Annotated in this window: 52 protein-coding genes (2 of these 52 running past the window's edge); 28 read left to right on the top strand and 24 right to left on the bottom strand. The window is 71.5% G+C overall.

The window, feature by feature from the left end:
- The 6 genes from RFN52_RS09270 to RFN52_RS09245 all read right to left on the bottom strand — a co-directional run.
- A protein-coding gene (locus tag RFN52_RS09270) for a zinc-dependent alcohol dehydrogenase family protein (RefSeq protein WP_184844912.1) crosses the window boundary here: on the bottom strand, nucleotides 1-805 show its 5' portion. 185 nt of this gene lie to the left of the window's left edge; only the first 805 of its 990 coding nucleotides appear in the window; the start codon lies at nucleotides 803-805; its stop codon lies off the left edge, out of view.
- Complete coding sequence (locus RFN52_RS09265; protein WP_184844909.1) at nucleotides 802-1653, bottom strand: carbohydrate ABC transporter permease; 852 nt, start codon at nucleotides 1651-1653, stop codon at nucleotides 802-804. The genes RFN52_RS09270 and RFN52_RS09265 overlap by 4 nt, the downstream gene beginning before the upstream one ends.
- Complete coding sequence (locus tag RFN52_RS09260; protein ID WP_184844906.1) at nucleotides 1650-2591, bottom strand: carbohydrate ABC transporter permease; 942 nt, start codon at nucleotides 2589-2591, stop codon at nucleotides 1650-1652. The genes RFN52_RS09265 and RFN52_RS09260 overlap by 4 nt, the downstream gene beginning before the upstream one ends.
- Nucleotides 2588-3961, bottom strand: coding sequence for an ABC transporter substrate-binding protein (locus RFN52_RS09255; RefSeq protein WP_184844904.1), 1374 nt, complete (start codon nucleotides 3959-3961; stop codon nucleotides 2588-2590). The genes RFN52_RS09260 and RFN52_RS09255 overlap by 4 nt, the downstream gene beginning before the upstream one ends.
- Nucleotides 3962-4044: 83 nt before the next feature.
- On the bottom strand, nucleotides 4045-4812 hold the full coding sequence (locus RFN52_RS09250) for a DeoR/GlpR family DNA-binding transcription regulator (protein ID WP_184844900.1): 768 nt from the start codon (nucleotides 4810-4812) through the stop codon (nucleotides 4045-4047).
- Nucleotides 4813-5135: 323 nt separating this feature from the next.
- Complete coding sequence (locus RFN52_RS09245) at nucleotides 5136-5945, bottom strand: NAD-dependent epimerase/dehydratase family protein (protein WP_184844897.1); 810 nt, start codon at nucleotides 5943-5945, stop codon at nucleotides 5136-5138.
- 253 nt (nucleotides 5946-6198) lie between these two features.
- Between RFN52_RS09245 and RFN52_RS09240 the strand changes: the two genes are divergently transcribed.
- Both RFN52_RS09240 and RFN52_RS09235 read left to right on the top strand, forming a co-directional pair.
- Nucleotides 6199-7140, top strand: coding sequence for a 5-dehydro-4-deoxyglucarate dehydratase (locus RFN52_RS09240; RefSeq protein ID WP_184844894.1), 942 nt, complete (start codon nucleotides 6199-6201; stop codon nucleotides 7138-7140).
- Complete coding sequence (locus tag RFN52_RS09235; protein WP_184844891.1) at nucleotides 7137-8300, top strand: hypothetical protein; 1164 nt, start codon at nucleotides 7137-7139, stop codon at nucleotides 8298-8300. Before RFN52_RS09240 ends, RFN52_RS09235 begins: the two co-directional genes overlap by 4 nt.
- A gap of 77 nt (nucleotides 8301-8377) precedes the next feature.
- Here the strand turns inward: RFN52_RS09235 and RFN52_RS09230 are convergent, their stop codons facing one another.
- Entirely contained in the window at nucleotides 8378-9592 is a 1215-nt protein-coding gene (locus RFN52_RS09230) for an MFS transporter (RefSeq protein WP_184844888.1), read from the bottom strand.
- A gap of 138 nt (nucleotides 9593-9730) precedes the next feature.
- Between RFN52_RS09230 and RFN52_RS09225 the strand changes: the two genes are divergently transcribed.
- The 17 genes from RFN52_RS09225 to RFN52_RS09145 all read left to right on the top strand — a co-directional run bounded on the left by RFN52_RS09225 (nucleotide 9731) and on the right by RFN52_RS09145 (nucleotide 29999).
- Nucleotides 9731-10330, top strand: a complete 600-nt coding sequence (locus RFN52_RS09225) for a TIGR03086 family metal-binding protein (RefSeq protein ID WP_184844885.1) — start codon at nucleotides 9731-9733, stop codon at nucleotides 10328-10330.
- Between the two features lie 149 nt (nucleotides 10331-10479).
- Complete coding sequence (locus RFN52_RS09220; protein ID WP_184844882.1) at nucleotides 10480-11139, top strand: GntR family transcriptional regulator; 660 nt, start codon at nucleotides 10480-10482, stop codon at nucleotides 11137-11139.
- Nucleotides 11136-12047, top strand: a complete 912-nt coding sequence (locus RFN52_RS09215) for a dihydrodipicolinate synthase family protein (protein ID WP_184844879.1) — start codon at nucleotides 11136-11138, stop codon at nucleotides 12045-12047. The genes RFN52_RS09220 and RFN52_RS09215 overlap by 4 nt, the downstream gene beginning before the upstream one ends.
- Entirely contained in the window at nucleotides 12044-13774 is a 1731-nt protein-coding gene (araD, locus tag RFN52_RS09210; protein ID WP_184844876.1) for an L-arabinonate dehydratase, read from the top strand. Before RFN52_RS09215 ends, araD begins: the two co-directional genes overlap by 4 nt.
- A gap of 177 nt (nucleotides 13775-13951) precedes the next feature.
- Nucleotides 13952-14887: a carbohydrate ABC transporter permease gene (locus RFN52_RS09205; protein WP_033310841.1), complete on the top strand. Its 936-nt coding sequence runs from the start codon at nucleotides 13952-13954 to the stop codon at nucleotides 14885-14887.
- A complete protein-coding gene (locus tag RFN52_RS09200; RefSeq protein ID WP_184844872.1) occupies nucleotides 14884-15780 on the top strand; it encodes a carbohydrate ABC transporter permease in 897 nt (298 codons plus the stop codon). Before RFN52_RS09205 ends, RFN52_RS09200 begins: the two co-directional genes overlap by 4 nt.
- Nucleotides 15777-17063: a pectate lyase family protein gene (locus RFN52_RS09195; RefSeq protein ID WP_184844869.1), complete on the top strand. Its 1287-nt coding sequence runs from the start codon at nucleotides 15777-15779 to the stop codon at nucleotides 17061-17063. The genes RFN52_RS09200 and RFN52_RS09195 overlap by 4 nt, the downstream gene beginning before the upstream one ends.
- Entirely contained in the window at nucleotides 17060-18259 is a 1200-nt protein-coding gene (locus RFN52_RS09190) for a Gfo/Idh/MocA family protein (protein WP_184844866.1), read from the top strand. The genes RFN52_RS09195 and RFN52_RS09190 overlap by 4 nt, the downstream gene beginning before the upstream one ends.
- Entirely contained in the window at nucleotides 18256-19101 is an 846-nt protein-coding gene (locus RFN52_RS09185) for a DUF6807 domain-containing protein (protein WP_184844863.1), read from the top strand. The genes RFN52_RS09190 and RFN52_RS09185 overlap by 4 nt, the downstream gene beginning before the upstream one ends.
- The gene (locus RFN52_RS09180) at nucleotides 19098-20606 is read left to right on the top strand and encodes a glycoside hydrolase family 43 protein (RefSeq protein ID WP_184844861.1); all 1509 of its coding nucleotides are present in this window, start codon (nucleotides 19098-19100) and stop codon (nucleotides 20604-20606) included. Before RFN52_RS09185 ends, RFN52_RS09180 begins: the two co-directional genes overlap by 4 nt.
- Before the next feature lie 33 nt (nucleotides 20607-20639).
- Complete coding sequence (locus RFN52_RS09175; RefSeq protein WP_184844858.1) at nucleotides 20640-22652, top strand: pectinesterase family protein; 2013 nt, start codon at nucleotides 20640-20642, stop codon at nucleotides 22650-22652.
- 49 nt (nucleotides 22653-22701) lie between these two features.
- Entirely contained in the window at nucleotides 22702-24063 is a 1362-nt protein-coding gene (locus tag RFN52_RS09170) for an ABC transporter substrate-binding protein (RefSeq protein ID WP_184844855.1), read from the top strand.
- 145 nt (nucleotides 24064-24208) lie between these two features.
- Complete coding sequence (locus RFN52_RS09165) at nucleotides 24209-25006, top strand: rhamnogalacturonan acetylesterase (protein WP_184844851.1); 798 nt, start codon at nucleotides 24209-24211, stop codon at nucleotides 25004-25006.
- A gap of 33 nt (nucleotides 25007-25039) precedes the next feature.
- Nucleotides 25040-26350 (top strand): pectate lyase family protein, encoded by a 1311-nt coding sequence (locus RFN52_RS09160; RefSeq protein ID WP_184844848.1) that lies wholly within the window; start codon nucleotides 25040-25042, stop codon nucleotides 26348-26350.
- A 110-nt stretch (nucleotides 26351-26460) separates the two neighbouring features.
- The gene (locus RFN52_RS09155; RefSeq protein ID WP_184844845.1) at nucleotides 26461-27582 is read left to right on the top strand and encodes a pectinesterase family protein; all 1122 of its coding nucleotides are present in this window, start codon (nucleotides 26461-26463) and stop codon (nucleotides 27580-27582) included.
- On the top strand, nucleotides 27575-28855 hold the full coding sequence (locus RFN52_RS09150) for a pectate lyase family protein (RefSeq protein ID WP_184844842.1): 1281 nt from the start codon (nucleotides 27575-27577) through the stop codon (nucleotides 28853-28855). Before RFN52_RS09155 ends, RFN52_RS09150 begins: the two co-directional genes overlap by 8 nt.
- The gene (locus tag RFN52_RS09145; protein ID WP_184844837.1) at nucleotides 28842-29999 is read left to right on the top strand and encodes a dienelactone hydrolase family protein; all 1158 of its coding nucleotides are present in this window, start codon (nucleotides 28842-28844) and stop codon (nucleotides 29997-29999) included. Before RFN52_RS09150 ends, RFN52_RS09145 begins: the two co-directional genes overlap by 14 nt.
- Nucleotides 30000-30002: 3 nt before the next feature.
- Here the strand turns inward: RFN52_RS09145 and RFN52_RS09140 are convergent, their stop codons facing one another.
- Nucleotides 30003-32219 carry a glycoside hydrolase family 43 protein gene (locus tag RFN52_RS09140; protein ID WP_184844834.1) on the bottom strand — a complete coding sequence of 739 codons (2217 nt, stop codon included), beginning with the start codon at nucleotides 32217-32219 and terminating at the stop codon, nucleotides 30003-30005.
- A 247-nt stretch (nucleotides 32220-32466) separates the two neighbouring features.
- On the opposite strand from RFN52_RS09140, the gene RFN52_RS09135 reads away from it, so the two are divergent.
- Nucleotides 32467-33621: a right-handed parallel beta-helix repeat-containing protein gene (locus RFN52_RS09135; RefSeq protein WP_184844831.1), complete on the top strand. Its 1155-nt coding sequence runs from the start codon at nucleotides 32467-32469 to the stop codon at nucleotides 33619-33621.
- Between the two features lie 214 nt (nucleotides 33622-33835).
- Here the strand turns inward: RFN52_RS09135 and RFN52_RS09130 are convergent, their stop codons facing one another.
- From RFN52_RS09130 to RFN52_RS09120, 3 genes are all read right to left on the bottom strand, one after another.
- Nucleotides 33836-34669, bottom strand: coding sequence for a pectate lyase (locus RFN52_RS09130; protein WP_184844829.1), 834 nt, complete (start codon nucleotides 34667-34669; stop codon nucleotides 33836-33838).
- Nucleotides 34670-34751: 82 nt separating this feature from the next.
- A complete protein-coding gene (locus tag RFN52_RS09125; protein ID WP_184844826.1) occupies nucleotides 34752-35606 on the bottom strand; it encodes a hypothetical protein in 855 nt (284 codons plus the stop codon).
- Complete coding sequence (locus tag RFN52_RS09120; protein WP_184844823.1) at nucleotides 35603-36202, bottom strand: SigE family RNA polymerase sigma factor; 600 nt, start codon at nucleotides 36200-36202, stop codon at nucleotides 35603-35605. Before RFN52_RS09120 ends, RFN52_RS09125 begins: the two co-directional genes overlap by 4 nt.
- A gap of 272 nt (nucleotides 36203-36474) precedes the next feature.
- On the opposite strand from RFN52_RS09120, the gene RFN52_RS09115 reads away from it, so the two are divergent.
- On the top strand, nucleotides 36475-37932 hold the full coding sequence (locus RFN52_RS09115) for an NCS2 family permease (RefSeq protein WP_184844820.1): 1458 nt from the start codon (nucleotides 36475-36477) through the stop codon (nucleotides 37930-37932).
- Between the two features lie 93 nt (nucleotides 37933-38025).
- Here the strand turns inward: RFN52_RS09115 and RFN52_RS09110 are convergent, their stop codons facing one another.
- The 6 genes from RFN52_RS09110 to RFN52_RS09085 form a co-directional block, all read right to left on the bottom strand.
- Nucleotides 38026-39483 carry a peptidoglycan D,D-transpeptidase FtsI family protein gene (locus RFN52_RS09110; protein ID WP_184844817.1) on the bottom strand — a complete coding sequence of 486 codons (1458 nt, stop codon included), beginning with the start codon at nucleotides 39481-39483 and terminating at the stop codon, nucleotides 38026-38028.
- Nucleotides 39484-39559: 76 nt separating this feature from the next.
- The gene (locus RFN52_RS09105) at nucleotides 39560-40222 is read right to left on the bottom strand and encodes a response regulator (RefSeq protein WP_184844814.1); all 663 of its coding nucleotides are present in this window, start codon (nucleotides 40220-40222) and stop codon (nucleotides 39560-39562) included.
- A gap of 12 nt (nucleotides 40223-40234) precedes the next feature.
- Nucleotides 40235-41500, bottom strand: coding sequence for a sensor histidine kinase (locus RFN52_RS09100; protein ID WP_184844811.1), 1266 nt, complete (start codon nucleotides 41498-41500; stop codon nucleotides 40235-40237).
- The gene (locus tag RFN52_RS09095; RefSeq protein ID WP_184844808.1) at nucleotides 41497-42498 is read right to left on the bottom strand and encodes a hypothetical protein; all 1002 of its coding nucleotides are present in this window, start codon (nucleotides 42496-42498) and stop codon (nucleotides 41497-41499) included. The genes RFN52_RS09100 and RFN52_RS09095 overlap by 4 nt, the downstream gene beginning before the upstream one ends.
- Before the next feature lie 89 nt (nucleotides 42499-42587).
- Nucleotides 42588-43061 (bottom strand): GNAT family N-acetyltransferase, encoded by a 474-nt coding sequence (locus RFN52_RS09090; protein WP_184844805.1) that lies wholly within the window; start codon nucleotides 43059-43061, stop codon nucleotides 42588-42590.
- A 3-nt stretch (nucleotides 43062-43064) separates the two neighbouring features.
- Nucleotides 43065-43838 (bottom strand): IclR family transcriptional regulator, encoded by a 774-nt coding sequence (locus tag RFN52_RS09085; RefSeq protein ID WP_031109054.1) that lies wholly within the window; start codon nucleotides 43836-43838, stop codon nucleotides 43065-43067.
- A gap of 132 nt (nucleotides 43839-43970) precedes the next feature.
- Here RFN52_RS09085 and RFN52_RS09080 point away from each other — a divergent pair, with 132 nt between their 5' ends.
- From RFN52_RS09080 to RFN52_RS09060, 5 genes are all read left to right on the top strand, one after another.
- Entirely contained in the window at nucleotides 43971-45500 is a 1530-nt protein-coding gene (locus tag RFN52_RS09080; RefSeq protein WP_184844802.1) for an aldehyde dehydrogenase (NADP(+)), read from the top strand.
- A 99-nt stretch (nucleotides 45501-45599) separates the two neighbouring features.
- Complete coding sequence (locus RFN52_RS09075) at nucleotides 45600-46208, top strand: DUF1349 domain-containing protein (RefSeq protein ID WP_184844799.1); 609 nt, start codon at nucleotides 45600-45602, stop codon at nucleotides 46206-46208.
- 45 nt (nucleotides 46209-46253) lie between these two features.
- The gene (locus tag RFN52_RS09070) at nucleotides 46254-46748 is read left to right on the top strand and encodes a GNAT family N-acetyltransferase (protein ID WP_184844796.1); all 495 of its coding nucleotides are present in this window, start codon (nucleotides 46254-46256) and stop codon (nucleotides 46746-46748) included.
- Nucleotides 46749-46822: 74 nt separating this feature from the next.
- On the top strand, nucleotides 46823-47539 hold the full coding sequence (locus tag RFN52_RS09065) for a DsbA family oxidoreductase (RefSeq protein WP_184844793.1): 717 nt from the start codon (nucleotides 46823-46825) through the stop codon (nucleotides 47537-47539).
- A 96-nt stretch (nucleotides 47540-47635) separates the two neighbouring features.
- A complete protein-coding gene (locus RFN52_RS09060; protein ID WP_184844791.1) occupies nucleotides 47636-48688 on the top strand; it encodes an aminotransferase class V-fold PLP-dependent enzyme in 1053 nt (350 codons plus the stop codon).
- A 63-nt stretch (nucleotides 48689-48751) separates the two neighbouring features.
- Here RFN52_RS09060 and thpD read toward each other — a convergent pair whose 3' ends face one another.
- The 6 genes from thpD to RFN52_RS09030 form a co-directional block, all read right to left on the bottom strand.
- Nucleotides 48752-49660: an ectoine hydroxylase gene (gene thpD, locus RFN52_RS09055; protein ID WP_184844788.1), complete on the bottom strand. Its 909-nt coding sequence runs from the start codon at nucleotides 49658-49660 to the stop codon at nucleotides 48752-48754.
- 7 nt (nucleotides 49661-49667) lie between these two features.
- On the bottom strand, nucleotides 49668-50066 hold the full coding sequence (locus tag RFN52_RS09050; protein WP_003989364.1) for an ectoine synthase: 399 nt from the start codon (nucleotides 50064-50066) through the stop codon (nucleotides 49668-49670).
- Between the two features lie 44 nt (nucleotides 50067-50110).
- Nucleotides 50111-51382 (bottom strand): diaminobutyrate--2-oxoglutarate transaminase, encoded by a 1272-nt coding sequence (gene ectB, locus RFN52_RS09045; protein ID WP_184844785.1) that lies wholly within the window; start codon nucleotides 51380-51382, stop codon nucleotides 50111-50113.
- 58 nt (nucleotides 51383-51440) lie between these two features.
- Nucleotides 51441-51947 (bottom strand): diaminobutyrate acetyltransferase, encoded by a 507-nt coding sequence (gene ectA / locus RFN52_RS09040; protein ID WP_184844782.1) that lies wholly within the window; start codon nucleotides 51945-51947, stop codon nucleotides 51441-51443.
- Between the two features lie 340 nt (nucleotides 51948-52287).
- Nucleotides 52288-52827, bottom strand: coding sequence for a DinB family protein (locus RFN52_RS09035; protein ID WP_184844778.1), 540 nt, complete (start codon nucleotides 52825-52827; stop codon nucleotides 52288-52290).
- Nucleotides 52828-52964: 137 nt separating this feature from the next.
- The gene (locus RFN52_RS09030; RefSeq protein WP_229856201.1) at nucleotides 52965-54065 is read right to left on the bottom strand and encodes a pyridoxal-phosphate-dependent aminotransferase family protein; all 1101 of its coding nucleotides are present in this window, start codon (nucleotides 54063-54065) and stop codon (nucleotides 52965-52967) included.
- A gap of 131 nt (nucleotides 54066-54196) precedes the next feature.
- Between RFN52_RS09030 and RFN52_RS09025 the strand changes: the two genes are divergently transcribed.
- Both RFN52_RS09025 and RFN52_RS09020 read left to right on the top strand, forming a co-directional pair.
- The gene (locus tag RFN52_RS09025; RefSeq protein ID WP_184844773.1) at nucleotides 54197-55288 is read left to right on the top strand and encodes an amidohydrolase family protein; all 1092 of its coding nucleotides are present in this window, start codon (nucleotides 54197-54199) and stop codon (nucleotides 55286-55288) included.
- Nucleotides 55289-55443: 155 nt separating this feature from the next.
- A complete protein-coding gene (locus RFN52_RS09020; protein ID WP_184844770.1) occupies nucleotides 55444-56364 on the top strand; it encodes an SCO1860 family LAETG-anchored protein in 921 nt (306 codons plus the stop codon).
- Nucleotides 56365-56589: 225 nt separating this feature from the next.
- Here RFN52_RS09020 and cobC read toward each other — a convergent pair whose 3' ends face one another.
- On the bottom strand, nucleotides 56590-57134 hold the 3' portion of the coding sequence (cobC, locus tag RFN52_RS09015; RefSeq protein ID WP_184844768.1) for an Rv2231c family histidinol phosphate aminotransferase CobC. The gene runs 511 nt beyond the window's last position; 545 of the gene's 1056 nt are visible here — the last part of the coding sequence; the start codon falls outside the window, past its right edge — the gene reads right to left on this strand; the stop codon is at nucleotides 56590-56592.

Below are 57134 nucleotides of genomic sequence, written 5' to 3'. Positions count from 1 at the left end.
GGTTGTAGATGCGGTACGGGTCGACCGTCACCCGCGTCGCGTAGTCGGCCACGCCGAACTGCAGGAACGTGCCCGCTTTCGCCACCCGGTCCAGGCCGTCCTGGATCGCCGCCGCGTTGCCCGTGGCGTCCACGACCAGGTCCCAGCCCTGCGGACGGTCCAGTTCGTCCGGGCCCGCCGCCGCCGCCGAGACGCCGAGGCGGCGGGCCGTCTCCAGGCGGGCCGGGTTCACGTCGACGACGTCCACGCTCGCCGCGCCCGTGCGCTTGGCCAGCTCCAGCATCATCAGGCCCATGGTGCCGGAGCCGTAGATCAGGACGTGCGCGCCGAGGCGGGACTGGAGGACGTCGTAGCCGCGTACCGCGCAGGAGAGGGGCTCGACGAGCGCCGCGTCCTCGGTGCGGACGTGGTCCGGGAGCTTCACGCAGTTCGCCACCGGGGCGACGGCGTACTGCGCCGCGCCTCCGGCCGTCGTCACGCCGATCGCCGCCCAGCGTTCGCAGAGGTTGTTGTGGCCCGTACGGCAGTAGCGGCACTCGTAGCAGTACAGGGACGGGTCGACGGCGACCCGGTCGCCCACCGCCACCTCCGTGACGCGGGTGCCGACCCCGACCACCTCGCCCGCGAACTCGTGCCCGGGCACGATCGGCAGCTTCGGGGCGAACTCGCCCTGGAGGATGTGGAGATCGGTTCCGCACAGGCCGCAGGCCGCGACCTCGACCACGACCTCGCGCGGGCCGGGCGTCGGGTCGGGGACCTCGGCGACGACGGCCTTGCCCACGGACTCGATGACGGCGGCCTTCATTTCACGGCTCCCAACGACAGGCCCTGGACCAGCTTGTCCTGGGCGGCGAACCCCGCGGCGAGCACCGGCAGGGAGATGACGAGCGACGCGGCGCACACCTTCGCCAGGAACAGGCCCTGGCTGGTGATGAAGCCGGTCAGGAAGACGGGGGCGGTCTCGGCGACCACACCCGTGAGCACCCGGGCGAAGAGCAGCTCGTTCCAGCTGAAGATGAAGCAGATCAGGGCGGTGGCGGCCATACCGGGGAGGGAGATCGGGGCGACCACGCGCGCGAGGATCGTGGGCAGCCTGGCTCCGTCCACCTTCGCGGCCTCGATCACCGCGACCGGGATCTCGGCGAGGAAGGACTGCATCATCCACACCGCGATCGGCAGGTTCATGGAGGTGTAGAGGATGACCAGCAGCCAGATGTTGTCCAGCATCCCGGCGTTCTTGGCGAAGAGGTAGATCGGGAGCAGGCCCGCCACGGCCGGCAGCATCTTCGTGGAGAGGAAGAAGAACAGGACGTCCGTCCACTTGCGGACGCGGTTGATCGACAACGCGTAGGCCGCCGGGAAGGCCAGCAGCAGGACCAGCAGGGTCGAGGCCACGGACGCGACCGTGGAGTTGATCAGGGCCGGCCAGGGGCTCGCGCCGCCGCCCGCGCCGAAGAACTCGCGGTAGCCGTCCAGGGTGAGCGCGGCCGCGAAGGACGGCGGGTTGGTCGCCGCGTCCGTCTCCGAGTGGAAGGACGTCAGCGCCATCCACGCGATGGGCAGGAAGAACGCGATCCCGAGCAGCCAGGCCAGCAGGCCCAGGCCCGCCCCCTTGCCACGGACACGGCGGGCGTGTGGTGCGGTCGTGCTCATGCGCGGGACACCTCCTCGCGGAACAGGGACGACACCACGCGCAGGGCGAAGGTCGCGATGACGATCGAGCCGATGACCACCAGGACGCCCGCGGCCGAGGCGAGGCCGTTCTCGTGGGCCTGGTAGAAGCTCTGGTAGACGGTGTAGGGGAGGTTGGCGGTGCCGAGGCCCCCGGACGTGATCGTGAAGACCGCGTCGAAGTTCTGGACGATGTAGATCGAGCCCAGCAGGGCGCCCAGTTCGAGGTAGCGGCGCAGGTGCGGCAGCGTCAGATGGACGAAGATCTGCCAGTCGCTCGCGCCGTCGACCCGGGCCGCCTCGATCTGCTCGTGGTCGCGGCTCTGCAGTCCGGCCAGCAGGATCAGCATCATGAACGGTGTCCACTGCCAGACGAGGGACGCCTCGACCGCGAGCAGCGGGGTGCTGGAGATCCAGTCGGGCTGTGGCCCGCCCACATAGTGCAACAGCCCATTGAACAGGCCGTATTCAGGGTTGTAGAGCACGTGCTTCCAGAGCAGGGCCGCCGCGACCGGCACCACCAGGAACGGTGCGATCAGCAGCGTCCGTACGATGCCCCGGCCGCGGAACCGCCGGTCCAGCAGCAGCGCGAGGACCAGTCCGAGCACCAGGCTGGCCAGGACCACGGCCACCGTCAGAAGCACGGTCGTCCCCACCGAGTGGCGCAGGTCCGGGTCGGTGAGGACCTCCTGGTAGTTGTCGAGGCCGGTGAAGTGCCGGGCGTCGGGATAGAGGGAGTTCCAGTCGAAGAAGGAGATCACCAGCGTGGCCACGAAGGGCAGCTGGGTGACGACGATCATGAAGATCAGGGCGGGCAGCAGCGGGGCCCGGGTCGCCCAGGCGCGCAGCCGGGCGGAGGGCCGGCGGACGGGGTTGCGTATCTCGGGGGAGGCCGCGGGGGCCGTTGTCGTGGCGGTCATCGTCCCTCGTACTCCTCGGAGATCTTCGCGGCGAGCGCCTGGGCCTTCTTCAGGGCCGACTCGACGGACTGGCGTCCGGCGATGGCCGCGCTGATCTCCTGGGAGACCTTGGTGCCGAGGTCGGTGAACTCGGGGATGCCGACGAACTGGATGCCGGGCGCGGGCCGCGGCTGTACGCCGGGGTCGTTCGGCCGGGCCTTCTCGATGGCCTCCTTGGTCATCTCCTGGAAGGCCCCGGCCTCCTTGCGGTAGTCGGCGTTGGCGTACGTGGAGGCCCGCTTGCCGGCCGGTACGTTCGACCAGCCCACCTGGTCGCCGACCAGCTCCTCGTAGCCCTTGCCCGACGCCCAGGAGACGAACTTCCAGGCGTTGTCCGGGTTGCGGGAGGCCTTCTGGATGCCCCAGGCCCAGGTGTAGAGCCAGCCGGAGGACTCGGTCTTCTCGACGGGCGCGGGGGCGTAGCCCACCTTGCCCTTCACCGGGGAGTTCGCCGCCTCCAGGGATCCGGCCGCGGAGGTGGCGTCGTACCACATGGCGACCTTGCCCTGGGTCATGTTGTTCAGGCACTCGGCGAAGCCGGCCTGGGCGGCGCCGGACTCGCCGTGCTCACGCACGAGGTCGACATAGAACTTCGTCGCCTTTTTGAAGGCGGGGGAGTCGAGGCGGGCCTTCCAGTCCTTGTCGAACCAGGTGCCGCCGAAGGTGTTCACGACCGTCGTCAGCGGGGCCATCACCTCGCCCCAGCCGGGCAGGCCGCGCAGGCAGATGCCCTTCATGCCGGGCTCGGAGCCGTCCGCCTTCGCGGCGAGGTCCGCCACTTGTCGCCAGGTGGGGTGCGCGGGCATGGTGAGGCCCTTTTTCTCGAACACGTCCTTGCGGTACATGAGGAAGGACGACTCGCCGTAGAAGGGTTGGCCGTAGAGCTTGCCGTCGTCCGCGGTGAGGGACTGGCGCATCGGCTTCAGGACGTCCTGCTCGTCGTAGGCGGGGTCCTTGGCGACGTAGCCGTTCATCTGGCGCAGCCAGCCGTTGCGGGCGTAGATCGGTATCTCGTAGTTGGACAGGGTGGCCACGTCGTACTGGCCGGCCTGGTTGGCGAAGTCCTGGCTGATCTTGTCGCGGACGTCGTTCTCGGGCAGGACGGTGAAGTTGACCTTGATGCCCGTCTCCTTGGTGAAGTGGGCGCGGGTCAGCTTCTGCAACTCGACCATCTGCGGGTTGTTGACCATCAGGACGTTGATGGCGTCGCCGCCGGAACCGGCCCCGCCCGCGCCGACCCAGCAGCCGGAGAGCAGCGGGGCGAGCAGCGTCCCTGCGGCGGCCAGGGCGAGCGGGGCTCGCGGTGGCCGTCGTCGGCTCTGGGTTCGCATGGATCGCTCCTGGATGTATGGGGAGATAAGGGGCATCGCAGGGCGTGTGCGGGCGCCCTGGGGGAGGTGGAGGGACGTGCGGGTCAGACGCGGATGACCTGCGGCCCGAGCAGCGAGTAGCGGTGGGCCTCGGCGGCCGGCAGCAGAGTGCTCGTCACGATCGTCTCCAGCGTGCCGACGTCGGCGAACCGGCAGAAGCTGACCGCTCCGAACTTGGTGTGCACGCCGGCGAAGACCACGCGCCGGGCGGCCCGGATCGCCTGGGTCTTGACCTCGCTGACGGCCGGGTCGGGGGTGGTGAGGCCGTGTTCGCGGGAGATGCCGTTGGCGCCGATGAACGCCAGGTCGACGACGAAGCCGGACAGCATCTTCGTCGTCCAGTGGTCGACGGTGGCGAGGGTTCCGCGCCGCACCCGGCCGCCGAGCAGCAGCACGCAGACGTGCTCGGCCTCGGCGAGGGCGCCCGCGACGGGCAGGGACGCGGTGACCACGGTCAGCGGCCGGTCCCGGGGGAGTGCCTCGGCGATGAGCTGCGGGGTGTAGCCCTCGTCGACGAAGACGGTCTCGGCGTCGCCGAGCAGCTCGGCCGCGGCGGCCGCGACCCGGCGCTTCTCGGGGACGTGGCTGGTGGCCCGGAAGGCGAGCGTCGTCTCGAAGCCGGCGCTCTCCACGGGGTAGGCGCCGCCGTGGGTGCGGCGGAGCAGGCCGTGGTCCTCCAGGACGCGCAGGTCCCTTCGTACGGTCTCCTTGGCCACGCCCAGTTCCGCGGCGAGGGCGGTGACGTCGACCGAGCCGTCGCGCCGCGCGGCCAGCACGATGTCGCGCTGTCGTTCTTCCGCGGTCCTGTTCATGGCCGTCACCCGCCTTCCTGCTGTGCTGCCCGTTCGGGCCCTCGGTCGGGCCTTGAGGGAAGTTCTACAGCGGGTGGGGTGTGGTGACCAGGCCTGATCCGCGCCCGATGCTGCCCGCGTGTGCCCGTTCGGGCGGGACGTGCCCCTGTGCTCGGGTGGTGCGGTGATGTGGCGGCCGCGGGTGCGTCGTGGCTGGTCGCGCACTTCCCCGCGCCCCTGGGCGTGGCGCTGCCGCGCCTCCGGCCAGGGCACGGCACGTGCCCGGACATGCCTGCGGGCGGGCCCGTTCTCTGCCCGCCCGCCCTGGTGACGACTGTTTCCGGTCAGTACGGCCAGATCGGCGGGTCCGTCACGAACTGGCCGCCGAGGTAGGCGTGCGCCTCGTTGCCGTCCTGCAGCTCGCCCTGCTCGGCGATGAGCTTCTCGGCGTACGGCTCGGAGTCGTCCTGCGGCTCGTAGCCGAGCGCCCGGGCGCTGGTGAGGTCCCACCACAGCCGGGTGTTGGCGGAGGAGCCGTGCACGACGGTGTGGCCGACGTGCTCGGCGGTCAGGGCCGCGTGGAAGAGACGGGCGCCGTCGGAGGGGCTCATCCACACCGAGAGCATGCGCACGCTGGTCGGCTCGGGGAAGCAGGAGCCGATGCGCACCGAGACCGTCTCCAGGCCGTGCCGGTCCCAGTAGAGCTGCGCGAGGTCCTCGCCGAAGCACTTGGACAGGCCGTAGAAGGTGTCCGGACGGCGCGGGGTGTCGATGGGGATGAGCGGGTCGTCGCCCTGGGGGCGCGGGGTGTAGCCGACGGCGTGGTTGGAGGAGGCGAAGACGATCCGGCCGACGCCCTCCTCGCGGGCGGCCTCGTAGAGGTGGTAGGTGCCCTCGATGTTCGCCTTGAGGATCTTCTCGAAGGGTGCTTCCAGGGAGATGCCTGCGAGGTGGATGATCGCGTCGACGCCCCGGACCGCCTCGCGCACGGCGTCCCGGTCGGCCAGGTCGGCGGCGATCGCGTCGGGCTCGCCCTCGATCGGGCGCAGGTCCAGCAGGCGCAGCTCGTAGCCGTATGCCGGGAGCAGGTCCCGCATCAGGCTGCCGAGGCCGCCGGCGGCGCCGGTGAGCAGGACGGTGCGGGGAGCGGGCATCCTCGGGTCTCCTTGATCGCCAACCGTGCCGATCGCACAGCGCACTGATCGCCAGCGTGCATATGAGCGCACGACATTCATATGCGTGGACACGCTAAGGATCTGGGGCGGAGCCCGTCAAGTATGCCGCGGGGAGGGCGAATCCGCAGGTGCGTCGCGGGTGTGCGCGCTTGACCGGCACCTAGGCGGCGCCTTAGCGTGGAGTTGTTCAGAAATATAGACGTCAATCATGAATATGGAACCGGGAGAGCTTGTGACGCCAGCCCCTCTCGCCACACGACTCGACATCCCCAGCGGGCCGCTGTTCTTCCCGGTCACCGCCTACGGACCCGACGGCTCCGTGGACCTCGACACCTACCGCACGCACGTCCGGCGCGGGGTGGAGGCCGGAGCCGCCGCCGTGTTCGCCTGCTGCGGCACCGGCGAGTTCCACGCGCTGACGCCCGAGGAGTTCGAGGCCTGCGTCCGGGTCGCCGTCGAGGCCGCCGACGGGCGTGTGCCGGTCGTCGCCGGCGCCGGGTACGGCACCGCGCTCGCCGTGCGCTACGCCCGCCTCGCCGAGGCCGCCGGCGCGGACGGGCTGCTCGCCATGCCGCCCTACCTCGTCGTCGCCGGTCAGGAGGGTCTGCTGCGGCACTACCGCGAGGTCGCCGCCGCGACCGCCCTGCCGGTCATCGTCTACCAGCGCGACAACGCCGTGTTCACCCCGCAGACGGTCGTCGCCCTGGCCCGCACGGACGGGATCATCGGCCTGAAGGACGGGCTCGGCGACCTCGACCTCATGCAGCGCGTCGTCAGCGCCGTCCGCACCGAGGCTCCGGGGGACTTCCTCTACTTCAACGGCCTGCCCACCGCCGAGCAGACCCAGCTCGCCTACCGCGCCCTCGGGGTCACGCTCTACTCGTCCGCCGTGTTCTGCTTCGCACCGGAGATCGCCCTCGCCTTCCACCAGGCCCTCCGGACCGGCGACGACGCCACCGTGGCGAAGCTGCTGGACGGTTTCTACCGCCCGTTCGTCGAACTGCGCGACCGGGGCCGCGGCTACGCGGTCGCCCTGGTCAAGGCCGGTGTACGGCTGCGCGGCCTCGACGTCGGGGAGGTGCGGCCCCCGCTGCACGAGCCGAGCGGGGATCATGTGAAGCAGCTCGCCGAACTGATCGAGCGGGGCCACGCGCTGCTGGAGGAGGCCAAGTGAAGGCGTCGACGTTCGTCTACCCCTGGGACGTCAACGGCGACCCGGAGGCACCCGCGCGCATCGCCGCGCTGGGCGTGGCACAGGTGACGCTCGCCGCCGCCTACCACTCCACGCGCGCCCTCACGCCCCGCCACCCGCGCCACCGCATCGTCACCGCCGAGCACGCCGCCGTGCTGTACCCGGCCGACGACCGCTGGGCCGGACGCGAGCTGCGCCCCTACGCGGCCGGCGCCTGGGCCCCCGGAGACGCCTTCGGCGAGGCCGCCGCCGCGCTCGCCGAGGCCGGTCTCGACGTACACACCTGGGTCGTCCTCGCCCACAACTCCCGCCTGGGCGCCGAGCACCCGGACACCTCGGTCGTCAACGCCTACGGCGACCGCTACCCCTGGGCGCCCTGCATCGCACAGCCCGCCACGCGCGCCTACCTGACCGACCTGGCCGCCGAGGCCGCCGTCCGGCCCGGGGCGCGCGGCACCGAGCTGGAATCCCTCGGCTGGTACGGCCTGCAGCATCTGCACGCCCACGACAAGACCGGCGGCATCGGCCTCGGGGACGCCGGGCAGTATCTGATGGCGCTGTGCTTCTGCCCGTCCTGCCGGGAGGGCTATGGCCGGCAGGGCCTCGACGCCGACCGGCTGGCGGCCGCCGTACGGACCGCGCTGGAGCCGGTGTGGCAGGGGGCGCCCTCCGACGGAGCCTGGCCGGGCATCGAGAAACTCCTCGGCGAGACCTTCGCGAACACCACGCGCGCGTACCGCGACGAAACCGCCCGCACGCTCCAGGAACAGGCCGTCGCGGCGGTCCGGGCGGCCGCTCCCGACGGCTTCCGGGTGCTGCTGCACGCGGACCCCGTGTCGTACCACGTCGGCGCCAACCCCGGCGTCGACCCGGCGCACATCCTGTCCGTCGCGGACGGCGTGGTCGTCCCCTGCGCGGGCGGCACCGGCACGCTGACGCCGTTCGCACGGCAGGAGCGCGAGGGCGCCGTCATCGCCGCCAACTTCACCGTCGTCTCGGGGATGGGCGGCAGCCCCGGCACCCTCGCCGCCGACGCCGCCGAGGCACGGCGGCTGGGCGCGACCGAACTGCGGCTGTATCACGCCGGACTGGCGTCCGACGGCGACCTGGACACGGTCCGCTCCGCCCTCGCCGGGCTCTGACACAGCTGAGTGGCCGCACCGGTGGTGACACCGGCGGGCCCTCCGCCCACCACGACGACGTGCCCCGCCCGTGGCCATCACCGGTGCGGGACGGCTTCGGCCCCGGCCGGGGGAGCGCACAGCGCCGCCGCCGTCACCAGCAGGGCCACGCCCAGGGCCACCAGCACCGGCCGGTGGCCCACCGGCTCGACCAGGGCCGCCCCGGCGGCCAGCCCGGCCACGTTCGGCGCGTACACCAGTGTGTGGGCGGTGGCCGTGACCCGGCCCAGCAGCGCCCCGGGCGTCTCGCGCTGCACGGACGTCAGCGTGGCGATCAGCACGGCGGGCAGCCCCGCGCCGATCGCCGCGCTGCACACCAGCGCCACCGGGTCGGACGGCACCGCCCGCAGGGCCACCGCGAGCGCCAGCAGGGCGACGCCGTACGCCCCGAAGCGCCGCGCCCCCAGCCGGCGCAGGGCGGCGCCGGACAGCAGCCCGACCACGACCGACCCGGCGCCCTGCACGGCGTACAGGACACCGGCGTACGCGGGGGAGCGCCCGAGGCCGTCGACGACGGCGTAGACCAGCGCGCCGTTCAGGCCCGCGCACAGCATGGTGGCGCCGCCCGCCAGGACCAGGGGGCGCAGCACGGGGTGCGCCCACAGGTGGCGGACACCCTCGGCGGTCCGCCGTGGACGGCCGTCCCGGGGCCGGGCCGGCTTCTCCTCCCGCCCGCGCAGCGCCGCGTACAGGCCTGCGGCCAGCACGAACGTCGCCGCGTCCAGGAGAGCGACACTCGCGCCGCCGTACGCCGCGTACAGGCCCGCGCCCGCCAGCGGGGCCAGCAGCTTCATGCCCTCGGCCGCCGTCATGCGCAGGCCGTTGAAGTCGCCCAGCAGGGACGGGTCGACGACGGTCGCGACCAGCGCCGACTCGGCCGCGTCGTGGACGACGCCCGCCGCCCCGTACACGAACAGCACCCCGTACAGCAGCCAGAGGTCGCCCGGGGCGACGACGCCCACCAGGGTGAGCAGGAGGGCCCCGAGCAGCACGTTCACGCCGATCAGCAGCGGCTTGCGGCGGCCCCGGTCGGCGAGTGTGCCCAGCAGTGGCCCGGCCAGGGCCGGCAGCCACAGGGCGAGCATGCACAGCGCGGCCAGGCCGTCGGAGCCGGTGAGGTCCTTGACCCACACGCCCGAGGCCAGCCACAGGGCGGAGGTGCCGAAGCCGGAGACCACCACGCCCGCGAGACAGAGTCCGGCGTCGCGGTCGCGCAGGACGCGCACGAGCGGCCAGGTCGTCTTGGTCGTCATGCCTGGTCATCGTGGGGCTAAGGACCGGGGGAGCGGATCGGGCAGGTTCCCTGGAAGTGACCCCTCGGGGCGGGCCGGCGATGAGTTCCGCGGCCGGCGTCGGTCTACCTCCCAGGACCACACTGCTGAGGAGCCCGCATGACCGACACGACCGGAACGACCCTCGACCTCGGACCCCAGGCGGAGGAGCTGGCGCGGCTGGTCGCCGGCGTCACCGACGAGCAGCTGTCCGGCCCCACACCCTGCCCCGAGTACGAGGTGCGCCACCTGCTCGGCCACCTGGCGGGGCTGGCCGTCGCCTTCCGCGACGCCGGCCGCAAGGAGCTGGGCCTCACCACCGACACCAACCCCCAGTCCGGGCTCCCGGACCTCGCGCCCGGCTGGCGCGAGGAGCTGCCCAAGGTCCTCGCCGAACTGGCCGGGGCCTGGCGCGACCCGGCCGCCAGGACGGGCATGACCCGGGCCGGGGGCGTCGACCTGCCCGGCGAGATCGCGGGCCTGGTCGCCACCGACGAACTGGTCGTCCACGGCTGGGACCTCGCCCGTGCCACCGGTCAGCGCTACGAGCCCGACCCGGCCGCGCTCCGGGTCTGCCACGACTTCCTCGCGGCGTCCGTCGACGACCCCGACCGCGGGGCCATCTTCGGGCCCGTCGTCCCCGTCGGGCCGGAGGCGTCCTTGCTGGCCCGGTCGGTGGGGCTCAGCGGGCGGGACCCGGAGTGGGCGCCCCAGCCGTAGAAAGCGATTGCTGTTTCTTTGCCGAAAGCATTGACGAAGCCCACGCGCCCTCCTACCGTCATCGCGTCGTACTTCGTACGTCATATATGAGACGCGATACGCGAGATCCGATACGCGATCCACCGAGACGCGAGATCCGAGAGGCGCGCATGACCTCTGTGCCCACGCCGATCCCCTCCCGCACGCAGTACGTGCTGGAGGGGATCAAACACCGCATCCTCACCGGGCAGTTGACGCCGGGACAGGCGCTGGTCGAGACCGAACTCGCCGCGCAGTTCGGCGTGTCGAAGACCCCGGTGCGCGAGGCGCTCAAGACCCTCGCCGGGACCGGGCTGGTCGTGATGAGCCAGTACAAGGGCGTCACCGTGCGCCTGGTGGACGCGGACATGGCGCGCGAGGTCTACGACGTGCGGCTGCTGCTGGAGCCGGAGGCGCTGCGGCGCGCCGTGCAGCGCGGCGCCTCCCTGGACGTCGCCCGCGAGGCGCTGACCCGGGCCGACGCCGCCACCGACACCGCCGAACGCTCCCTCGCCAACCGGGAGTTCCACCGCGCCCTGTACCTGCCGTGCGGCAACCCGCTGCTCGGCCGGATGCTCGACGAGGTCCGCGACCAGGCCGCCCTGGTCTCTGCCGTCGCCTGGGCCGCCTCCCCCTCCTGGGAGCGGGAGGCCGGCGAGCACCGGGAGATCCTGCGGCTCGCGCTCGACGGTGACGCCGACGGCGCGGCGCGTGCCCTGCACGCCCACATCGCCTCCTTCGTGCAGCGCGCTTTCCCCCAGGCAGGACTGGAACAGGAAGGTCAGGAATGAGCAGCGTGGCGTTCGAGACCCAGCGGGCGGCCCTGGCCGACGTGGTGGCGATCCCGGTGACCCCGTTCGCCGAGGACGGCTCCGTCGCGCAGGACACCCACCGGGCCCTGCTGCGCCGCCTGCTCGACGGCGGCATCACGACCCTCACCCCGAACGGCAACACCGGCGAGTTCTACGCCCTGACCCCCGAAGAGCGCCGGCTCGTCACCGAGCTGACGATCGACGAGGCCGGGGAGCGGGCAGTGATCCTGGTCGGCGTCGGGCACGACATCCCGACCGCAGTAGCCTCCGCCCGGCACGCCCGGGAGCTCGGCGCCCAGATGGTGATGGTCCACCAGCCCGTCCACCCCTACGTCTCGCAGGCCGGCTGGGTCGACTACCACCGTGCCGTCGCCGAGGCCGTGCCCGAGCTGGGCGTCGTGCCGTACATCCGCAACGCGCAGCTCACCGGCGCCCGGCTCGCCGAACTCGCCGACAGCTGCCCGAACGTCATCGGCGTGAAGTACGCCGTCCCCGACGCGGCCAGGTTCGCCGCGTTCGCCCGGGACGCGGGTCTGGAACGGTTCGTGTGGGTCGCGGGACTCGCCGAGCCGTACGCCCCCTCCTACTTCTCCGCCGGTGCCACCGGCTTCACGTCGGGGCTGGTGAACGTCGCCCCGGCCGTCTCGCTGAACATGATCGAGGCGCTGCGCTCCGGGGACTACCGGGCCGCGATGAAGGTCTGGGAGCAGATCCGCCGCTTCGAGGAACTGCGCGCGGCCAACGGCTCCGCCGACAACGTCACCGTCGTCAAGGAGGCCCTCGCCTCCCTCGGGCTGTGCCGCCGCGAGGTGCGCCCGCCGAGCAAGCCGCTGCCCGAGAACGGGCGGGCCGAGGTCGCCGCGATCGCCGCGGGGTGGTCGATATGACCGGCAGGCTGCGTCCCGAGGAGCTCAGGAGCCATCAGTGGTACGGCGTCGAGGGGCAGCTGCGCACCTGGTCGCACAACGCCCGGATGCGCCAGCTCGGTTACGAGGCGGAGGAGTACCGGGGCCGCCCGGTGATCGCCGTCCTGAACACCTGGTCCGACATCAACCCCTGCCACGTCCACCTGCGTGAGCGGGCCGAGGCGGTCAAGCGGGGGGTGTGGCAGGCCGGCGGCTTCCCGCTGGAGTTCCCGGTCGCCACGCTCTCCGAGACGTACCAGAAGCCGACCCCGATGCTCTACCGCAACCTGCTCGCGATGGAGACGGAGGAGCTGCTGCGGTCGTATCCGATCGACGCGGCGGTGCTGCTCGGCGGCTGCGACAAGTCGACGCCCGCGCTGCTCATGGGCGCGGCCTCGGCCGACGTGCCGTCCCTCTTCGTGCCCGCGGGGCCGATGCTGCCGGGCCACTGGCGCGGCGAGACCCTCGGGTCCGGCACCGACATGTGGAAGTACTGGGACGAGCACCGCGCCGGCAACCTGACCGACTGTGAACTGCGGGATTTGCAGGGCGGGCTGGCCCGGTCGCCCGGTCACTGCATGACCATGGGGACCGCATCGACCATGACCGCGGCGGCGGAGGCCCTCGGCATGACGCTGCCGGGCGCCTCCTCGATCCCCGCCGTCGACTCCGGGCACGAGCGGATGGCCGCCGCCTCCGGGCGCCGTGCCGTGGAGCTCGCCTGGACCGCGCTCAAGCCGTCCCGGATCCTCACCCGCGAGGCGTTCGAGGACGCCGTCACCACGGTGCTCGGGCTCGGCGGCTCCACCAACGCCGTCATCCACCTCATCGCGATGGCGGGGCGCTGCCGGGTCGAGCTCACCCTCGACGACTTCGACCGCATCGCCCGCACGGTGCCGGTGCTCGCCAACGTCCGGCCCGGCGGACAGACGTACCTCATGGAGGACTTCCACTTCGCCGGCGGTCTGCCCGCCTTCCTCTCGCGGATCACCGACCTGCTGCACCTGGACCGGCCCACCGTCAACGGAACCCTGGGAGTGCAGATCGGGGACGCCGTCGTCCACGACGACGACGTGATCCGCACCCGCGAGAACCCGGTCGCCGCCGAGGGCGGGGTCGCCGTACTGCGCGGCAACCTCTGCCCCGACGGCGCGGTCATCAAGCACATCGCCGCCGAGCCGCACCTGCTCAAGCACACCGGCCCGGCGGTCGTCTTCGACGACTACAAGACCATGCAGCGCACCATCAACGACCCGGAGTTGGGGATCACCGCGGACAGCGTCCTGGTGCTGCGCAACTCCGGCCCCAAGGGCGGCCCGGGCATGCCCGAGTACGGCATGCTGCCGATCCCCGACCGCCTGCTGAGGCAGGGCGTACGGGACATGGTCCGGATCTCCGACGCCCGGATGAGCGGCACGAGCTACGGCGCGTGCGCCCTGCACATCGCGCCCGAGTCGTACGTCGGCGGACCGCTTGCCCTGGTCCGCAGCGGTGACTCGATCACCCTGGACGTCGAGGCCCGGACCCTCCAACTCAACGTCGACGACGAGGAGCTGGAGCGGCGCAGGGCCGACTGGACGCCGCCGCCCGCCCGGTACGAGCGCGGCTACGGCGCGCTCTACAACGAGCAGATCACGCAGGCCGACACCGGCTGCGACTTCGGGTTCCTCGCCCGTCCGGGCCGGGTCGCCGACCCGTACGCGAGCTGAGCCACCGCACGAGCCAAGCGCCACTGCACGAGCCACTGCACGAGCCAAGCGCCACCGCACGACGGCACCACCGTGCTCCGCAGCACGACCCGGCACGACCCTGCCCGGGGAGAAAGCGCTTCCCGCGCACGCACCGATGCACGACGTACCACGACGTACTGAGAACGGAGAACAGTCATGGCCCAAGCCGCAGCCGTGGCGAAACCGCCCGCGCCACCCCGGCGGCGCCGGGCCTCCGCCACGCCGCGCAGGCTCCCGTACCTGCTGATCGCACCGGCCGCCCTGCTGATGCTGGGCTTCATCGCCTACCCGGTCATCAGCGTCTTCTACTACAGCCTGCAGAACTACAACCCCACCAAGCCATGGCGCAACGGCTACGCGGGCTTCGACAACTTCGTCCACGCCTTCACCAAGGATCCCGTCTTCTGGGACACCCTGGTCTTCAGCGCCAAGTGGGTCGTCGTCGAGGTCGGACTCCAGCTGCTGTTCGGTCTCGCGCTCGCCCTGATCGTCAACCAGACCTTCGTGGGCCGGGGCCTGGGACGCGCCCTGGTCTTCTCCCCGTGGGCCGTCTCCGGCGTGCTGACCTCCGCGATCTGGGTGCTGCTCTACAACTCCCAGACGGGCATCACCCGTTACCTCGCCGACATGGGCATCGGCTCCTACGGCACGAGCTGGCTGTCGGACACCTCCACGGTGTTCCCGGCGGCGGTCGTGGCCGACCTGTGGCGCGGGGTGCCGTTCTTCGCGATCCTCATCCTCGCCGACCTCCAGTCCGTCTCGAAGGACCTGTACGAGGCCGCCGAGGTCGACGGCGCCAGCCGCATCAAGCAGTTCTGGCACATCACGCTGCCGCACCTGAAGGACGCCATCATCCTGTCCACGCTGCTGCGCGCGGTCTGGGAGTTCAACAACGTCGACCTGCTCTACACCCTGACCGGCGGCGGCCCCGCGGGCGAGACGACCACGCTGCCGCTGTACATCGCCAACACATCCGTCGACGCCCACAACTTCGGCTACGCGTCGGCCCTGACCACGGTGGCGTTCGTGATCCTGCTCTTCTGCTCGATGGTCTACCTGCGGCTGAGCAAGTTCGGAGGCGAGAGCAAGTGAGCGTCAAGGAAGCCACCAAGGCCGTGCCCGCCCCCGTGCACGCCACCCCCGAACCGCCCCGCCCCGCCAAGGGCCACCGCGCCTGGGACGAGGCGCCCCGCTGGCAGATCTACCTGCCCCTGGGCATCTACCTCCTCTTCACCCTCGTCCCCTTCTACTGGATCCTGCTCTTCTCGCTGCGCCCGGCCGGCTCGACCTCGCTCGTGCCCTGGCCGATGACCTTCGACCACTTCGAGAAGGTCTGGACGGAGCGCAGCTTCGGCACCTACTTCGGCAACAGCGTGCTCGTCGGCGTCGCCACGCTGCTCATGACGACGCTCGTCGCGCTGGCCGGCGGTTACGCCCTCGCGCGGTTCGACTTCAAGGTCAAGCGGGCGTTCATGCTGGCCCTGCTCTGCTCCCAGTTCGTGCCGGGCGCGCTCCTGCTGGTGCCGCTGTTCGAGATCTTCGCCGAACTGCAGATGATCAACTCGCTCGGCAGCGTCATCCTCGCCGAGACGGTCTTCCAGCTGCCGCTGTCGATGATCCTCATCAGCAACTTCATCAAGAACGTGCCGTACTCCCTGGAGGAGGCGGCCTGGGTGGACGGCTGCAACCGCATGACGGCCTTTCGGATCGTGGTGCTGCCGTTGCTGCGGCCCGGTCTGATCGCCGTCGGCTCGTTCGCCTTCGTCCACTCCTGGAACCACTTCCTGTTCGCCCTGATGTTCCTGAACAACCAGGACAAGCAGACGATCCCCGTCGGCCTCAACTCCCTGATGAGCGCGGACAGCGTCGACCTGGGCGCGCTCGCCGCGGGCGGCATCATCGCGGCCGTGCCGGTGGTGATCGTGTTCGCCTTCATCCAGAAGTGGCTGATCACCGGGTTCAGCGCGGGGGCGGTGAAGGGATGAGGGGCAGGCAACTGGCCGTCGCGGCCGGGCTGTTGGGGGTGCTCTGCGTGCCCGCGCACGCCGAGGCCCGGGACATCGGCCGCGACACCCTCCCCGCGAACGACGGCTGGGCCGCCGAGGGGGCGGGCACCACCGGAGGCGCGGCGGCCGACACCGACCACGTGTACACGGTCACCGACCGGGCCGGACTGGTCCGGGCCCTCGACGGTGGCAGCGACACCCCGAAGATCATCAGAATCGCCGGGACGATCGACGCCAACACCGACGACGACGGCGACCGGCTGGACTGCGCCGACTACGCCACCGGCGGCTACGCCCTGAAGAAATACCTCGCCGCCTACGACCCCCGCACCTGGGGCTCCGCCAAGCCCAGCGGCCCCCAGGAGGAGGCCCGCCAGGCCTCCGCCGCCCGGCAGGCCGAGCGGATCGTGCTGCCCGTCGGCTCGAACACCACCCTCGTCGGCCTCGGCGACTCGGCCGTCCTGAAGGGCGCGAGCCTGACGGTGAGGAACGCGGACAACGTGATCATCCGCAACCTCGACGTGCGCGACGCCTACGACTGCTTCCCCGCCTGGCAGCCCAACGCCGGCGGCCTCGGCGACTGGAAGACGGCCTACGACAACATCTGGCTGACCGGCGCCACCCATGTGTGGGTGGACCACGTGACCCTGAGCGACAAGGGCCATCCCGACGCGAAGGAACCCACCCACTTCGCCCGCAACTACCTGCGCCACGACGGCTTGCTGGACATGACCAACGGCTCCGACCTGGTCACCGTCTCCTGGAGCCGCTTCGCCGGCCACGACAAGGCGATGCTCATCGGCAACGGAGACACCGCCACCGGCGACCGCGGCAAGCTCCGCGTCACCCTGCACCACAACGCCTTCGAGTCCGTCGTCCAGCGCGCCCCACGCGTCCGCTTCGGCCAGGTCCACGTGTACAACAACCGCTACGACGTCACCGGCGACGACTACCGCTACTCCCTCGGCGTCTCCACCGAGTCGAGGATGCACGCCGAGAACAACGCCTTCCACGCGCCCGGCCACGTGGAAGTCGCCGACCTGGTCAAGAGCTGGAACGGCAGCGCCCTGCACCAGAGCGGCACGCTCTTCAACGGCTTCCCGGTCGACCTGCTCGCCATCCACAATGCCTACAACTCGGGCAGCGAGCGCGATCTGACGGCCGACGTCGGCTGGACGCCCACCCTGCACGGGCGGATCGACAGCGCCGAGGAGGCCGACCGAGCGGTGGCCCGCGGCGCGGGTGCGGGGAGGATCCCATGACCGGTCGCATGATCGACCGCATGAGCGAACCCCTGAGCGATCGCCCGAGCACGCCCCTGCCCATCGTCCTCGCCGGGGCCCGTGGGCACGGCCGCTGGCACGTCGAGAACATCCGCCGCCTGCAGAAGAAGGGCATCGTCCGGCTCGTCGGGATCTGCGAGCTGACACCGCTGACCGAGGAGGAACTGGGCGACCTGGGCACTCCTGAGCAGTCCGCCGACTTCGGCGCCCTGCTGGACGCCACCGGCGCCCGGGTCGCGGTGATCTGCACCCCGATCCCGACCCACACCGACCTCGCGCTCACGGCGGCCGAACGGGGGGTGCACCTCCTCCTGGAGAAGCCGCCCGCCCCCTCCTACGCCGAGTTCCGCCGGATGGCCGACGGGGTCGCCGCTGCCGGGGTCGTCTGCCAGATCGGCTTCCAGTCGCTGGGCTCGCACGCCCTGACGGCCGTCCGCGAGCTGATCGAGAAGGGCGCGATCGGCAAGCTCGTCGGGCTCGGCGGCGCCGGTGCCTGGGTGCGCGACGAGGACTACTTCCGGCGGGCGCCCTGGGCGGGCAAACGGCGGCTGAACGGCGTCGAGGTGATCGACGGAGCACTGACCAACCCCCTCGCCCACGCCGTCGCCACCGCCCTCGCCCTGGGCGGCAGCACCCGCGCCGAGGACGTCGCCGGCATCGAGACCGAGCTGCTGCGCGCCAACGCCATCGAGTCCGACGACACCTCCTGCGTCCGGATCACCACCTCGCAGGGCCACCAGGTCACCGTCGCCGCGACGCTGTGCGCCGAACAGGCGGACGAGCCGTACGTGCTGGTGCACGGCAGCAGCGGCCGGATCACCTTCTGGTACAAGCAGGACCGGGTGCTGCTCCAGCGCGCGGGGCACGGCCCGGAGGAGTCCGAGCACGGCCGCACCGACCTGCTGGAGAACCTCGTCGACCACCTCACCACCGGCGTGGACCTGCTCGTCCCGCCGGACGAGACCGGCGCCTTCATGAAGGTCGTGGAAGCCATCCGGACCGCTCCCGACCCGGCACCGCTGCCGGACACCGCCTGGCACCACGTCCCCGGCGAGAACCGCCGGGTCGTGCCGGGCATCGACGGACTCGTCGCGGCCGCCGCCGACACCCTCTCCCTCTACTCCGAGCTCGGTGCCCCCTGGGCGCCCCCGTCGAACGAGGTGAGCACCCGATGACCAGCAACGACACCACGGTCCTGCGCGTCGCGGGCCGGCCGGTCGGCCGGTACGTCACCCGGCCCGAGCTGCCGGCCCGGCTCTCCCCGCGCCCCTATCTGCACCCCGTCACCACCCTGGCCGGCACGGCCGTGACCGAACTCGCCCCGGCCGACCACGCACACCACCTCGGCGTCGGTGTCGCCGTTCCCGACGTCGAGGGGTTCAACTTCTGGGGCGGGCGCACCTACGTCCGCGACCAGGGCCCCACCGAGCTCGACAACCACGGCGCGCAGCGGCACATCGCCTTCCAGCTGCGCGACCCGGACGGCTTCGTGGAGGAGCTGCGCTGGGTGAGCGCGGGCGGCGAGCTGCTGCGCGAACGCCGGACGGTCGCGGCCACCGAACTCACCGGCCGGGCCTGGGCGCTGGACCTGACGTTCTCCCTCACCAACGTCACCGGGAACCCGCTGTCGATCGGCAGCCCCGCGACCAACGGGCGCCCGGGCGCCGCCTACGGGGGCTTCTTCTGGCGGGCCCGCAAGGAGCCCTGTGCGCCGGAGGTCTTCACGGCCGCCGCCGACGGCGAGGAGAAGGTCCACGGCCACCCCGCCGACTGGCTCGCCCTGCGGGGCGCCACTTGGACGCTGGTCTTCGCCGGCGCCACCGAACGGACCCGCCGCGACCCGTGGTTCGTGCGCACCGAGGAGTACCCGGGCGTCGGCTCCTCCCTGGCGTACGACGAACGGGTGCCGGTCCCGCCGGGCGAGACCGTCGTGCGCCGGGTGGTCACCGTCGTCGCCGACGGCCGTCTCGACCGCGACGCCGCGGCGTCCCTCGTCCGCAAGGCGGTGAGCCCGTGACCTCCGAGACCTACCGCAACCCGGTCCTCGACGCCGACTGGTCCGACCCGGACGTCGTCCGCGTCGGCGACGACTTCTACCTGACCGCCTCCAGCTTCGGCCGCGTCCCCGGCCTGCCGCTGCTGCACTCCCGGGACCTCGTCAACTGGACCCTGGTCGGCCACGCCCTGGAACGCCTGGAACCGGCCGAGGAGTTCGCGGCGCCCCGACACGACTGCGGCGTCTGGGCCCCGTCCCTCAGGTATCACGACGAACGCTTCTGGATCTTCTGGGGCGATCCCGACCAGGGCATCTTCCAGGTCAACGCCCCGGCGGTCCGCGGCCCCTGGACCCGCCCGCACCTGCTGAAGGCGGGCAAGGGCCTGATCGACCCGTGCCCCCTGTGGGACGAGGAGACCGGTGAGGCCTACCTGGTCCACGCCTGGGCCAAGTCCCGCTCCGGCGTCAAGAACCGCCTCACCGGCCACCGGATGCGCCCCGACGGCACCGGCCTCCTCGACGAGGGCAAGGTGATCGTCGACGGGGACCGCATACCCGGCTGGTTCACCCTCGAAGGCCCCAAGCTCCACCGGCACGGCGGCTGGTTCTGGATCCTCGCCCCCGCCGGGGGTGTGGAGACCGGCTGGCAGGGCGCCTTCCGCTCGCGCGGCTTCTTCGGGCCGTACGAGGAGCGGATCGTCCTGGAGCAGAAGGACACCGACGTCAACGGCCCCCACCAGGGAGCCTGGGTGCGTACTCCGTCCGGCGAGGACTGGTTCCTGCACTTCCAGCAGCGCGGCGCCTACGGCCGGGTCGTCCACCTCCAGCCCATGAGCTGGGGCCCGGACGAATGGCCGGTGCTCGGGGACGACGGTGCGCCCGTCGCCGGACACCGACGCCCCGACCTGCCGCCGCAACCGCCCGCCGCGCCCGCCGCCGACGACGACTTCCCCGGCGGACGATACGGCCGGCAGTGGCAGTGGACGGCCAACCCGGGCGACGGCTGGGCCACCCAGCACTCCGGAGACGGACTGCGGCTGACCTGCGTACGCTCGCAGAACGCTCGCGACCTGCGAAAACTGCCCCATGTGCTGACCCAGCGGCTGCCCGGCGCACCCTGTACCGCCGAAGTGGAGCTGCGCCTCGACAGCGACGAGCCCGGGGCCCGGGCCGGACTCGCGGTCCTCGGGGACGCGTTCGGCTGGATCGGACTCCAGCGCGGCACGGACGGCACGGTCCACCTCGTGCACCGGTTCGCCGAGGCCGTGGCGGAGGGGGAACGCGACGCCGCCCACCCCCGGCTCGCCCCCGAGGGCCGGGCCCGGCTGCGGATCGAGATCGGCGCGGGGGCGCGCTGCCGCTTCTCCGCCGACGTCGGCGACGGCTTCCGGCCGTCCGGTCCCGTCTTCGCCGCCACCCCGTGGCGCTGGGTCGGCGCCCTGCTCGGCCTGTTCGCCCTCGCGCCCGCCGGCCAGGGGCACGCCGGAGCGGCGGCCTTCACCCGCTTCCGGATCAGCGCCTCGTAACACACCCCTGTCGTCAGCCTGTTGGGAGCCGCAATGACGCACTTCCGCCGTAGCAAGCGCTTGTCGAGACCGGGTCGGCCGCGCACGGCCCTCGCCGCCGTGCTCGGCCTCGTCGCCGCGCTGGGCCTCGGGGCGATGGGGGACGCCCACGCGGCGCCCCCGGCGAAACCCGGGACCCCGGCGAAACCCGGGCCCGCGGCGGACCGCTGGACCGACCGGCCGCACGGTTTCGCCTCCCTCGCCGGCGGCACCACCGGCGGGGCGGGCGGCAAGGTCGTCACCGTCACCGACCAGGCCGCACTCGCGAAGTACGCGGCGGCCGAGGAGCCGTACGTCATCCGCGTCAAGGGCGCCTTGGAGATGGAGCCCTTCGGCAGGGAGATAGCCGTCGCCTCGGACAAGACCATCATCGGCGTGAGCGACACCGCCGAGATCGTGCACGGCGGCTTCACCCTCGACCCCGGCACGCACAACGTCGTCATCCGCAACCTGACCATCCGCGACACGGCCATCGACGGCAACTGGGACTGCAAAGACACCGACTACGACGGCATCCGCCTGGACACCGCCCACCACGTGTGGATCGACCACATACGGTTCTCGCGGATCTGCGACGGGCAGCTCGACATCCGCAAGGACAGCGAGTACGTCACCGTCTCCTACAACCAGTTCACCGACAACAACAAGACCTTCGGCATCGGCTGGACCCCGAACGTCACGACGCAGATCACCGTCGACCACAACTGGTTCCGCGCCACCAAGCAGCGCAACCCGTCCGCCGACAACTGCGCCTACGCGCACCTCTACAACAACTACCTGTCCGCGCAGCTGTCCGACGGCGACCCGGTCTGGACGTACGGCAACTGGTCGCGCGGCAGGACGAAGATGGTCATCGAGAACAGCTTCTACGACGGCGTCCAGCACCCGTACCAGGCCGACGCGACGGCGGAGCTGGTGCAGCGCGGGTCGATCCTGCGCAACACGACGGGCCGGCACGACGCGTGGGGCACGGCGTTCGACCCGCGGGAGTTCTACGCCTACCGGCTCGACCCGGCCGCGGCGGTGCCCGCGCTGGTGAAGCGGTTCTCCGGGCCGCAGCAGCGGATCGGCGGGCCGGTCACCCTGCACGTCCCGGGCGACCACCCGACCGTGCAGGCCGCCGTGGACGCCGTCCCCGAGGGCAACGACACCCCGATCACCATCGCCGTCGCGCCGGGCACCTACCGCGAGAAGGTGTTCATCCCCGCGAGCAAGCCGAACATCCTGCTGCGGGGGACCGGACGCGACCGCTCCGACACCGTCATCGTCTTCGACACGCCCGCCGAGTACGGGGGGTCGACGGGCAGCGCCACCGTCCGGATCGCCGCGAACGACGTCACCGCACGCAACCTCACCTTCAGCAACGACTTCGACGAGGCCGCGCACGAGCTGAAGGGCGAGCAGGCCCTGGCGATGAAGACGACCGGCGACCGGATCGTCTTCGAGGACACCGCGTTCCTGGGCAACCAGGACACCCTGATGACCGACAGCCCCAAGCTGACCACCGTCAGCCGGGTCTACGTCCGCGACTCCTACATCGAGGGCGACGTCGACTTCGTCTACGGACGGGCCACGACGGTGATCGAGCGGTCGGTCATCCGGGCGCTGAGCCGCGGCTCCGACTCGAACAACGGCTACATCACGGCGGCGTCGACGTGGAAGGGCAACCCGTACGGGTTCCTGATCACCAGGTCGAAGATCGTCAGCGACGCCCCCGCCGGGACCTACCACCTCGGCCGGCCCTGGCACCCGGGCGGTGAGCCGGACGCGGTCGCCCAGGTGCTGATTAGGGACACCCGGCTGCCCGCCGCGGTCAAGTCCTCGCCGTGGACCGATATGAGCGGGTTCTCGTGGAAGGACGCACGGTTCACCGAACACCGCAACTACGGCCCGGGCGCGACGGTCACCGCCGACCGTCCACAGATGAGCGACCGGGACGCGCGCTCCCACACCGTCACCGCCTACCTGGAGGGCATCGACGGCTGGGCGCCGCACACCCGCCACTGACCCTCCACACCCTCAAGTTCCGCAGGATCCAGAAGAAGAGAGCCGACCAATGAAGATCAGCAATCGCACCAGCAGCAGAGGCGGGCGCCGGGCCTCGGCCGCCGTCGCCCTGGGGGCCGTGCTCGCGCTGACCGCGACCGCCTGCGGCGACGACGGCAGCGGAGCGGGCGGCGACAAGGGCGCCGACGGAAGCGGCAAGGGCAAGATCGTCTTCTGGGACAACAACGGCGGTGTCCGCACCGAGATCTGGAAGGAGGTCATCGCCGACTTCGAGAAGGCCAACCCCGACATCGAGGTCGACTACGTCGGGATCGCCTCGACCGAGTACCAGTCGAAGGTCGACACCGCCCTCCGCGGCGGCGGCCTGCCGGACGTCGGCGGCGTGGGCGCGGCGATGCTCGCGGGATTCGCCGCACAGGGCGCGCTGGAGCCGCTCGACGACCGGCTCGGCAAGTCGTCGCTGAACGGCAAGCTCAACAAGGACATGGTCGAGTCGCTGAAGGCCGCCGGCGGCGGTGACGACAAGCTGTACTCGATCCCGACCTCCGCGAACAACGGTGTGCTGTACTACCGCACCGACCTGTTCAAGAAGGCGGGGCTCCAGGAGCCCACGACGTGGGACCGGTTCTACGCGGCCGCGAAGAAGCTGACGAACGCGGGCAAGAACGAGTTCGGCTACACCATTCGCGGTGGTGCGGGTTCCATCGCCCAGGCGCTGGACGCCATGTACGGGCAGTCCGGCATCACGTCGTTCTGGGACTCCAGCGGTGACAAGACCACGGTCAACGACCCCAAGAACGTGGCGGCGCTGGAGAAGTACGCGGCGCTGTACAAGAAGGTCACTCCGGCCGCCGACCTCAACAACGACTTCACCAAGATGGTCGCGCAGTGGGACTCCGGCACGATCGGAATGCTGAACCACAACCTCGGGTCGTACCAGGACCACGTGAAGGCGCTCGGCGTCGAGAAGTTCCGCGGCATTCCGCAGCCGATCGGTGCCGGCGGCAAGCGGGTGCAGGTGTCCAACCCCGTGGACGGGCTGGGCCTGTTCAAGAGCGGCAAGAACAAGGACGCCGCCTGGAAGTTCATCGAGTTCGCCACGTCCAGGGCGGAGAACTCGAAGTTCAACGAGGCGGCGGGACAGGTGCCGTCGAACACGGACGCGGCGAAGGACGCGTGGATCTCGAAGGCCGAGCCCACGAAGCTCGCCGCCGACGCGTTGTCGGACGGGTCGACGACGATCGTGCAGCTGCCGTACTACCTGCCGGACTGGAACACGATTTCCAAGGCGGACAACGAGCCGAACTTCCAGAAGGTGCTGCTCGGGAAGATGAGTGCGAAGGAATTCCTGGACACGATGGCTGAGCAGCTGAATGCGGCTCAGGAGGAGTGGAACCAGCAGAACGGCTAGTTCTGGATATCGCCGTGGGGCGGCCCGTGGTTTTCAGGGTGCGGGCCGCCCGTGGTTGTTCGCACCCACGCGGCGGAGCCGCATATCGATACAGCCCCGCGCCCCCAGCTGAGTTACCCACACCCCCATTTGAAAGGGACTCCGCGTGTCTATCAGTCGTAGACAGGTCGCTGTCGCCGCGGCCGCCGTGCCGTTGGCGTTCTCCGTGTCCGGCACTGCTCACGCCGGCGTTCGTCGCACTCCCACCCTCTACATCGCCGGTGATTCCACCGCCGCGCAGAAGTACGCCGATGCCGCGCCAGAGACCGGGTGGGGAATGGCTGTTCCGTTCTTTCTGCACGGCTCCCGGCTCGCCGTCTCCAATCACGCCGTGAACGGGCGGAGTTCGAAGAGCTTCGTCGACGAGGGGCGGCTGAAGGGGATCCTGTCCGTCATCCGGCCCGGGGACTTCCTCCTGGTCCAGTTCGCCCACAACGACGAGAAGGCGGAGGACCCCACCCGGTACACCGAGCCCTGGTCGACGTATCAGGAGTATCTGCGGATGTACCTCGGCGGCGCCCGGGCGCGTGGGGCGCGGCCCGTGCTCGCCACCTCCGTGGAGCGCCGGCGGTTCGACGCCGCCGGGAAGGCCCTGCCGACGCACGGCGAATACCCGGCGGCGATGCGTGCCCTCGCCGCCGAGGAGCGGGTCGCGCTGCTCGACATCCAGGCGCTGTCGCTCGCCCTGTGGCAGCGGCTCGGGGTCGAGGAGACCAAGAAGTACTTCAACTGGACGGCGACCGAGCAGGACAACACGCACTTCAACCCGCCCGGGGCCATCGAGGTGGCCCGGCTCGTGGCGCGGGAGCTGCTGCGCACCCGGGTGCTCGGGCCGCGGGACGTGCGCCGGCTGGACGAGCGGATTCCGGAGTCCTGGATCACCTGGCCGGAAGCCGCCGCGTAACACCCCCCGACGAAGAAGGAAGAGAGCCGCACCATGAACGCACGGAAGTGTCATGATCATGCCATTGCGAGAGCCGCCCTGCTCATCGGCTGCACCGCGCTCGTGCTGTCCCTGAGCGGCACCGGCGCCCAGGCCCAGCCCCGGGACATCGCGCGCCAGACCCTCGGCACCGGCGACGGATGGGGCTCCCACGGCACCGGCACCACCGGCGGGGCGACGGCCGACGCCCAGCACGTCTACACCGTCACCACCTGGGATCAGTTCCGGGCCGCCCTGAAGGACGGCGGGACCGCGCCCAGGATCATCAAGGTCAAGGGCGTCATCGACGCCGTCTCCCAGGGCTGCGACGCGTTCGCGGCCGAGGGGTACGACTTCCGGAAGTACCTCGCCGCCTACGACCCCGCCGTCTGGGGCCACGACAAGCCGGTCAGCGGCGAGCAGGAGGACCTGCGGGCCGCGTCCGCCGCCGCGCAGGACAAGACCATCAAGGCGAGCGTGCCCGCCGACACCACCAGCGTGGGCGTGGGGAAGGGCTCCGGCATCCGCGGCGGCAGTCTGCAGATCAAGGGCGTGGACAACGTCATCGTCCGCAACCTCGCCTTCGAGGCCCCGGTCGACTGCTTCCCGCAGTGGGACCCCACCGACGACAACAAGACCGGCGCCTGGAACAGCGAGTACGACGGGATCGTGGTCTACGGCTCCACCCACGTGTGGGTCGACCACAACACGCTGACCGACGGCCGCTACCCCGACAGCGCGCTGCCGTCCTACTTCGGCAAGACCTACCAGCAGCACGACGGGCTGCTCGACGTCGTGCGCGGCTCGAACCACGTCACCGTGTCCTGGAACTCCTTCAAGGACCACGACAAGACCATGCTGATCGGCAACAGCGACAGCGCCACCGCCGACGACACGGGCAAGCTCAAGGTCACGCTGCACCACAACCGTTTCGAGGGCATCGTCGAGCGGGCGCCCCGAGTGCGGTTCGGACAGGTCGACTCGTACAACAACCACTTCGTGGTCACCAAGGGCCAGAAGTGGGGCTACGTCTACGGCATCGGCAAGGAGTCCCGGCTCGTCGCCGAGCACAACGCGTTCACGCTGGCCCAGGGCATCAGCCCGGCGAAGATCCTCAAGAAGTGGAACGAGTCGCCCGTGACCGCGGGTTCCAACATGGTCAACGGCAAGGCGGTCGACCTGATCGCCGTGCACAACGCGGAGATCCCCGGCGAGACGCTCCAGTCGGGCGCCGGCTGGACGCCGGCCCTGCGCGCGGACGTCGACCCGGCGAAGGCCGTCCCGGGCATCGTCGACGCCCGGGCGGGCGCCGGCCGCCTCTGCTGACCCGCCCCGCCCCGCCCCGAACCGGCCGGGGCGGCCGGCGGCGCACCCCCGCCCCGGGGTGCGCTCGCCCGCCCCGGCCCCTTCCCGCCCCACCGCGAAGGAGCGGCCGCATGCACGCGCAGCCCGACCATTCCGCCCTCTCCCGCCGGGGGTTCCTCGCCGCGAGCGCCGCGGCGGGCACCCTCCTCGGCCTCGCCCCCGGCCCCGCGCGGGCCGGCACCCGGCCACGACCGTTCGGCCGGTACGGATCGCCCGCCGCGCGCCGCGATCCCGAGACCCTTTACGTCCACCCGGGCGGAGCCGGTGACTTCACCACCGTCCGGGACGCCGTGGCCGCCGCGAGCGGGACGGGGTACACCCTGGTCATCGCGCCGGGCGTCTACCGGCAGACCGTCGCCGTCGACCCCGGCCGCACCGGGATGACCTGGATCGGGGCGAGCGAGGACCCCTGTGACGTCGTCATCGTGTACGACAACGCGGCCGGAACGCCCAAGCCCGGCGGCGGCACCCACGGCACCACCGGCTCGGCCACCACCACCGTCCAGGCCGACGGCTTCACCGCCCGCTGGATCACCTTCGCCAACGACTGGCTGCGCGCCGACCACCCCGGAACGACCGGCACCCAGGCCGTCGCCCTCAAGGTCCAGGGCGACCGCTCCGCCTTCCACCACTGCCGGTTCCTCGGCCACCAGGACACCCTGTACGCCGACTCCATGGCCCTCGGCACGTTCGCCCGCCAGTACTTCACCCACTGCTACGCCGAGGGCGACGTCGACTTCGTCTTCGGACGGGCGACCGCCGTCTTCGACCGGTGCCACTTCCGGACCCTGTCGAGGACCGACCTGCCCGGCGCCCCCTACGGCTTCGTCTTCGCACCGTCGACCGCCGGCGCCAATCCGCTCGGCTACCTGGTGACCCGCAGCCGCGTCAGCAGCGAGGCCCCCGACGGCTACTACAAGCTGGCCCGGCCCTGGGTGCCCAGCTCCGACACCACCGCCCGCCCCATGCTCACCGTGCGGGACACCCGGCTCGGGCCCGGCATCGACGCGGTCGCGCCCTACGCCAACATGTCCGACTCCCACCCGTGGCAGAACCAGCGCTTCGCCGAGTACCGCAACACGGGGCCGGGCGCGGTCGTCCAGGTCCCCGGGAACCGGCCCCAGCTGAGCCGCGCGCAGGCCCGGGCGCATACCAGGGAGGCCTATCTCGGTGACTGGCTGCCGTATGCGTAGGGCCGCCGCGCTCCTCCTCGGTCTCAGCCTGCTCTGGCCGGCCGCACCGGCCTCCGCCGCCGACCGCGCCCCAGCCGGCCGTGCCCCCACCGGCTGGGCCTCGGCCGGCCCCGGCACGACCGGCGGTGCGGGCGGCCGCACGTGGACGGTGGACACGCGCGCCGAGCTCAAGGCCGCCCTCGCCAACGACGGTGAGCCGACCGCGCCCAAGCTGATCCGGGTCGTCGGCGACATCGACGGCCACGAGAGCGAGAACGGCTCTCTGCTCGGCGAGCAGGACTACGCACCCGGATACGACCTCGGCCGGTACATGTCCTGCTTCGGCGAGGACGGGTCCTCCTGGTCCGACACCCGCTTCGGCCACTGCAAGCAGCAACGGCAGCTGCGGCAGACCGGGTCGAACAAGGAGAAGGCACAGATCCAGCTCACCGTGCCGAGCAACACCACGCTCGTCGGCGCCGGCCGCGACGCCCGGCTGCTCGGGGTGTTCCTGACCGTCAACACCGGCAGCAACATCATCGTGCGGAACCTGCACCTCGAAGCGCCCGTCGACCACTTCACCGGCTGGTCCCCGGACGACGGCGCCCGGGGCAGCTGGAACGCCCGTTTCGACGCCATGACCGTGATCACCGGCAGGAACATCTGGATCGACCGCTGCACCTTCACCGACGGCCGCTTCCCCGACCGCGCGGCACCCCTCGGCTTCCACGGCGAGCGCGTGCAACGGCACGACGGGCTGCTGGACATCGAGGACGGCTCGGACTTCGTCACCGTCTCCGACAGCCGGTTCGAGGACCACGACAAGGCGATCCTCATCGGCTCGGGCGACGGACGCGGCGACCGCGACCGGGGGCATCTCAAGGTGACCTTCGCCCGCAACCTGTTCAGCGACATCGTGCAGCGCGCCCCGCGGGTGCGCTTCGGGCAGGTGCACGTCGTCAACAACGTCCACCGGGGACGGGCACCGCTCTACGCCCTGGGTGTCGGTGTGGAGTCCGCGATCTTCTCCGAGCGCAACGTCTTCCGGTACCCCGGGGGAGGGCCGTCGCTCGCCGTCGCGGCCTACGGGGGCGCCGAGTTCCGCGACACCGGCTCCTGGTTCAACGGCCGACCGGCCCGCCTGAACGCCGTGGCGAGCGCTCTCGGACTCGGCAGCGACGTCGGCTGGGACCCCGCCGACGTCTACCACCACCGCGCCCTGACGTCCCCGGCGGCCATCGAGCGGTACGTACTGCGGCACGCCGGAGCCGGGAGGCCGCATGGACGTCCATGACCCGCCGGGGCGAAGGACGTTCGTGGCCGGGGCGGGCGCCGCGCTGCTCGGCGGGGGAGCGGTGAGCAGGGCGGAGGCGGCGGTCGTGGACGGCCCGCTGCCCGATTTCCACCCGGCGCTGAAGGACGCCCTGACCTTCCCGCTGGCCTGGGGCCGGTCCCCGATCCGCGACCACCGTGCCTGGCGACGGGCCGCCCGCGCCACCGTCGAGGAGCACCTCCTCGTCGAGCGGCAGGACGGGACGCCGTACGCACCGGAGTTCACCGGCCGCTCCCGGACGCGGGACTTCACTCGCGAGCTGGTGACCGTCTCCCTCACCCGCTACGAACGGGTCCGCGGCGCCCTGCTCACCCCGCACGGACGCGGGCCCTTCCCCGCGGTGCTGCTCCTGCACGACCATGGTGCCCGGTTCCACATCGGCAAGGAGAAGCTCGTCCGGCCCTGGTACGACGACACCCGTCTGGCCTCCGCCCGGGCTTGGGCCGGCAAGTACTTCAGCGGGCGGTTCGCCGGGGACGAACTGGCACGCCGCGGCTATGTGGTGCTCTGTCTGGACGCGCTGGGATGGGGCGATCGCGGCCCCCTCGCCTACGAGCAGCAGCAGGCGCTGGCCGCCAACTTCTACAACCTCGGCTCCTCGCTCGCCGGGCTCATGGCCAGGGAGGACCAGCGGGCCGCCGCCTTCCTGGCGGGACTCGACCGGGTGGACGCGCGGCGGGTCGCGGCCGTCGGCTTCTCCATGGGCGCCTACCGGGCCTGGCAGACCGCCGCCCTCAGCGACCACGTGGCGGCCGCCGCGAGCGTCTGCTGGATGACCGGTCTGAAGGAGATGATGGTGCCCGGCAACAACACCCTGCGCGGGCAGTCGGCGTACTGCATGCTCCACCCCGGCCTCGCCCGGCACCTCGACATCCCCGACGTGGCGAGCATCGCCGCCCCCAGGCCGATGCTGTTCTTCGACGGCGGGCGCGACACGCTGTTCCCGGCCGAGGGCGTGCGGGCCGCGTACGACAAGCTGCGTGCCGTCTGGCGCTCGCACCACGCCGAGGAGCGGATACGGACGAAGACGTGGCCGGAACTCGGCCACGTCTTCACCGATCAGATGCAGGACGAGGTCGTCAACTGGCTCGACGACGTCCTGTGAGGCTCACCGCCGTACCGGCTGGATGCCCTCCAGCGTCGGTACCACCGGCTTGATGCTGCCGTCGGCCGCGAACTCCATGCGGTCGACGGTGGTCTCGCGGTGCATGCCGTCACCACCCGGCCGGCCGGGCCCGTTGAGGGCGAAGCGGTGGTACACGGCGTACCAGTCGTCGGTGCCGGGGGTGTTCACCACCGAGTGGTGACCGGTGCCGAGGATGCCGTACTCGGGCCGCTTCTCAAGGATCGTCCCGCGCTTGGTCCACGGGCCGAGCGGGGAGGGTCCCGTCGCGTACGCCACGTGGTAGTTCTCGCTGCGGGTGTCGTCCTCCGACCACATGAAGTAGTACGTGCCCTTCCGCTTGATCACGAAGGAGCCCTCGCGGAAGTTGTCCGGGGTGATGTCCTTCACCTTCGCGGCGTCGAAGGACACCATGTCGTCGTTCAGCGGCACGACGTACCCGCGGCCGTTGCCCCAGTACAGGTAGGCCTGGCCGTCGTCGTCCGTGAAGACGGCCGGGTCGATCATCTGGCCCTTCAGCGAACCGCCCTTGGCGACCAGGGGCTTGCCGAGCGCGTCCTTGAAGGGGCCGGCGGGGGAGTCCGCCACCGCCACGCCGATCTGCTGTTCGGCGCAGAAGTAGAAGTAGTACGTGCCGTTCCGCTCGGCGATCGCGGGTGCCCAGGCGTTCTTGTCGGCCCAGGTCACGTCCGGCCCGAGGTCGAGGATGACGCCGTGGTCCTTCCAGTTGACCAGGTCCTTCGACGAGTACGCCTTGAACTTGGTGCCGCTCCAGCCCGGGAAGCCGTCCGTCGTCGGGTAGATCCAGTATCTGCCGTTCAGGTACTGCACGTCCGGGTCTGCGTTGAGGCCCGGCAGGATCGGGCTGCGGGTGCGGACCGCCTCGACCGTCCAGGTGCGCCTGGTGCCGTCGGCGGCCGTGACCGTGTACTTCTGCGGCGTGCGGAAGTCGCGGCGGGTGCCGGACTTCGGGCTGAGCTTCGCGCCCTCGCCGGCCCACAGCTTCGGGGCGAGGCCGCGCAGGTCGGCGTCGGGCCGCATCGGCAGGACGACCTTCGAGGCGCTGTCCGTGACGATCGCGTACCCCTTCTGGTGCTTCGCCGTCGCGTCCACGACCGAGGCCGGGGTCGCCGGGTAGGCGGCCAGCAGGCGGTCGTACTCCTGCTGCGTCACCGGCAGCACCGTGCCGTGCCGCGGGCTCGCCGGGAGCTGGTAGTCCGTGGACGGGGTCCACTTGCCGGAGGCGAGGTCGGTGGTCTCGAAGGGGAGGTAGCCGCGGCCGCCGTACTCGTCGATGAACAGGTACCACTTCTTCTCGGTGTTCGACTTGAACACCGTCGGGCCCTCACCGCGGTCCATCGCGCCCTTGCCGATGCAGTCGGCCACGAAGTCGTACTTCGTCGAGGTCAGGGAGGTGGACTTCTCCCCGGTGATGAACTTGGAGCAGGGGCTGGAGGAGCCGGGGTCCCGCTCGTCCTTGGTGTAGCGGTAGTACTCGTCCTTGTACTTCACGACCGTGGAGTCGATCACCGAGTAGCCCGGGTCGTTCCAGACCTTCGGCTCGCTGAAGGTGCGGAAGTCCTTCGTCGTCGCGTACAGCATCTTGTTGTACGTGTTGCCCTTGTGGTCCGGGTCGTCGTCGGCGTACAGCTTCGACGCCCAGAAGACGACGTACGCGTCGAGCTCGTCGTCCCAGTAGGCCTCCGGGGCCCAGGTGTTGCCCGCGCTGTCGGGGGAGACCTTCACCAGGCGCTGGTCGGACCAGTGGACCAGGTCGGTGGACTCCCAGACCATGATCGACTTGCTGCCGTGCCGCTGGACCTGGTCCCAGCTGCCGCTGGAGTTCTGGTACATCCGCAGGTCGGTGGCGATCAGGTAGAACTTGTCGCCCTCGGGGGAGCGGATGACGAACGGGTCGCGCAGGCCCTTCTCGCCGATCGTGGACGTCAGTACCGGCTTGCCGGCGTTCAGCTCACGCCAGTGCAGCGGGTCGTTGCCGCGGCTGAGGGCGTAGCGGATCTGCTCGCCGTCGGCGGTGCCCTCGCCGGTGAAGTAGGCGAAGAGATAGCCGGCGTACTTGCTGTGCTTCACGGGTGGGGCTCCGGGGTCTGCGGTGCTGGGCGGTGCGGTGAGGAGGGTCATGAGGAGGCCGGTCAGGGCCAGGAAGGGAAGCAGGAGCGTGCGGGCGATGCGGGGGCGCATGACACTTCCTGTCGGAGTGTGGGGGATTCTGTTGGATACCGGCCCTCGGAGTTTCACCGGAGGGGCGCAGGGCGTCAACGGGTCGGCGTGAGGCCCGTGGTTCCGAAACTTTCGGAACGGCGGCGCCTCCGGTGCACGTGACGGCGGCAACCCCTTCCGGCGCGGCGGCGACTGGTGGACGGGAAACGGGCCGGAGCGGGCCCCTCCGAACCGTTTCCGTCCCCGACCCCCAGGAAAGGAACGGCTCGTGCCGCCGAGCACCGGACGCCATCGCAGCACCCGTACGCTCTCCATCGCCGCGGCCGTGGCCTGTGCCGCGGGGGCCGGCGGCGTCGGCCTCGGGCTGACGACCGGCGGCGCCCGGGCCGCCTCGACGACGGTCACCGTCTCCACCGCGGCCCAGCTCGAAGAGGCCGTGCGGAACGCCACCGCCGGCACCGTGATCCAGGTCCGCGGCGGCACCTACCACCCGTCCGCCACCCTGGAGTCCAGCGCGAACGGCACCGCTTCCGCGCCCATCACCCTGCGGGCCTACGGCGGGGAGAAGGTGCGGATCGACGGGTCCCGGCTGCCCGCCGGCTCCTGGCTGGCCGGCATCAGCGGTGACCACTGGACCGTCCAGGACCTCGCGTTCGTCGACTCCCCGGCCCAGGGCTTCGTCGCCACGTCCTCGGTCGGCGGGGTCTTCAGGAACCTGGTCACCGCGGACAACGGCGACTCCGGCTTCACCCTGCGCGGTGACGGCACCACCGGCAACCTCGTGCAGAACCTGGACAGCCACGGCAACTACGACCCGGCCGGCCACGGCCGGAACGCCGACGGCATCGCGGTCAAGTTCGGCTCGGGGACCGGGAACCGGATCACCGGAGCCCGGGTCCACGGCAACTCCGACGACGGCCTCGACCTGTGGCAGTTCTCCTCGCCGGTGACCATCGAGGACTCCTGGGCCTTCGGCAACGGCGAGAACCGCTGGAAGGACACAGCCTTCGAGGGCGAGGGCAACGGCTTCGAGCTGGGCGGCGGGGGCGCGTCCGTCGCCCACGCCGTCACCGGCAACGCCGCCTGGGACAACGCACGGCACGGCTTCACCGAGAACTCCAACACCGGCGCCGTCGCCCTGCGCCGCAACACCGCCTACGCCAACGCCGGGAGCGGCTTCTCCTTCGCCACCGGCTCGGCCCGCCTCGGCGGGAACCTCGCCGTCGGCGACAAGGGCGGAGCGGCGAAGCTCGGCCCCTCGGCGGTCTCCGCCGGCAACACCTGGGACAGCGGCACCGCCACCCCGTCCTTCCGGTCGACGGACCCGGCCGGCGCGTACGGAGCCCGCCGGGCGGACGGATCCCTGCCCAGGACGACGTTCCTGACGACCGGCTCCACGGCCATCGGCTCGGCGATGGACTGAGCCGTTCTGCTCATGGCGACGCCCCCGTCGGTGCGAAGCGACGGGGGCGTCCTGCCGACCGGCCGAGGGGGGCTCGACCGGTACCGTCCGGCCGTCCGGAGGGGGGCTCCGGAGGGCCGAGGTGCCGGGACGTCCGACTGGGGGGCCGGACACCCGGCATTCCGGTCGGCCCAAGGGGGGACGAGGGCCAACCGGAGTCACAGGGGGGCAGTGCCTACTGGTAACTGATGTCGGAGGCCTTGAACTTGCAGCTCTTGCCGTCCGGGCCGGGCGGCGTCAGCTCCTTGGGCTCCTTGCCCGTGTTGTTGCCCTCGAAGCGCACACACGTCTTGATCTTCTTCTTGCTGTCGCCGTGGATACGGATCTTCGACAGCGTCGCCGTGTCGCCGTAGTTGGCGTTCACTCCGACGATCGAGTTCATCGGAGCGGTCACGTCGATGTCGCTGAGCACGATCGTGCGCTTGTACTGCGTCTTGCAGTTGCCGCAGGAGCGGACCAGCTTGCCGGCGTTCTGGACCTGGAAGCCCGACACGTTCAGGGTGCCCGCGCCGTTGAACTGCAGCACCTTGTCGTCGGCGTTCTTCGCGCCGCCGCCGATCACCTTGTACACCGCGGACGAGGACTTGCCCTTGAAGCTGGCAGCGTCCTCGCCGACGTCCAGCCACCACACGTTCTGCAGGGTGCACGTGCCCTTGCAGTGCACGCCGTCCGCCGCGGGGGTGCCGATGATGACGTTCTTCAGGGTCGCGCCGTCGGCCAGCTCGAAGATCGGGTCCTGGCCCTCGTCCTGGTTGTCGTTGCCGAGCGCGCCGGTGCCGTAGAACATCTTCATCCCGCCGTCGCGCACACCGGAGACCGCGATGGTCTTCGGCACGGGCGTCTTGCCCTTGTCCGTGGGCCAGGAGGACGCGGCGCCCGCCGTCGACAGCATCGACGTGGTGACGATCGCCGCTCCCGTGATGCCGAACGCGGACACCGCGGCGATCACCGCCCGCCGCTTGGTGACGCTGCGGCGGTGGCGGACGCGCTGTTCTGCTGGTGCAGTCATGTACCGATTCCTCAGATGGGTGACTCTTGCGCCTTGTGGTCGTCACCGGTGAAGGAAGGGTTGCCGCGTCTTCAGGAATTTTTCACGGGCCGCCGTCGCCGTCGTCCACGGCGGCGAAGGAACCGCCCACCGACAGCTGCCGCGGACCGGCGGCGGCCGTCACCGAGTAGCGGTCCCCGCCCGCGTCGCGGCCGCCGCGGGCGTGGTCGAACTGCCCCGCGAACACCCACTCGCCCGCCGGGACCGTACGGCCCTCCTTGAGGGTCCAGGTGTAGACGAGGAAGCCGTCCTCCTCGGCCACCGCGAGGGTGAAGTCGGTCTCGGGCAGGGAGCGCCAGGCTCCCGCGTCGGAGACCCCGCCGGTCTGGGCCACCTTCAACCGCACGGTCAGCGCGGTCAGTTGCTCGCGGGTCTTGAGGGTGACGTTGCTCTGCGCCCAGAAGTCGTTGCTGTGCGGGTCGACCGAACCGTCCGACCACAGCGGGCCGTCCTCCGTGCCGGCGGCGGACGGCCGTTCGGCGGCCGGGGCGCTCGGCGTGTTCGACGGCGGGGGGCTCGACTCGCGGCGCTCGGGCGACCGGCTCGGCGCCGGCTCCACCGGAGGCGGAGGCGCGGGCGCGCGGCTCGTCGCCTCCGGGGACGGCGTGGGCGTCGCCGTTGTGGCCACTTCCTGCTGCCGCGGGGCGGTTTCGTCCTTCACCGCCGAGGCCACCGCGTATCCGCCCACCGCCAGGACGCCGGCGACCGCGGCCGTCGCACCGGCCACCCGCATCCAGCCGAACACCGGCGGACGTGTCGCCCGGTGGCCGGAAACGGCCGGACCGGCCATGCCGCGCTCGACCCGGGCCAGCATGCGCTCCCGGTCGGGCTCGTGCGCCCCGGCCGCCTCGTGGAGCCGGGTGCGCAGTTCCTCGTGCACGTCCCGCCGCATGCTCATCGGCCCCTCCCTCCGCCCTCACCGGTGCGCACGCCCTCCACGGCGGGCGAGCAGCGCGGGGCACCCAGCGTCGCGTGCATCCGCTGCGGCACGCCCCGCGTCCCCAGCAACCGCTGGAGTTCGGCCATTCCCTTCGAGGTCTGGCTCTTCACCGTACCCACCGAGACGCCGAGGGCGAGCGCCGTGTCCTTCTCCGACAGGTCGAACGCGTGCCGCAGCACCACACAGGCCCGCTTGCGGAACGGCAGCCTGCGCAACGCCTCCTGCACGTCGACCACGCCCGCGATGTCCGGGTTCTCGGTGTTCTCCTCGCGCTGCGACCAGAACAGGGCGATGCGCCGCCGCTCGCGCACCGCGCTGCGGATGCGGGTCCGGGCCAGGTTGGCGACCACACCGCGCGCGTACGCGACCGGATGGTCGGCCGCGCGCACCCGGTCCCAGCGGTGCCACAGCGCCAGCAACGCGTCCGCCGCCAGGTCGTCGGCGGTGTCCGACTCGCCCGTCAGCAGGTAGGCGAGGCGGGACAGTTCGGCGTAGTGACGCTCGAAGAAGGCGTGGAACTCCACGGAGGCGGCGTCGTCGACGACTGTGCCCACGGGCGACCTCTCCTCGCAGCGGCTACGGGCGCTCCCGGCCAGGGCGCCCTGTGTGGCTGTCATGTAGATGACATGTGATCATCCGGGGGAGGCCCGGACGAGATCGGGAAGCGTAGCAGCGATCGTCGGATGGTTCGTACGGAGCTTCGAACGTCGTATGGCAGGCCGGACTTCGATTTCGTAACACGAAGAAAACCTGAACGTGGTTCAACGTGACGACAATCCAGCCAGCACCCGCACACCGATCACCCAGGCATCAAGGAGCACGCGCCATGTCCGAATCGCAGAAGGTGGCCGACCGGTCCGACGCCGCGCCACCAGCGGCGAACAGCGTCGACCGGTTCTTCAAGATCTCCGAGCGGGGGTCCACCTTCGGCCGTGAGATCCGCGGCGGCTTCGCCACGTTCTTCACGATGGCCTACATCCTTGTCCTGAATCCCATCATCCTGGGCAGCGCGAAGGACAAGTTCGGGCACCAGCTGGACGCCGTCCAACTCACCACCGCCACCGCCCTGGTGGCCGCCGTCATGACGATCATCATGGGCGTCGGCGGCAACCTGCCCCTGGCGCTCGCCGCCGGACTCGGCCTGAACGCCGTGGTCGCCTTCCAGATCGCCCCGCTGATGAGCTGGGACGACGCGATGGGCCTGGTCGTCCTCGAAGGCCTGCTGATCTGCGTGCTGGTGGTGACCGGGCTGCGCGAGGCCGTCATGCACGCGATACCCCAGCCGCTCAAGCAGGCGATCAGCGTCGGCATCGGCCTGTTCATCGCCTTCATCGGCTTCGTCGACGCCGGGTTCGTCAGCCGTATCCCGGACGCCGCCAACACCACCGTGCCCGTTCAGCTGGGCGGCACCGGCACCCTCGCCGGCTGGCCGATGCTCGTCTTCTGCCTCGGCGTGCTGCTGACGATCGGACTGCTCGCCCGCAAGGTCAAGGGCGCCATCCTGATCAGCATCGTCACCATGACCGCGCTGGCGGTCGTGATCAACTCCATCGCCGACATCAAGTCCTGGGGCCTGACCACACCCTCCTGGCCGGACAAGCTCGTCGACGCCCCCGACTTCGGGCTCATCGGCGACTTCGACCTGTTCGGCGCGTTCAGCGCCCCCGGCGTCGGCGTCATCACCGTCGTCCTGCTGATCTTCACGCTGATCCTGTCCGACTTCTTCGACACCATGGGCACGGTCGTCGGCATCAGCGCCGAGGCCGGGCTGCTCGACGAGGACGGCAAGGTCCCGAACCTCGGCCGGGTGCTGCTCATCGACGGTGCCGCCGCGGTCGCCGGCGGCGCGGCCTCCGCCTCCTCGGCGACCTCCTACATCGAGTCCGCCGCCGGTGTCGGCGAGGGCTCGCGCACCGGCTTCTCCAACCTCGTCACCGGCGGCCTGTTCGGCCTCGCGCTGTTCCTGACCCCGCTGCTCACCATCGTCCCGCTCCAGGCGGCCGCCCCCGCCCTGGTCGCCGTCGGCTTCCTGATGATGACCCAGGTCAAGCACATCGACTGGGACCGCTACGACATCGCCATCCCCGCGTTCCTCACCATCGCCGTGATGCCGTTCACCTACTCCATCACCAACGGCATCGGCGCCGGTTTCCTCGCCTACGTCGTCATCAAGACCGTCCTCGGCAAGGCCAAGGAGGTGCACTGGCTGCTGTGGGGAACCTCGGCGCTGTTCCTCGTGTACTTCGCGATCGACCCGATCGAGCAGCTCCTCGGAGCGAAGTGACGCCGGCCGGCCGGTGACACGAGGACGGGCCGCCCCCGGGGGGAAGGGGGCGGCCCGTCTCGTCCGTGAAGACGGCTTATCGGCGGCTGAGGTTCAGTCCTTGAGCGCCGCCTGCATCATCGCCTTGGCGACCGGCGCCGCCAGGCCGTTGCCGCTGACCTCCGAGCGGGCCGCGTCCGACTGCTCGACCATGACCGCCACGGCGACCTCCTTGCCCGACGAGTCGGACTTGCCGTACGAGGTGAACCAGGCGTACGGCACCTGGCTGTTGTTCTCGCCGTGCTGGGCCGTGCCCGTCTTGCCGCCCACGGTCGCGCCCGGCACCTGGGCGTTCGTGCCCGTGCCCTTGCTCACGACCGTCTCCATCGCCGATTGCAGCTGCTCGGCGGTCGAGGAGCTGACGATCTCCTTGGTGCCCGCCTCGTCGTCGTAGTCCCGCAGCACGTCACCGCCGCTGTCCGTGATCTGCGAGACCATGTGCGGCGACACCAGCTTGCCGCCGTTGGCTATCGCAGCCGACACCATCGCCATCTGCAGCGGTGTGGCGGTGACGTCGAACTGGCCGATGCCCGTCAGGGCCGTCTGCGACGGGTCCATGTCCGACGGGTACACGCTCGTGTAGGCCCGGACCGGCACGTCCAGCTCGTCGTCGTTGAAGCCGAACTTCTCGGCCATCGCCTTCACCTTGTCCTGGCCCAGCTTCACGGCCATCTTCGCGAAGACGTTGTTGCACGAGTACTCCAGCGCCGTGCGGATCGTGGCGTTCGTGCAGGGCGCGTTCGGGTTCTCGTTCGTCAGGTCCCGGCTGGTGCCCGGCAGCGTGTACGGGTCCGGGCTGTCCGTCCGCTCGTCCACCGACGAGTACAGCCCGTCCTCCAGCGCGGCCGCCGCCACGACCAGCTTGAACGTCGAACCGGGCGGCAGCGGCTGCCGCAGCGCACGGTTGACCAGCGGCTTCTCCGGGTCGGTCGTGAGCTTCTTCCAGGCCGCCCCCGCCGTGTTGGCGTCGGTCAGCGAAGAAGGGTTGTACGACGGCGTCGACACGACCGCGAGGACCTTCCCGGTCTTCGGGTCGATCGCGACGGCACCCCCCTTCTTGTCGCCCAGCGCCTCGTAGGCCGCCTTCTGCACGCCCGGGTCGATGGTCGTGACCACGTCGCCCGGCTCGGCCCGCTGGTTGGTGAGCGTGTCCATCACGGACTTCAGCCGGCTGTCCGTGCCGTTGAGCAGATCGGTGTAGATGCCCTCCAGCTGAGTCGGGGCGTACGCCTGCGACGCGTAACCCGTCACCGCCGCGTACAGCGGACCGTCCGTGTACGTCCGCTTGTACTTCAGGTCGCCCGTCTTCGTCGGCGCCGAGCCGGTGACCGACCGGCCGCCCACGATGATGTTCCCGAGCGGCGCCGAGTACGTCTCGATCGCGTTCCGCCGGTTGTCCTTGTCGTCTGCCAGCGCCTGGCCCTCGTAGAACTGCACCCAGGTCGCCCTGACGAGCAGGGCGAACACCAGGAGCAGCGCGAAGACCGAAGCGCGCCTGATCGTCTTGTTCATTCCGAACAGGGGGACGAGCCACGCCGGGCGGAACGTTCCCGTCCGTCCCGCTTTCTCATCCGGCGCGCCGGTTTTCTCATCCGCCGTTCAGAAAACCGGCCTCGTACGCCGCGATCACCGCCTGCGTGCGGTCCCGGGTGCCGGTCTTGGCCAGGACCGCCGCGACGTGCGACTTCACCGTGGCCGCGCCGACCTCCATCCGGCGCGCGATCTCCGCGTTGGTCAGCCCCTTCGCCATGTGCCGCAGCACCTCCCGCTCGCGCTCCGTGAGCTTCGCCACCCACGCGGGCGGCGCCGGGCGCGCGCGGGCGTGCTCGGCCGCGAGCGTGCGCACGGCCGCCGGGAACAGCAGGCTGTCGCTGCGCGCCACCAGCCGGACCGCCTGTACCAGCGCCTCGGCGTCCGCCCGCTTCAGCAGGAACCCGGCCGCTCCGGCCCGCAGCGCGTCGTACACGTAGGAGTCGTTCTCGAACGTCGTCACGACGACGATCCGTGGCGGCTCGGCCTGCGTGGCGAGGATCTGCTCGGTGGCGCGGATCCCGTCGGTCCCCGGCATCCGGACGTCCATGAGGACGACGTCGGGCCGCACCTCCCGTACCACCGACACCGCCTCGGCGCCCGTGGCAGCCTCGCCCACCACCTCCAGGTCCGGCTCGGCGGACAGGATGGCGCGCAGCGCGGTGCGCACCATGCGCTCGTCGTCGGCGAGGACGACACGGATCGGGGCCGGGCGGGTCATGCGGGTCCTCTCCTACGGGGCTTGTCCTACGGGTCCTGTCATGGGCAGCGTCGCGTGCAGCCGCCAGGTCCGCGTCCCGGTGGGTCCGGCCGTCGCGGTCCCGCCCAGCAGCCTGGCCCGGTCCGCCATGCCGCGCAGCCCGTGGCCGCCGCCGGCGCGGGAGGGCGCGGGCCCGCCCAGCGGATTCTCCACGGTGATCTCCAGCTCCCCGCCCCTCACCGCGATCCGCAGCTCCACCGCGGCCCGCTCACCGGCGTGCTTGAGGGCGTTGCTCAGCCCCTCCTGCACGATGCGGTAGGCCTCGCGGGACAACAGCGGGGGCAGCGCCTCCGGGTCGGCGTCCACAGTGGCGCTCACCCGTTGTCCGCCCGCCCGGGTGCGCCGCAGCAGGCCGTCGAGGTCGGCGGCGAGGGTGGGTGCCGGGGCCGTGCCGGGGGCGTCGCCCTCACGCAGCACACCCAGCACGGCGTCGAGTTCACCGACGGTGCGCCGGGTGGTGTCCTCGATCGCGGCGAGGGCCTCGCGGACGAACTCCGGGTCGCTGTCGAGGACCCGTCGGGCGGCGCTCGCCTGGAGGGTGACCGCGCTCAGGGCGTGACCGACGGAGTCGTGCAGCTCGCGCGCCAGCCGGTTGCGTACGGCGAGGTCCGCGGCGCGCGCCTTGGCGGCGGCGAGCCGCTCACGGGGCGTGGGACCGAGCAGCGGGGGCGCCCAGCGGGCCAGCAGCGCACCGCAGCCGGCCGCACAGCCGGCCAGGGCCACCAGCGAGAGCACGCCCGCGACGGGCGCGAGCGCCAACGCCCAGGAGTGGTCCAGGACTTCGGGCAGCCCGAGCCGGTCGTCGCGCAGCCCGGCGAAGAGCGGCAGCACGATCAGCACGGCGGCGAACGGCGGCAGCGCCAGCGACATCCCCGCGATGATCCCGCCGAACCCGAGATGCAGCGTGAACCAGGCAGCCGTACGGCCCTTCTCGCCCCGGCTCCGCGCCGGGGTGAGGGCGAGCCGGTCCGTGTCCACACCGCACAGCCAGCGCACGGCGGCCGACTCCAGCGGCCGGGTCAGCGGGAACAGCGAGGTGACGGCCGCGAGCGGCAGGCCCGCGCCGAACGAGGCGAGCTGGAGGGGCAACGACCCGAAGACGTCCGTGGCGCCGGTGGCCGGGCCGATGACCACCGAGCCGACCAGGACGTACGGCATGGCCAGCGCTCCGCCGAGGATCAGATGGATCCACCGCAGGCGCGCTTGCCGGCCGAACAGCAGCCGGGCGCCTGCGCTCACGCCGCCCGTCGCGCGGCCCCGGCCGAGCGCTCCGCGAAGTGGTGGGCGCCGATGGCGGCGACGAGGAGGCCCACGAGCATCTGGTCAGCGTAGGCGAGATGCATCAGCGGCGTGGGGCGGTCGGCGAGGTCCGCCACGCCGCCGAGCGAGGCCAGCGACAGCCAGCCGCCCCAGCAGGCCACGGCACCCGAGCCGACCCAGGCCAGAGCGAGCGGCACCGACACGGGCAGGGCCCGGCCGCGCCGGAAGGCCAGCAGCACGGCACCGGCGACCGCCGCGAGGAGGAACACGACGTAGAGGGCCTCCAGGACGTAGAACTCCCCGCCCCGCTCCGCCGCCCGGCCCTCACGCAGGCCGGCGGAGACGCCGCAGGCCCACACGGCATGGAGCGTGAGCGGCGGCAGCGCGAGCACGGCGGCGGTCACGGCGAGGACCCGGTGGGCCGGGCCGACGGAACCGGCGGGCAGCTCCCGCACCCGCCCGCGCCACAGGTGCCCCCAGCGGTCGCGGGCGTAGAGCGCGAAGAGGCCGCCGAGGGCGAGCCCCTGCGCGATGAACCCCGTGTACACGACGGCGAACACCCACTCGTCCAGGAACGCCTCCCGGCCGGCGGACGGGGCACCGCCGCCGAACGCCTTCACCACCAGCTGTGCCGGGAACCCGGCCATGATCGGCGCGAGCAGCCCGGTCGCGACCCACACGGGCAACACGAGCAGCCACGCGGGCACCCGCAGCCCCCACGGCCGGGTCAGCACCATCGCCAGCACGATCACCCCGCTGTCCAGCAGGACCGAGAGGCCGTTGACCACGGCCATGGCGAGGCGGTCGTCGAGCAGCGCGCTGCCCGCGGGTATCCCGATGTGACTCCCGGCGATCCAGGCCGCTTTGAGGGCGAGGTACGGCACACAGGAGACGATTGCGACGGCACGCAGGACCCGCCGGGCGCGGCCGGGACCGGCGGGGTGCGGAGCGGCGAAGGGAGCGATCGACTGCGTCATGCGGTCAGGCTCCCGCGGGAGGGGCCGCGGGCACGTCCTGCCCGGCGACGATCCGCCTCCGCCGGACGGGGGAGAGGCGGAAGGCCCGCTCAGCCCTCCAGGAGGAGCACCGTCTCGTCTATCTCGGCGCCGCGGGCCGGGGCGTAGCCCCGAGCCGCCGCCACCACGCGGAACCCGCACTTCTCCAGCACGCGCAGCGACCCCGCGTTGTCCGACGCCGCCCGCGCGTACAGCGGGCGCTCGGGCACCTCGGCGAGCAGCGCCCGCAGCGCCTGCGTGGCGATGCCCTTGCCCCAGTACGCGCGGTCGATCCAGTACGTCACCTCGCGCTCGCCCGGCACCCCATACACCGCCGCGCTGCCGATCACGTCCCCGTCGGCCAGGACGGTACGGGCGACGACGTCGGGCGAGACGCGGAGCCGGGACCAGTGACGGTCGAACGCGGCCCGGTCGGCCGGATCCTCCGGGGTGAAGGCCGCCATGCTCAGGGACTCGGGGTCGTTCATCTGCCGGAAGAAGACCGGCAGATCGCTGTCGTGGACCGGGCGCAGCTCGACGTTCATGCCTCAGAGCCTACGGGTGGCCAGTGTCAGCCGGTCCCGCGCGTCGAAGAGCGCGTCCTTGACCAGCTGTTCGTGCGCCGGGGTCAGCCGCGCCACCGGCACCGAGCAGCTGATCGCGTCCCGCGCCGGGGTGCGGTACGGGATCGCCACGCCGAAGCAGCGCAGCCCCAGCGTGTTCTCCTCGCGGTCCACCGCGAAGCCCTGCTCCCGCACCTGGCGCAGCTCCTCGATGAGCTTCTCCCGGTCGGTGATCGTGTGCTCGGTCAGCGCGGGCAGCGTCTCCGGGAGCATCTTGCGCACCTGCTCGTCCGAGTACGTGCTCAGCAGCGCCTTGCCGAGCGACGTGGAGTGCGCGGGCAGCCGGCGGCCGACCCGGGTGAAGGGGCGCAGGTAGTGCTGCGACTGGCGGGTGGCCAGGTAGACGACGTTCGTGCCGTCGAGGCGGGCGAGGTGGATCGTCTCGGTGGTGTCGTCCGAGAGCCGGTCCAGCGTCGGGCGGGCCGCCGCGACGACCTCGTCGCCGTCGATGTACGACGTGCCGACCAGCAGGGCCCGCACGCCGATGCCGTACCGCGTGCCCGTCGCGTCCGTCTCCACCCAGCCCAGCTCGACCAGGGTGCGCAGCAGCATGTAGAGGCTGGACTTGGGATACCCGACGGCCTCCTGGACCGCCGCGAGGGAGTGCATGCCGGGGCGTCCGGCGAAGTATTCGAGCAGTTCAACCGTTCGTACCGCGGACTTGACCTGCGCCCCGCCGCCCGTCTCGCCAGCCGACATCGCCCTTGACCCCTTCGTTGGACGGGAAATAGTCTCCACAGCATATTCATCATCAGAGACAGCGTTCAGTATATCGAACGTCCCTGGTGAATGACCCAGTACTGCGGCAATACATGTGTGGAGGGACCCGCGGTGGCAGCAGCACCAGTCTGGAGTGTCGACCCCCGAACCGGGAAGCAGCGTGAACAGGTTGCGGTGGAGGCCACAGCCCAGGAGGTGGACGCCGCCGTCCGTGCCGCGCATGAAGCGCGCGGCGCGCTCGCGGACCGCACGGTCCGCGCGGCCTTCCTGCGCACCGCCGCCGACGAGCTTCAGGCGGCCAAGGACGGTCTCGTCGAGACCGCCGACGCCGAGACCGCGCTCGGCCCGGTCCGGCTGACCGGCGAGCTCGCCCGCACCTGCTACCAGCTGCGGGCCTTCGCGGACATCGTCGACGAGGGCGCCTTCCTCGACGTCGTCATCAACCACCCCGACGACACCGCGACCCCGCCCATCCCCGACCTGCGCCGCTACAAGGTGGCGCTGGGCGTCGTCGCCGTCTACTCGGCGTCGAACTTCCCCTTCGCCTTCTCCGTCGCCGGCGGCGACACCGCGAGCGCCCTCGCCGCCGGCTGCCCGGTCGTCGTCAAGTCCCACCCGGACCACCCGGCACTGTCCGAGTACGTCGCCAAGGTGCTGCGCCGCGCCGCCGCCCGGCACGACATCCCCGAAGGCGTCGTGGGCCTGGTCCACGGCTTCGAGGCGGGCGTCGAGCTGATCAAGCACCCGCTGGTCGCGGCGGCCGGCTTCACCGGCTCCGTGCGCGGTGGCCGCGCCCTCTTCGACGCGGCGGCCGCCCGCCCCGTGCCGATCCCCTTCCACGGCGAGCTGGGCTCCCTGAACCCGGTCGTCGTCACCGAGGCCGCCGCCGCCGAGCGGGCCGAGGCGATCGGCGCCGGTCTCGCCGGTTCGATGACGCTGGGCGTCGGCCAGTTCTGCGTGAAGCCCGGTCTCGTCCTCGCGCCGGCCGGTGCCGCGGGCGACGCCCTGCTGAAGTCCCTGACCGACGCCGTCAGCGACACCGACGCCGGGGTCCTGCTCGACCACCGCATGCGCGACAACTTCGTGGCCGGGGTCGCCGAGCGGGCCGGGCTGCCCGACGTCGACTCCCCGGTCACCCCGGGCGCGGGCGGCGAGCACACCGTCAGCGCGGGCTTCCTCACGGTGCCGGCGAGCCGGCTGGCCGCGGAGGGCGAGCACGACCTGCTCCTGGAGGAGTGCTTCGGGCCGGTCACCGTGGTGGCCCGCTACGAGGACGAGGCCGAGGTGAAGTCGGTGCTGTCGCGGCTGCCGGGCAACCTGACGGCGACGGTGCAGCTGTCCGAGGAGGAGGCCGCCGGCCAGGGCCGGGGCGCCGAGATCCTCGCGGAACTGACGCCGTTGGCGGGGCGCGTGCTGGTGAACGGCTGGCCGACGGGTGTCGCCGTCGCGCCGGCCCAGCACCACGGCGGGCCGTACCCGGCCACGACGTCGACGTCCACATCGGTGGGCGGTACGGCGATCGAGCGGTGGATGCGGCCTGTTGCGTATCAGAACGCCCCCGAGGCGTTGCTGCCGGCGGAGCTGCGGGATGAGAACCCGTTGGGGCTGCCTCGTAGGTTCAACGGGCGTTTGGAGCGTTGACGCCGTAGGGGTGCGGTGGATCGCGGGCTGCCGGGTTCGCTGTGGTTGATCGCGCAGTTCCCCGCGCCCCTTGAGGTCGGACCTGGGAGACTCGGTCGAATGGATCTCGAGATTTCCGAACTCCCGTTCCCCCTGCGCACCTACGGGCCCGATGGTCACTGGTCCTACGAGGACGGCGTGCTCACCGGGTGGGCCGGGGCACGGCAGGACCGGTTCGTGCCGCCCACCGGTGAGGGGCTGGACCCCGCGTCCGACGCGCCCCGGCTGCTCGGGGCGCCGGAGGGCGACTTCCAGCTGATCGCCAAGGTCACCGTCGGGTTCGGCGCGGCCTTCGACGCCGGGGTGCTCTACGTCCACGTGGGGGAGCGGGCCTGGGCCAAGCTCTGCCTGGAGTACTCCCCGGACGTCCCCACCGTCTGCACGGTGGTGACCCGGGGTCACTCCGACGACGCCAACTCCTTCACCGTGGAGGGCAGTTCCGTCTGGCTGCGGGTGAGCCGCACCGGCCGCGCCTTCGCCTTCCACGCCTCCCGCGACGGCGAACGCTGGACCTTCATCCGGCTCTTCACGCTCGGCGAGGAGAAGGAGACGGACGCGGCCCTGGTCGGCTTCATGGCCCAGTCCCCGATGGGGGAGGGCTGCGTGGTGACGTACGACCACATCGAGTTCAGGCCGGCCTGGCCGGACGATCTGCGCGACGGCAGCTGAGGCCCGGCCGGGAACCGCTTCCCGGCCGGTCTCGTCATCCATTGCATGATCAACGACCGACTGACCTCCGACCGTGTGATCCGCACCGCCCTGCCCGCCGAGGTGGCGGACGTCGTCGCACTCCACGCACGGGCCCGGGCCACGTACTACCCCGACGGGCTGCCGCAGGACGGCACCGACTGGTCCGCCACCTGGCACAGCGCCCTCACCCGGCCGGACGGCCGGGTGCTGTGCGTCGTGGAAGGGGGCCGCATCGTCGGCCTGGCCTCCTTCCGCGTCCCCGAGGACACCCCTGCGGACACGGTGAAACTGTTCCAGTTCCACGTCGACCCCGACCACTGGCGCCATGGGGTCGGCAGCGCGCTGCACAGGGCCTGTGTGGAGGAGTGGCAGGCCGACGGCAGGCGTACGGCCGTGCTCGACGTGCACGTGGACAACGTGCGGGCGCAGGGGTTCTACCGGCGGCAGGGCTGGGTCCCGGAACCGGCCGGGCCGGGAGACCACCACCTGCGGATGCGGTTCGTCCTGCCCGGGGAATGAAGCGGCCTGCTTGAACGTTCATGCACCTGGCGGAGGGAGTCTCCGTACCCGTACGACCTGGAGAGAGCCGAGACATGCGCGTCGAGATCTGGAGCGACATCGCCTGCCCCTGGTGCTACGTGGGCAAGGCCCGCTTCGAGAAGGCGCTGCGGGACTTCCCGTACCGCGACGACGTCGAGGTGGTGCACCGCTCCTTCGAGCTGGACCCGGGCCGCGCCAAGGGTGACGTCCAGCCCGTGATCACGATGCTCACCAAGAAGTACGGGATGAGTGCCGCGCAGGCCGAGGCCGGGGAGGACAACCTGGGCGCCCAGGCCGCCGCCGAGGGCCTCGACTACCGCACCCGGGGCCGCGACCACGGCAGCACCTTCGACATGCACCGCCTGCTGCACTTCGCCAAGGAGCACAACCGCCAGGAGCAGCTGCTCGACCTGCTGTACCGGGCCAACTTCGCCGAGGAGCGCTCCGTCTTCGACGACGACGAGCGGCTCGTGGAACTCGCCGCCGCCGCCGGACTGGAGACGGCGGCCGTCCGGGCGGTGCTCGCCGACGCGGAGGCGTACGCCGACGACGTGCGCGCCGACGAGCGGGAGGCCGCGCAGCTCGGCGCGAGCGGTGTGCCGTTCTTCGTGCTCGACCGCACGTACGGAGTCTCCGGCGCCCAGCCCGCCGAGGTCTTCGCCCAGGCCCTGACCCAGGCGTACAAGGACCGCCCGCCCCTGGAGATCGTCGACGGCGGCGAGGACGCGGACGCCTGCGGCCCGGACGGCTGCGCCGTGCCCCAGCGCTGAAACGCCCAGCTCGGAGCGCATCCATAAGCGCTCCTTAGCGGCATCACGCAGAAATCGGCAATGGACGGGGAGATCCGGGGGACGCAGAGTGGTCCCATGGAGACCTTCGAGAACCTCGTCCGTGCCGAGTTCACCCCGAAGCACACCTACCTCAACACCGCGAGCAACGGGCTGCTGCCCGCCCGTACCGTCACCGCCGTGCAGCAGGCGGTGCGGATGCGCGCCGAGGGCTCGCCCCTGGGTCCCCTCTACGAGGACGTGGAGGCCGCCCGCGCGTCCTTCGCCCGGCTGGCCGGCGTCCCGGCCGAGCGCGTCGCGACCGGGGCCTCGGTCGCCGAGTACGGTGCGCTGATCGCCGCCTCGCTGCCCGCCGGCGCCGAAGTCCTCACGGTGGAGGGCGACTTCGCGTCCCTGGTGAACCCGTTCCATGTGCGCGGCGACCTCAAGGTGCGGGCCGTCCCCCTGGAACGGCTCGCCGAGTCCGTCCGCCCCGGTACCGCGCTCGTCGCGGTCAGCGCCGCGCAGTCCGCCGACGGCCGCCTCGCCGACCTGCCGTCCGTGCGTGCCGCGGCCCGGGCCCACGGTGCCCGTACCTACGTCGACGCCTCGCAGTCGGCCGGCTGGCTGCCGATGGAGGCCGGAGCCGACGACTTCCTCGCCGCCGTCGGCTTCAAATGGCTCATGGGCCCGCACGGGGCCTCGTTCTTCGTCGCCCCGCAGGACTTCGGCGGGCTCACACCGCTGCTCGCGGGCTGGGTCGCCGGTGAGGTCCCGTGGGACAGCTGCTACGGCCCCGTGGCGGAACTCGCCCACTCCGCACGGCGGTTCGACGTCAGCCCCGCCCTCTTCACCTACGCGGGGCTGCGCGCCTCACTGGAGCTGCTGGAAGAGATCGGCGTCGACGTCGTGCACGGCCATGACGTCGGCCTCGCGGACCGCTTCCGTGCCGGGCTCGCCGGGCTGGGCCGAGAGCCGGTGCCCGCACCGGGCTCGGCGATCGTGTCGGTGCCGGGGCTCGGCCACCGGCAGGGCGAACTGAGCCGGGCGGGCATCGAGGTCTCGAACCGGGCCGGGAACCTGCGGGCCGCGTTCCACCTGTACAACACGCCCGCGGACGTGGACCGGCTGCTGGAGGTCCTGGCGGCATGACAGAACCGGGTGGGGCCTCCCGTCCCACACGAGGAGGCCCCACCCGGCAGTTCTGTCACACGGTCACTGCACCGGCGTGAAGTCCCGCGCGCCGATGAACTCCGGCCGCCGCACCGGCGCCGCGAACGGTTCCACCGCCGTGTTCTCCACGCTGTTGAACACGATGAACACGTTGCTGCGCGGGAACGGCGTGATGTTGTCGCCGGAACCGTGCATGGCGTTGCAGTCGAACCACGTCGCCGAACCGGCCTTGCCCGTGAACAACTTGATGCCGTGCCGCGTGGCCATCTGGGTCAGCGCCTCGTCCGACGGCGTGCCCGCGTCCTGCATCTGCAGCGACTTCTTGTAGTTGTCCTTCGGCGTCTCACCCGCACACCCGAGGAACGTCTTGTGCGACCCCGGCATGATCATGAGACCGCCGTTGGTGTCGTAGTTCTCGGTCAGCGCGATCGAGACCGACACCGTGCGCATCCGCGGCAGACCGTCCTCGGCGTGCCACGTCTCGAAGTCCGAGTGCCAGTAGAAGCCGCTGGCGCCGAACCCCGGCTTGACGTTGATCCGCGACTGGTGGACGTACACGTCCGAGCCGAGGATCTGCCGCGCCCGTCCGACGACCCGCTCGTCGCGGACCAGCCGGGCGAACACCTCACTGATCTTGTGCACCTCGAAGACCGTGCGGATCTCCTTGGACTTCGGCTCGACGATCGACCGCTCGTCGGCCCGCATGTCCGGGTCGTGCACCAGCCGGTTGAGCTCGTTCCGGTAGACGGCGACCTCGTCCTCGGTGATGAGCTCGTCGATGGCCAGGAAGCCGTCGCGCTCGAAGGACAGCAGGTCGGCCGGGTCGACCGGGCCCGGGGCGTCGGGTGCGCCCCAGACGACCGGGTCCTGGCGCGGGGTCAGTGCCTCGGTGGCACCGCGACTGGGATAGAGGTCCGGGATACCGGTGGTGGTGTCGGTGGTGGCGGTCATGGAAACGTCACACCTCCTCGGTGAGCAGCGGGTATACGCCGTTCTCGTCGTGGTCCTCCCGTCCGGTCACGGGCGGGTTGAACACGCAGAGGCAGCGGAAGTCCTGCTTGACCCGCAGCGTGTGCCTCTCGTGCCCGTCCAGGAGGTACATGGTGCCGGGCGTGATGGTGTGCGTCAGCCCGGTCTCGTGGTCGGTCAGCTCGGCCTCGCCCTCCGTGCAGACGACGGCCTCGATGTGGTTCGCGTACCACATCGACGTCTCCGTACCCGCGTAGAGGACCGTCTCGTGCAGGGAGAAGCCGACCTTCTCCTTGGCGAGGACGATGCGCTTGCTCTCCCACGTACCGGACGCCGCCTTCACGTGCCGGTCGGTACCTTCGATCTCCTTGAACGAACGGACAATCACGGTGCTGCGATGCCTCCTAGATGGGTGGTGCTCTCGGTGCTGTGTCAGGCGGTCTCTCGGACGGCGCGGGCCAGCATGCTCAGGCCCTCGTCCAGCTCCTCGGGCGTGATGGTGAGCGCCGGGAGCAGCTTCACGACCTCGCTCTCCGGGCCGGACGTCTCGATGAGCAGTCCGAGCTCGAAGGCGCGCTTGGCGACCTTGCCGGCGCGGGCCTTGTCGTGGAACTCCATGCCCCACACCAGGCCGCGGCCCCGGTACTCCTTCACGTCGGCCAGGTTCTCCTCGGTGATGGAGATCAGCGCCTGCTCGACCTGCTCGCCGCGCTTGCGGGTCTGCTTCTCCATGGCGGAACCGTCGGCCCAGTACGTCTCCAGGGTCGCGGTGGCCGTGACGAACGCAGGGTTGTTGCCGCGGAAGGTGCCGTTGTGCTCGCCGGGCTCCCAGACGTCCAGCTCGGGCTTGAACAGGCACAGCGACATGGGCATGCCGTAACCGCTGATCGACTTCGAGACGGTGACGATGTCCGGCACGATGCCCGCCTCCTCGAAGGAGAAGAACGCGCCGGTACGGCCGCAGCCCATCTGGATGTCGTCGACGATCAGCAGCATGTCCTGCCGCTCGCACAGCTCGGACAGGGCGCGCAGCCACTCGGGCCGGGCCACGTTGATGCCGCCCTCGCCCTGCACGGTCTCGACGATCACGGCGGCCGGCTTGTTGAGGCCCGAGCCCTGGTCCTCCAGGAGCCGCTCGAACCACAGGAAGTCCTCGACCGTGCCGTCGAAGTAGTTGTCGAACGGCATCGGGGTGCCGTGGACCAGCGGGATACCGGCGCCGGCGCGCTTGAAGGCGTTGCCGGTCACGGCCAGCGAGCCCAGCGACATGCCGTGGAAGGCGTTGGTGAACGACACGATCGACTCGCGCCCCTTCACCTTGCGCGCCAGCTTCAGCGCGGCCTCCACGGCGTTGGTGCCGGTCGGGCCCGGGAACATGACCTTGTACGGCAGGTCGCGCGGGCGCAGCAGCAGGTTCTGGAAGGCCTCCAGGAACGTGCGCTTGGCGGTGGTCGACATGTCGAGCCCGTGCGTGACGCCGTCCCGCTCCAGGTAGTCGATCAGCGCGCGTTTCAGGACCGGGTTGTTGTGCCCGTAGTTCAGTGACCCGGCTCCGGCGAAGAAGTCGAGGTACTCATGGCCGTCCTCGTCGTACATGCGGCTGCCCACCGCACGGTCGAAGACGGTGGGCCAGCCGCGGCAGTAGCTGCGCACCTCGGACTCGACGGTCTCGAAGACGCTCAGGTCGGGCTGGGTGATGGTCACGACGAATCGCTCCTCGGTACGTGGGGGAAGTCTGCGGGAGTGGGTGGGGCGGGAAGTCTCAGTGGGGCAGGGGGCCGATGCGGTACAGCACCTCTGCGTCGTGCGGCCCGTCGGGGAACAGGCCCGTGTCGAACAGCACCTCGCGCTCCAGCCGGGCGCCGTGACGCTCGGCGAACGACGTGAACAGGCGCTCCGAGGCGGTGTTGCCCGGGGTGATGGTGGTCTCCACCGTCGTCACCTCCAGCTCGGCCGCGGTCCGTGTGACCAGGCCGTCGAGCAGCGCGGCGGCCAGTCCGCGCCCGCGGTGGGCCTCGTCCACCGCCACCTGCCAGACCAGCAGGGTGTGCGGGCTGTCCGGCCGCACGTACCCGGTGATGAAACCCATCGGCTCGCCCTGCTCGTCGCGGGCGACGGCCGAGGTGGCGGCGAAGTCACGGCACCACAGCAGATAGCTGTAGGACGAGTTCAGGTCGAGAACCTTCGAGTCCTTCGCCATCCGCCAGAGCGCGGCTCCGTCAGCCACCGTGGGGCGGTCGATTTGCGGATCTGCTTGTACGGCAGTCATGCGAATTGAACTTACCCAGCGAAATTCAAAATTGCATCGCCGATCGGGGTTACATATGGCCCCCGTCTGTGTTATCGCGCGAGCGCGAGGCTTCACGCATCGAGGCGGCGAGATGCCCGATATTGTCCGGTAATTCCCGGGCAAAATGGTCACAGTGTGTAACGCGTCACAGCCGTGTAGGCCTCCCGGGGGCTGCCAGAATTTCCCCTCGGAGTGTCCTCAAAATCTGCGTGTTTAGGACCGGGAAAAGCGGGCAGAAGAATACGGGAAGCCGTTCTTGAAAGAATTCATTAATTGTGTGCCAGCTTACATGTGAGATAGCACGGAAAGCACGTGGAATTCAGGCCCCGGTCACTCCGTCGATGCGTTCCCGCAGGAGATCGGCGTGACCGTTGTGCCGCGCGTACTCCTCGATCATGTGGATGAGCACCCAGCGCAGACTGACCTCCATCCCGGGCACCGGCCCCTCGGCGACCCGCCCGACGTGGTCCAGCGGCAGCCCGGCGCACAGCTCCCGCCCCCGCGCGATCTCCCGCCGCCAGATCCCGAGCGCCTCGTCGAGCCCGCGCGCCGGATCGAGCGCGTAGCCGGTCGCGTCCTCGAACACGGGCGCCACGGGCACCCCGCCGGCCACCCGCTGAAACCAGTTCCGCTCGACCTCCGCGAGGTGCTGCACCAGCCCGAGCAGGGTCAGCGACGACGGCTCGGCCGCCGCGATCCGCGCCTGCGCGTCGTCCAGACCGGCGCACTTCAGCGCCAGCGTGGCCCGGTGGAAGTCCAGCCAGCTCTCCAGCATGGCCCGCTCGTCACCGGTCAGGTGCGGCACGGGACGGCCGTCGGGGAGGGTCGGAGGGGCTCCGGCAGTTGTGTCAGAGGTCATGCGGGGAGCATGGCACGCACCACTGACACCGTTCCCCGGCCACGGCGCCGACCGGCGTCTTTCAGCCCGGCCGGCGCCGGAGGACGAGGCCGTCCGGGCCGCAGCGGGGGCGAGGCCCCTCCCGCCTCCGCCGACGACTACCGCCACGCCCCCTCGACGGCCCGCAGCGCCGCCTCCACATCCACCGACAGCCCCTGCTCGGAGAGCGCCACGCCCAGCGCCGCCAGACTCGCGCGCACGGCCCCGGGCGTCGCCTCCGCGCCGTAGTGGTTGACCCGGATCATCTCCTTGGCCAGCGCACCCCCGCCCGCGGCCAGCGGCACGGCCGGGTCCGCCGTCAGGGCCCGCCGGACCAGCTCCGACGCCACCAGCCCGGACGGCGCCCGCAGCGTTGTGGCGACGGGCGCCGCGTCCCGCGCCTCGTACACATACGGCTCCAGACCGCCGCCGAGCGCGATGGCACCGGCCCGGGTCGCCGCCGCGGCGGACGCGTGCCGGGCCATCACCGCGTCGAGACCGGCCGCCTCGATCCGCTCCACACACGCTTCCAGGGCCAGCATCTCCAGCTGCGCGGGCGCGTGCAGCAGCGCCTTGCGGCCACCGTCGATCCACCGCTCCTTCCAGTCGAGGAGCGACAGGTACGACCGTCGGGGGGCCTTCGGGTTGGCCGCCATCCGCGCCCAGGCCCGCTCGCTCACCGACACCGCCGACACCCCGGCCGGACCGCCCATCGCCTTCTGCGCGCCGATCACGCACAGGTCCACGCCCCACGCGTCCGGCAGCACCGGCTCGGCCCCGATCGACGCCACGGCGTCCAGGTAGAACAGCGCCCCGTGCGCCCGCACGACCTCGCCGATCTCCGCGACCGGGTTGGTGTTGCCGGTCGCTGCCTCCGCGTGCACCAGCGACACGAAGTCGATCTCCGGGTGCTCGGCGAAGGCCTGCCGGATCTCCTCGGCCGTCACCGCGGTGTGGAAGGGCACCGCCAGGTCGGTCACCGCGGCGCCGCAGTCCCGCAGCCAGTCGCCGAAGGTCTGCCCGTACGGCCCCGTGACGACGTTCAGCGCCGTCGTGCCCGGACCGGCCGCGGCGCGGATCGCGCCCTCCAGCGGCAGCAGCGCCTCGCCCTGCATGATCACGACGTCCTGCTCGGTGCTCAGCAGCCGCGCCACACGGTCCTCGATCGCGGCGAAGCGGTCCGCGCCGAGCGGGGCCAGGTCCAGAAACGGATGCGTCACGGTGGGGCTCTCTTCACTCACAGGTTCGATCGCATCGAGGGTAACCGGCGGCCCTCGCGCCCCCACGCGGCGCGTCCCGGGGACACCATCCCCCTTCGATGCCGGGCGGCCGGCTCACTAAGGTGCGGTACATGAGCGATCGCACGGTGCTGCACGTGAAGGGGCGGGTGCTCGTCGGGCCCGAGGACGTCCGGGACGAGCTGTGGATGGTCGACGGCCGCATCTCCTACGACCGCCCCGCCGGCGCCCGCGACGTCCGCACGGTCGTCGGCTGGGCCCTGCCCGGCCTCGTCGACGCGCACTGCCACGTCGGACTGGACCGGCACGGACCGGTCCCCGAGGACGTCGCGGAGAAGCAGGCCCTGACCGACCGGGACGCGGGCACCCTCCTCATCCGCGACGCCGGCTCGCCTTCCGACACCCGCTGGATCGACGACCGCGAGGACCTGCCGAAGATCATCCGTGCCGGGCGGCACATCGCCCGCACCCGCCGCTACATCCGCAACTACGCCTGGGAGATCGAGCCGGAGGATCTGGTCGCCTACGTCGCCCAGGAGGCCCGGCGCGGCGACGGCTGGGTCAAGCTGGTCGGCGACTGGATCGACCGCGACCTCGGCGACCTGTCCGCCTGCTGGCCCCGCGAGGCCGTCGAGGCGGCGATCGCCGAGGCCCACCGGCTGGGCGCGCGGGTGACCGCGCACTGCTTCTCCGAGGACTCCCTCAAGGACCTCGTCGAGGCGGGCATCGACTGCATCGAACACGCGACGGGCCTGACCGAGGACCTCATCCCGCTGTTCGCCGAACGCGGCGTCGCCATCGTCCCGACCCTGGTCAACATCGCCACCTTCCCGCAGCTCGCGGACGGCGGCGAGAGCAGGTTCCCTCGCTGGTCGGCCCATATGCGCAGGCTCCACGAACGCCGCTACGACACGGTCCGGAGCGCCTACGACGCCGGGATCCCGGTCTTCGTCGGCACCGACGCGGGCGGCGGCCTCGCGCACGGCCTGGCCGCGGCCGAGGTCGGCGAACTCGTCACCGCCGGCATCCCGCCCGTCGAGGCGCTCGCCGCGGGCACCTGGACGGCCCGCTCCTGGCTCGGCCGTCCCGGCCTGGACGAGGGCGCCCCGGCCGACCTCGTCGTCTACGACGAGGACCCGCGGGCCGATGTACGGGTGCTGGCGGCGCCGCGCCGCGTGGTGCTGAACGGGCGCGTGGTCGGATAGTCATGACGGTGACGGGGAACGCCTGCGCCGGGAATATTCGAAAACGCCCGTGATCTCGCCACGTTGGAGTGAAGCGGCGTCAGATCGCTCAAGCCACAGGCGCGGTGCGGCGATTCACACCGGGACCCGAGCCGGTTTTCCTGGGAGTCCTGAACGTGAACAGCCTTTCCGTCCGCAAGCCCGCACTTCGTCTCGTGACCGTCGCCACGGCCACGGCCCTCGCCGCCGGACCCCTGGCACTGACCGGTGTGAGCACGGCCCACGCCGCCGACGACCACGGCCGCGCGAGCGCCGCCGTCCTGCGCACCGACCTGGACGTCTCCCCGATGAACAAGCCGGTGAACCTCCCCCTCGCCGTCTCCCTCAACGACGTCCAGGCCCCGCAGAGCGCTGAGAAGACCACGCTGACGGCCACCCTCGACGCGGTGGACGGCGGCCGGCCCTTCAGCGTGCTGCGCGCCGAGGTGGCCGATGCGAGGGCCACCACGACCCCCATGAAGGCCGAGGGGATCACCACCCTGGCCCGCGCCCGCCTCCACGTCCCCGGCCTGCCGCTGCTGTCGCTGATCGAGGTCGAGAAGGTCACCGCCAAGGCCACCTGCGAGGTCGGCGAGAACCCGGTCGCCACGACCGACCTGCCCGGCTCCGTGACCGTGCTCGGCAAGCACGTGACCCTGACCGGCCAAGGCCCGGCGGAAGTCAAGGTGCCGGGCGTCGGCGAGGTGCGCCTGGACCTCGACAACACCCGGACCACGGCCCGGAACGCCGCCGCCACCGCCCTCGAACTCAAGGTCTCCGTGGACCCGTTGAAGCAGAACGTCGCGGAGGTCGACGGCACCGTCACCCTGGCCGAGGCGGCGTGCAGGACACCCCGGCCGGAGGCCGCCGCACAGCCCCCGGCCGAGCAGTCCGCCCCGTCCGCCCCGGCCGCCGCCGTCGAGCCGCAGGGAGCACCCGCCGAGACGAACCTGGCCGAGACGGGCGGCAGCTCCGCCACGCCGTACCTCGTAGGCATCGCGATTGCCCTGCTCGCCGTGGGCGGGGGAGTGCTGTCCCGGGCGCGCCGTCGGGGCTGACCACCGGCGATCCGGGGCCGGCCGGCGGGGCACGGCCATCCTGCCCCGCCCGCCGGCCCGGGCGGCGGCCGGCGTCCGAGAGCCCGGTTCACATCCCCCGGGCCGGCTTCTTCGCCTTCAGACGCCGGCCTGTGGGCCGCCGTCACCGTGCCCTGCTCGCCCGCCGCCCCCGGGACCGCGTCCGGCCGAGACGGTGACGGCCGGGCACCTCCGGGGGCTGAGGTGTCAGTCCGTCAGCGCTCGCTGCAGCGCTCGTAGAAACCCGTCGGTCGTGCTGCGGTCCCGCACCGCCAGCCGGAGCCACTTCTCGTCCAGCCCGGGGAACGTGTCCCCGCGCCGCACGGCGTAGCCGAGGTCGCGCAGGCGCCGGCGGACCGCGGAGGCCCCGTCCACGCGGACCAGGACGAACGGGCCCCGCGCGGGCCCGGCCACCCGCAGCCCGGCCGGGGCGAAGCGGGCGAGGCCCGCCAGCAGATGCGCGCGATCCGCCGCGATGCGGTGCGCCGCGTGGGCCGCCTCCGCCAGGGCCCGTGGCCCCACGCACGCCTCGGCAGCGGCCAGCGCCGGGGTCGAGACCGGCCACAGCGGCTGCGCCCGCTGGAGGTCCTCGACGATCTCGGGCGGCGCCAGCACGTACCCGATCCGCAGCCCGGCCAGCCCCCATGTCTTGGTCAGGCTGCGCAGCACCACGAGACCCGGGACGTCGACACGGCCGGCCAGGGCCTCGCTCTCACCCGGCACCGCGTCCATGAACGCCTCGTCCACCACCA

This window comes from Streptomyces collinus (genome assembly GCF_031348265.1).
Lineage (GTDB): Bacteria > Actinomycetota > Actinomycetes > Streptomycetales > Streptomycetaceae > Streptomyces > Streptomyces collinus.
This window is presented reverse-complemented; position numbering and strand designations above follow the sequence as displayed.

Excerpts from the sequence above, each read along its gene's own strand:
- RFN52_RS09195 (WP_184844869.1), top strand. The coding sequence starts at position 15,777 with ATGAGGGGCAGGCAACTGGCCGTCGCGGCCGGGCTGTTGGGGGTGCTC.
- RFN52_RS09185 (WP_184844863.1), top strand. The coding sequence starts at position 18,256 with ATGACCAGCAACGACACCACGGTCCTGCGCGTCGCGGGCCGGCCGGTC.
- RFN52_RS09160 (WP_184844848.1), top strand. The coding sequence starts at position 25,040 with ATGAACGCACGGAAGTGTCATGATCATGCCATTGCGAGAGCCGCCCTG.
- RFN52_RS09140 (WP_184844834.1), bottom strand. The coding sequence starts at position 32,219 with ATGCGCCCCCGCATCGCCCGCACGCTCCTGCTTCCCTTCCTGGCCCTG.
- RFN52_RS09260 (WP_184844906.1), bottom strand. The coding sequence starts at position 2,591 with ATGACCGCCACGACAACGGCCCCCGCGGCCTCCCCCGAGATACGCAAC.
- RFN52_RS09265 (WP_184844909.1), bottom strand. The coding sequence starts at position 1,653 with ATGAGCACGACCGCACCACACGCCCGCCGTGTCCGTGGCAAGGGGGCG.
- RFN52_RS09035 (WP_184844778.1), bottom strand. The coding sequence starts at position 52,827 with ATGACCTCTGACACAACTGCCGGAGCCCCTCCGACCCTCCCCGACGGC.
- RFN52_RS09230 (WP_184844888.1), bottom strand. The coding sequence starts at position 9,592 with ATGACGACCAAGACGACCTGGCCGCTCGTGCGCGTCCTGCGCGACCGC.
- RFN52_RS09225 (WP_184844885.1), top strand. The coding sequence starts at position 9,731 with ATGACCGACACGACCGGAACGACCCTCGACCTCGGACCCCAGGCGGAG.
- RFN52_RS09090 (WP_184844805.1), bottom strand. The coding sequence starts at position 43,061 with ATGAACGTCGAGCTGCGCCCGGTCCACGACAGCGATCTGCCGGTCTTC.
- RFN52_RS09215 (WP_184844879.1), top strand. The coding sequence starts at position 11,136 with ATGAGCAGCGTGGCGTTCGAGACCCAGCGGGCGGCCCTGGCCGACGTG.
- ectA (WP_184844782.1), bottom strand. The coding sequence starts at position 51,947 with ATGACTGCCGTACAAGCAGATCCGCAAATCGACCGCCCCACGGTGGCT.
- RFN52_RS09110 (WP_184844817.1), bottom strand. The coding sequence starts at position 39,483 with ATGAACAAGACGATCAGGCGCGCTTCGGTCTTCGCGCTGCTCCTGGTG.
- RFN52_RS09065 (WP_184844793.1), top strand. The coding sequence starts at position 46,823 with ATGCGCGTCGAGATCTGGAGCGACATCGCCTGCCCCTGGTGCTACGTG.
- RFN52_RS09255 (WP_184844904.1), bottom strand. The coding sequence starts at position 3,961 with ATGCGAACCCAGAGCCGACGACGGCCACCGCGAGCCCCGCTCGCCCTG.
- RFN52_RS09095 (WP_184844808.1), bottom strand. The coding sequence starts at position 42,498 with ATGACGCAGTCGATCGCTCCCTTCGCCGCTCCGCACCCCGCCGGTCCC.
- RFN52_RS09060 (WP_184844791.1), top strand. The coding sequence starts at position 47,636 with ATGGAGACCTTCGAGAACCTCGTCCGTGCCGAGTTCACCCCGAAGCAC.
- RFN52_RS09130 (WP_184844829.1), bottom strand. The coding sequence starts at position 34,669 with ATGACTGCACCAGCAGAACAGCGCGTCCGCCACCGCCGCAGCGTCACC.
- RFN52_RS09070 (WP_184844796.1), top strand. The coding sequence starts at position 46,254 with ATGATCAACGACCGACTGACCTCCGACCGTGTGATCCGCACCGCCCTG.
- thpD (WP_184844788.1), bottom strand. The coding sequence starts at position 49,660 with ATGACCGCCACCACCGACACCACCACCGGTATCCCGGACCTCTATCCC.
- RFN52_RS09155 (WP_184844845.1), top strand. The coding sequence starts at position 26,461 with ATGCACGCGCAGCCCGACCATTCCGCCCTCTCCCGCCGGGGGTTCCTC.
- RFN52_RS09250 (WP_184844900.1), bottom strand. The coding sequence starts at position 4,812 with ATGAACAGGACCGCGGAAGAACGACAGCGCGACATCGTGCTGGCCGCG.
- RFN52_RS09085 (WP_031109054.1), bottom strand. The coding sequence starts at position 43,838 with ATGTCGGCTGGCGAGACGGGCGGCGGGGCGCAGGTCAAGTCCGCGGTA.
- RFN52_RS09150 (WP_184844842.1), top strand. The coding sequence starts at position 27,575 with ATGCGTAGGGCCGCCGCGCTCCTCCTCGGTCTCAGCCTGCTCTGGCCG.
- RFN52_RS09245 (WP_184844897.1), bottom strand. The coding sequence starts at position 5,945 with ATGCCCGCTCCCCGCACCGTCCTGCTCACCGGCGCCGCCGGCGGCCTC.
- RFN52_RS09105 (WP_184844814.1), bottom strand. The coding sequence starts at position 40,222 with ATGACCCGCCCGGCCCCGATCCGTGTCGTCCTCGCCGACGACGAGCGC.
- araD (WP_184844876.1), top strand. The coding sequence starts at position 12,044 with ATGACCGGCAGGCTGCGTCCCGAGGAGCTCAGGAGCCATCAGTGGTAC.
- RFN52_RS09145 (WP_184844837.1), top strand. The coding sequence starts at position 28,842 with ATGGACGTCCATGACCCGCCGGGGCGAAGGACGTTCGTGGCCGGGGCG.
- RFN52_RS09190 (WP_184844866.1), top strand. The coding sequence starts at position 17,060 with ATGACCGGTCGCATGATCGACCGCATGAGCGAACCCCTGAGCGATCGC.
- RFN52_RS09170 (WP_184844855.1), top strand. The coding sequence starts at position 22,702 with ATGAAGATCAGCAATCGCACCAGCAGCAGAGGCGGGCGCCGGGCCTCG.
- RFN52_RS09125 (WP_184844826.1), bottom strand. The coding sequence starts at position 35,606 with ATGAGCATGCGGCGGGACGTGCACGAGGAACTGCGCACCCGGCTCCAC.
- RFN52_RS09220 (WP_184844882.1), top strand. The coding sequence starts at position 10,480 with ATGACCTCTGTGCCCACGCCGATCCCCTCCCGCACGCAGTACGTGCTG.
- RFN52_RS09115 (WP_184844820.1), top strand. The coding sequence starts at position 36,475 with ATGTCCGAATCGCAGAAGGTGGCCGACCGGTCCGACGCCGCGCCACCA.
- RFN52_RS09025 (WP_184844773.1), top strand. The coding sequence starts at position 54,197 with ATGAGCGATCGCACGGTGCTGCACGTGAAGGGGCGGGTGCTCGTCGGG.
- RFN52_RS09205 (WP_033310841.1), top strand. The coding sequence starts at position 13,952 with ATGGCCCAAGCCGCAGCCGTGGCGAAACCGCCCGCGCCACCCCGGCGG.
- RFN52_RS09175 (WP_184844858.1), top strand. The coding sequence starts at position 20,640 with ATGACGCACTTCCGCCGTAGCAAGCGCTTGTCGAGACCGGGTCGGCCG.
- RFN52_RS09075 (WP_184844799.1), top strand. The coding sequence starts at position 45,600 with ATGGATCTCGAGATTTCCGAACTCCCGTTCCCCCTGCGCACCTACGGG.